Here is a 56,660-nt window from a genome sequence, read left to right as displayed (position 1 = left end):
AACGAAGAGGCGGCGTTGCCGCTGCTGGAATGGTTGCAGGCAAACTATCCGGAGCCTAAAGTCGCTGCGGCCCTTAAGAATCCAGCTTACCGGCTGGTGCCCACCAGCACCGAAAAAATTGCGGCGCGCACCGACCCCTGGGATCCGTCCAGCGTCGTCGCCGATACGTCGGGACAGGAGAAGCTGCTCGCCGAAGCCCAAGCTGAGCTCGACCGCCAAATCGGGCTCACACGTGTCAAGGAGCAGATCGAGCGGTATCGTGCCGCCACCCAGATGGCGAAGGTTCGGGCCGCCAAGGGAATGAAGGTCGCGCAGGCGAGCAAGCACATGATCTTCGCCGGCCCCCCTGGTACCGGCAAAACGACGATTGCGCGAGTGGTGGCCAATATTCTCGCGGGGTTGGGCGTTATCGCCGAACCGAAACTTGTGGAGGCGTCCCGCAAGGATTTCGTCGCCGAATACGAAGGCCAATCGGCGGTCAAGACCGCCAAGACGATCGATCGCGCGGTCGGCGGTGTGCTGTTCATCGACGAGGCCTACACGCTGGTTCAGGAACGGGACGGGCGTGCCGACCCGTTCGGTACCGAGGCGCTGGACACCCTGCTGGCGCGCATGGAAAACGACCGCGACCGCCTCGTGGTGATCATCGCGGGCTATAGCTCGGACATCGACCGCCTGCTGGAAGCCAACGAGGGACTGCGGTCGCGCTTTTCGACCAGGATCGAATTCGACTCTTACTCGCCCGAGGAAATACTGGACATCGCGAAAGTTATTGCTTCGGCGAATGACTCGACGCTAAGCATCGATGCCGCGGAGCATCTGTTGGAAGCCGCCAAACTGCTGAGCCAGCGCTCGATCGGAGACAAGCCGGCACTCGACGTCGCCGGCAACGGTCGTTACTCACGCCAACTCGTCGAATCCGCTGAGCAGTACCGTGACATGCGCTTGGCGTCCTCGATGAACATCGATGACCTCGACGTAGACCGGCTGCGCGGAATCAACGACCACGATATGGCGGAGGCGATCGCCGCCGTCCACGGACGACTCAACATCGGCGTGTGACACATGGCGGGATTGCGGCTTACTACCAAGGTTCAGGTCAGCGGCTGGAGGTTCTTGCTGCGTCGGGTCGAGCACGCCATCGTGCGACGCGACACCCGTATGTTCGACGATCCGCTGGCGTTCTACAGCCGGGCGGTCGGGGTCGGCATCGTCATCGCGGTGTTGGTCGGCCTCGGTGCCGGCCTGCTGGCGTATTTCAAACCGCTTGGCCGACGTAGCGGTGACAACCTGCTCGTCGACCGCACCACCAACCAGCTCTACGTGGTGATGTCGGGCACCGGCGAACTGCATCCGGTCTACAACCTGACATCCGCGCGGCTGATACTGGGGACCTCGGGCAACCCCTCGGCAGTCAAGTCGCAAGAGCTCAATCAGATGCCCAAGGGTCAGCGCATTGGCATCCCCGGCGCGCCCTACGCCACCCCCGTTTCGGCAGACGTCACGTCCAGTTGGGCGTTGTGCGACACCGTCGCCAACCCGAGCAGTGTTGCTCCCACAGTGGATACGTCGGTGATAGCAATGCCATTGGCCACCGACGCATCGGTGGGTCCGATGCAGCCGAATCAAGCCTTGCTGGCGTCCTACCAAGGCAAAGAATGGGTGGTCACAAAAAGCGGGCGCCACGTCATTGACCTAGTGGACCGTGCCGTCGCCTCGTCGGTGGGGATCCCCGTCACCGCGAAACCGACGCCGATTTCCGAAGGCATGTACAACGCGGTGCCCGATGTCGGGCCCTGGCAGTTACCGCCGGTCCCGGCAGCCGGGGCTCCGAACTCGGCCGGACTGTCGCCGAATCTTGTGATCGGAGCGGTGTTTCAGACTCAGACCGAGAGCGGGCCGCAGGACTATGTGGTGTTGCCGGACGGTGTCGCCCGCGTGAACGCGACCACGGCGGCGGCGCTGCGCGCCACCAATTCGTACGGATTGATCTCACCGCCGTTGATCGAGTCAAGCCTGGTCGCCAAAATTCCCGAACGCGTGTACGCCTCGCCGTTGCCGGATCAACCGGTGACGATTCTGGCCCGCCAGGACGCGCCCGCGCTGTGCTGGTCGTGGGTGCGCGAACCCGGCGATCAGGCTCCGAAGACCGCGGTGCTGAGCGGCCGGCACCTACCGATCCCGCCCGCCGCGATGAACACCGGCATCAAGCAGATCGAGGGCGCCGCAACGGTTTACATCGATGGCGGAAAGTATGTTCAGCTGCAATCACCGGATCCCAAGCATGGCGAGGCCTTGTACTACGTCGATCCGCAGGGTGTGCGTTACGGGATACCGGACCAACAGACCGCCAAAACTCTCGGGCTGACGTCACCGCAGAACGCCCCGTGGGCGGTCGTACGGTTGTTGGTGGACGGCCCGGTGCTGACCAAACAGGCGGCATTGCTGGCGCACGACACGCTGCCCCCGGATCCCAAACCGCGGAAACTCGACACTGGACAGGGCTGATGACAACCAAGAAGTTCACCCCAACTGTCAAACGCGGACCGCGGTTGACGCCGGGCGAAATCAGCGTCACGCCACCAGAAGATCTCGGCGTCGAGATCCCCGCATCTGGTGTGCAGAAGGTCCTGCCATACGTGATGGCCGGCGGAATGCTCGGGATGATCGCGATCATGGTCTTCACCGGAGTCCGGCAGCTGTCGCCGTACATGCTGATGATGCCGCTGATGATGATCATGGCCACAGTGGGTTTCATGGCCGGCGGTGGACCCGGCGGCAAGAAGGTCCCTGAAATCAACGCCGACCGTAGGGAATATCTGCGGTATCTGGCCGGCTTGCGAACCCGGGTAACCTCATCTGCCAGCGCGCAGGTGACATTCTTCGGGTACCACGCCCCACATCCGGATGATTTGCTGTCTCTCATTGGCACGCACCGACAGTGGTCCCGGCCGGCTAACGCCGATTTTTTTGCGGCCACCCGGATCGGACTGGGCTCGGAACCTGCCGTGGACCGGCTTTTACGGCCGGCCCTCGGTGGCGAACTGGCGGGCCCGGACGCCGCGCCCCAGCCACACCTGGAGCCGGTGAGCCACATGTGGGTGTTGAAATTCCTGCGCACCCACGGCCTCATCCATGACTGCCCAAAACTGGTTCAGCTGCGGTCATTTCCGACCATTGCGGTTGGTGGAGACGCGGACGGCGCGGCTGGTTTGCTGCGGGCGATGATTTGCCACCTGGCCGTATTCCATCCACCGGACCTGCTGCAGATCCGGGTGCTCGCCGACAATCCAGAGGACCCGGACTGGTCCTGGATCAAATGGCTGCCCCACGTTCAGCACCAGACCGACACCGACGCCGCCGGGTCGACCCGGATGATCTTCACGCGTGCAGACGGTCTCAGCGATCTGACCGCACGTGGCCCGCACACACCGGATGCCGGCCCCGGCGGACCCTATGTCGTGGTGGTCGACGTGACTGGCGGTAGCGCGGGCTTCCCCGTCGATGGCCGGGCCGGGGTCACGCTCATCACGCTGGGGAATCATCGCGGCTCGGCCTACCGGATCAGGGTCGACAAGGACGGGACCGCCGATGACCGCCTGCCCAACCAGAATTTCCGTCAGGTGACGTCGGCCACCGACTGGATATCGCCGGAACAGGCTGCCCGCATCGCCCGAAAGCTTGCCGGCTGGTCCATTACCGGCACCATCATCGACAAAACCACCCGCGTGCAGAAGAAGGTGTCGACGGAATGGCATCAGCTGGTCGGCGCGCAATCGGTCGAAGAAGTGCTGCCGAACCGCTGGCGGATGTTCACCGACCTCGACCAGGACCGGCTGCGAATCCCGTTCGGGCATGAACTCAAGACCGGTGACGTCATGTACCTCGATATCAAGGAAGGCGCCGAGTTCGGCGCCGGACCGCACGGCATGCTTATCGGCACCACCGGGTCGGGTAAGTCCGAGTTCCTGCGGACTCTCATCCTGTCGCTTGCGGCTACCCATCATCCCGACCAGATCAACCTCTTGCTCACCGACTTCAAGGGCGGGTCGACGTTCCTGGGCATGGAGCGGCTACCGCACACCGCCGCAGTCGTCACCAACATGGAAGAGGAGGCCGAGCTCGTCAGTCGAATGGGTGAGGTGTTGACCGGCGAACTCGACCGCCGGCAGTCGATCCTCCGGCAGGCCGGCATCCAGGTGGGCGCCGCCGGCGCACTGTCCGGTGTGGCCGAGTATGAGAAGCACCGGGAGCGCGGTGCCGAACTCCCGCCGCTACCAACGCTTTTCGTCGTCGTCGACGAGTTCGCCGAGCTTCTTCAGAACCACCCGGACTTCATCGGATTGTTCGACCGAATCTGCCGTGTGGGCCGGTCGTTGCGGGTGCACCTGTTGCTCGCCACCCAGTCGCTCAACACCGGTGGCGTGCGTATCGACAAGCTCGAGCCCAACCTGACCTATCGAATCGCTTTGCGCACCACCAGTTCGGCAGAGTCCAAGGCGGTGATCGGAACACCGGAAGCCCAATACATCACCAACAAGGAAAGCGGGGTCGGGTTTCTGCGAGTCGGAATGGAAGACCCGGTCAAGTTCAAGAGCTGCTTCACCGGTGTCAACTACGTGCCCGCGCTGCACACCGAGAACGGCGACGGTAGCGGCGAGCCCGTGCACCACCGTCGACGGGATGTCCATATCCATCAGTTCACGGCCGCCCCGATCTTCGATACGGCGATGATCTGATGACGCGCGCCGGCGACGATAGAGAAATGGGCGATGAGGTGGGGGCCCGCCCCCTCGCCGCTGTGCGGGTGGGGGGACCCCCACCCGCTTGCGGGGGAGTGCGGCGCTCATGACTGCCGAACCAGAACCGCGGGTGCTCCGCGAGGTCGTGCTGGACCAACTGGGCACCGGCGAGGCAATCGCCTACCGAATGTGGTTGCCGCCATTGGCGGATCCCACACCCGTCAACGAGCTCGTCGAGCGCGGCGCCGGAAAGCCGTTGCAATTCGGCTTGGGAATCATGGACGAGCCTCGCCGCCATCGCCAAGAGGTGTGGGGTGTCGATGTCTCCGCGGCGGGTGGCAATATCGCCGTCGCCGGAGCCCCGCAAACCGGGAAGTCCACTTTTCTGCAAACACTGGTTATGTCGGCCGCGGCCACGCACACGCCGCGGGATGTGCAGTTCTACTGCATCGACCTCGGTGGCGGTGGACTGATCTACCTTGAGGACCTGCCGCACGTCGGCGGCGTCGCGACCCGATCCGAGCCCGACCGGGTCAACCGCATGGTCGCCGAAATGAAAGCCGTACTGCGACAACGGGAACTCATCTTCAAGCAGTATCGGGTGGGCTCGATGGCAGCGTATCGGCAGATGCGGGAGGATCCGAACAATCCGGCCGCGACCGATCCGTTCGGCGACGTGTTTCTCGTGATCGACGGGTGGCCGGCGTTCGTAGCGGAATTCCCCGACCTGGAGCCGGTGGTGCAGGATATCGCCGGCCAGGGATTGGCGTTCGGCGTCCACACCGCCATCTCCTCTCCGCGCTGGACCGAGTTGAAGTCGCGCGTTCGCGACTATCTGGGCACCAAGGTGGAGTTTCGACTCGGCGACATCAACGAAACTCAGATCGACCGGATGACCCGCGAGATACCGGCCAACCGCCCAGGCCGGGCGATCTCGCTGGAGAAGCATCACCTGATGATCGGCGTGCCCAGGCTCGACGGTGTGCACAGCGCCGACAACCTCGTTGATGCCATAACGGCGGGAGTGCAGCAGATCGCGGCGGGCCACACCGAGCAAGCACCCGAGGTCCGGGTGCTGCCCGAACGGATTTATCTGCATCAGCTAGATCCGAACCCGCCGGGCCCCGATGCCGACTACCGCACCCGGTGGATGGTTCCGATAGGCGTGCGCGAGTCGGACCTCACGGTGGCCTACAACAACATGCAGTTGACCCCGCATCTGCTGATCTTCGGCGCGGCGAAGTCGGGCAAGACTCGCATCGCTCACGCCGTCGCGCAGGCCATCTGCGCCCGCAACAGTCCCGCCCAGGTGCGTTTCATGCTGGCGGACTACCGGTCCGGTCTGCTCGACGCCGTGCCGGATTCCCATCTCCTCGATGCCGGGGCGATCAACCGGAACAGCGCGACGCTGGAGGAATCCATCAGCGCGCTGGCGACGAACCTGCGCAAACGACTTCCACCAACCGACCTGACGACCGCGCAGCTGCGGGCGCGGTCGTGGTGGAGCGGCCCGGATATCGTGCTTTTAGTCGATGACTGGCACATGATCCAGGCCGCCGGCGGGGCAATTCCACCGATGACTCCGTTGGCCCCGCTTTTACCGGCCGCCGCCGATATTGGTTTGCACATCATTGCGACGTGCCAAATGAGCCACGCGCACCGGGCGACCATGGACAAGTTCGTGGGCGCAGCATTTGGGGCGGGCTCGCCGACCCTGTTCCTGTCCGGTGACAAGCAGGAGTACCCCTCTACCGAGATCAAGGTCAAGAGAAGGCCCCCTGGCCAGGCGTTTCTTGTCTCACCAGAGGGTAAAGAGGTCATCCAGGCGGCCTATGTCGACCCTCCAGAAGAAGTGTCTCCACCACCCTCCGTGGGCAGTTAGGATCTATCTAAGGGCTTCAACAAGGGGAGGCGTGCACTGCGCGGGCGGGCTGCAAATCCCAACCGGAAATGGCCGCAGGTTTAACTGACGAGCCACGTGTATGTCGGTCACTAGTAAAGGAGAATACGAAATGCAACCTATGTCATTCGAGCCCGCTGCTGAGGGAATCGGCGCGCAGGTGATCGCGAACGGGACTCAGGGGTTGGCGATGGGCACCACGGCCTCAGCGGCAGTGACGGGGCTGGCGCCGGCCGGAGTCGACGAGGTGTCGATGGGGGCGGCACTCTCCTTCGCCAGCGAGGGTGTCGAGACGCTGGCGCAGAACAGCTTCGCGCAAGAAGAGCTGGCCCGCGCAGGTGCCGCCTACGTGGAAATTGCGGGCATGTACACCGCGGTCGACGGCGCCACCGCCGCCGAGCTGGCATAGCGCCGCAGCCGAAAAGCCAGACAGGTCCGGAGTAGCGAGTTACGCCATGCCGCCGTTTGTAACGCCCGCGATTGAGTACGGCGCGATGCCGCCGGAGCTCAACACCGCCCGGCTGCAGCTCGGGGCGGGCGAAGCTCCCATGATGCAGGCGGCCGCGGGGTGGGAAGCGTGGGCGATAGCGCTGGAGGCTCAGGCCGCCGAGCTCTCGTCGGCGCTGGCGTCGCTCAGCGCAGCGTGGACCGGAACGGGAAGCGAAACCGGGGTGGCGGCCTGCATGCCGATGGTGATGTGGCTGCATACGTTGTCGGCACAGGCGCAGAAGCGTGCCGCTCAGGCAACGGCGCAGGCGACGTCGTATGTGACTGCGGCGACCGCCACCCCGCAGATCCCGGAGATCGTGCAGAACCACGTCACCCACGGGGTTTTGGAGGCCACCAACTTCCTGGGCGTCAACACCGTGCCGATCGGGTTCAACGAGGCCGACTACGTCCGGATGTGGAACCTGGCGGCGGACACGATGTACGCGTACCTGGCGGAGACCACCACCAACACGCTGTTCGAGCCGATCATGCCGATGACGCCGATCGTTATCCCGGGCGTCGGCGAGGCGGTGCTCGGCGGGTCATTGGGCCAGGCGGCGTCCGGGGCAGCCGGGGCCGTGATGCGCGACGGCGTCTTCACCTTTGTTACCGGTTCATCCACCATCGAATCGGTCGGCTTGAACAGCGGCAAGGGTGTCAACTTGGTCAACATGGCGACCACCGACGCGGAAGGCGCGTCGAGTTACGCGAACCAGGGGACTTCGCAGCAGAACCAGGCACAGCAGGCGCCGCAGCAGGCGATGAACCAGGTGATGCAGATCGGTCAACAGGTCGGCTCGCAGGTCATGCAGATCCCGTCGTCGCTGGGGCAGATGCTGGGAAGCAACCCGATGCAGCAGTTGACTCAGCCGCTCCAGCAGGTGACGTCGATGTTCGGTCAGATGGGCGGCAGCATGGGGGGGTCCGGCCACCAAGGCGTGCAGATGGGTTTCCTCGGCGCCGCTCCGCTGTCGAACCATCCGATGCTGGGCGGTTCAGGAGCAAGCTCGGGTGCGGGCCTGATGCGAGCGGCCTCGCTGCCCGGTATGGGCGGATCGTCGCCCCGAACACCGCTGATGGCCAAGCTGATCGACAAGGTGGACGAGCCGGTCGTACCCGCCGCCGTCGAGCCCGTAGGTGCGGCCGCCGGCGACTCATCGACCGCAGGCTCGGCCCCGGTTGGCGCCGGCAGCGGTGGCATGGGCCCGATGGGCATGGGCGGCCACGCGCCGAAATCGGGTGGCACCAAGACGGCGCTGAAAGCACCCGCACCCCTCGTCCAGGACCTGGGCGAAGACGAAGGAGACGACTGGTAGTCGTCCCACAAAGACTTCCCGGTCACTATGGCCGGAAAGACTCGCCATTCCGTGGTGAGGACACAGGAAGAGAGAAAGTAGTCCAGCATGGCACAGATGAACACAGATGCCGCTGTCCTCGCCAAGGAGGCCAGCAACTTCGAGCGGATCTCCGGAGAGCTCAAGGGCGTCATCGCGCACGTAGAGTCGGTGGCGGGTTCGCTCGCCGGGCAGTGGCACGGCCAGGCCGGTGTGGCCGCGCAGCAATCGCTGATCCGGTTCCAAGAGGCTGCTAACCAGCAGATCCAGGAACTCAACGACATCTCCACGAACATCCACACGGCGGGTGCCCACTACACCTCGACCGACGAGGAGCAGCACGGAGCCCTGTCGTCAGCGATGAACATCTGACCAGTACCAACCAAACGAACGGAGCAACAATATGAGTGAACAGCTGTGGAACTTCGCCGGTATCGAGGGCGGATCCAGTGACATCCAGGGTGCCGTCCAGACCACTCACGGCCTGCTCGACGAGGGCAAGAGTTCCCTCACGTCGCTGGCCGCGGTGTGGGGCGGTTCCGGTTCGGAGGCGTACCAGGCCGTGCAGCAGCGGTGGGACAACACCTCCAATGAGCTCAACTCCGCGCTGCAAAACCTGGCGCAGACGATCAGCGAGGCTGGTCAGACGATGGGACAGACAGAGGCCGGCGTCACAGGTATGTTCGCCTAGAACGGCAGGACGCGAGGGGGCGGGTCCGGCCCGGGCCTAGCCCCCCGCCTGCGTCCTGTCACTTCGATTGATGTTTGAGAGGTACTCATGTCGGCCGACTATGACCGGCTCTTCAATGCTCCCGAGGATCCTCCGGAGGATGCGACGGCGCAGGTCGATCTAGAGGCGATCCGGCGGTATCAAGCGCCGATGCCGACGAAACCATCGCCGCCCACGGATGCGCCTATCCCGCCGATGCCGATCGGAGGACCGGGAGGACCACCGGCACCACAACCTCCGCCGGCATGGCAGACGCAGGCGGCGGCCCAAAAGCCCGCGGCGCAGGGCGACATACCACTGCCACGACCGAACGGAACCAGCACAGGCCCGATGCACCGGGCCGCGGCCGCCGGTGCGCAATACGAGCAGCCGCGGATGCCGCCGCCTCCGCCACCCCAGGCGCAGCCCGCGCCCGCGCCCAGCCAACATTTCGGCGAGCCTCAGCAGGACTACAGGTGGCGGGTTGCGGCGCCACCGCCTGGCCAGCCCGCCCAGACGTCGGCTGCCACGATCGGCAATCACCGCGCCATCGACGCGTTGTCGCACGTTGGTGTCAGGTCGCCGGTCAAGATGCCGTCGCAGCAGGGTTGGCGGCACTGGCTTTATCTGCTGACGCGGGTAAACCTGGGCCTGTCCCCGGATGAACTTTATGAATTGGACTTGCAGATGCGGGTCCGGCGAAATGCCCGCGACTCGTACCAGATCGGCGTCTTGGGTCTGAAGGGCGGCGTCGGCAAGACCGCGGTGACCGTGTCGTTGGGTTCGGCGCTGGCCAGAGTGCGCGGTGACCGGATCCTGGCCATCGATGCCGACCCCGGCGCGGGGAACCTCGCGGATCGCGCGGGGCGTCAGTCGGCGGCCACCATCGCGGACCTGCTCGCCGACAAGTCGTTGACGCGTTACAACGACATCCGCGCGCACACCAGCATGAATGCCGCAAACCTGGAAGTGCTGTCCTCCGAGGAGTACAGCGTCGCCCGTCGCGCATTCAACGACGAGGACTGGAAGAGCGCCACCGAGATCGTCTCGCGGTACTACAACCTGGTGGTGGCCGACTGCGGAGCCGGCCTCTTCGATGCGTCATCCCAAGCGGTGTTGTCGACGGTGTCGGGGATCGTGATCGTGGCGAGCGCATCGATCGACGGTGCGCGGCAGGCGGCTGTCGCGATGGACTGGTTGCGCCAAAACGGCTACCAGGACCTGCTTTCCCGGGCGTGCGTCGTGATCAACCATGTCGCGCCCAACAGGCCGAATTTGGATGTCATGGATCTGGTACAGCAGTTCGAGCGGCACCTGCAACCGGGCCGGGTGATCGTGCTGCCCTGGGACAAGCACATCGCCTCCGGGACCGAGATCCAGCTGGATCTACTGCAGTCCACCTACCAGCGCAGGATTTTAGAGTTGGCCGCGGCGCTGTCCGACGACTTCGACCGGCTCGAGCGCCGTTGAGTGCCCCCGCCGCCGCTGCGGTCACCCCGGGGACCACACCCAGCAGGCCGGCGACCACCCGGGTAACGATCCTCACCGGGAAGCGGATGACGGATCTCGTGCTGCCGTCGGCGACACCCATCGAGACCTACATCGACGACACGGTCTCGGTGCTGACCGATCTGCTCGAAGACACCCCGGCAGATGTGTTGGCCGGCTTCGACTTTGGCGCCAGCGGCGCTTGGGCCTTCGCCCGCCCCGGCGCGCCGCCGTTGAAACTCGACCAATCGCTCGATGACGCCGGAGTTGTCGACGGGTCGTTGCTGACGCTGGTATCGGTCAGTCGCACCGAACGGTACCGGCCGCTGGTCGAGGACGTCATCGACGCCATTGCGGTGCTTCAGGAATCGCCGGAGTTCGATCGGGATGCGCTGAATCGCTTTGTCGTCGTTGCCATTCCGGCCGTGACCCTGGCCTTGACAGTCTTGTCAGTGCTGGCTTGGGCCGCTACCGGACACCCGCTGTGGTGGGCCCCGGTTCTCGGTGCTCTGGGTATCGCTGTGCTGGTGGGTAGTACGGTCGCCCGAAACCGATACCAGAACCTGGATATGTCGGAAAGCCTTCTGGTCGCGGCGTTTCCAGTGATCGCCGGCGCTGTGGCGTTGGCGATCCCGCTGCCGCGCGGTGTCGGTTCGCTGGGTGCGCCGCAGTTGGCCGGCGGTGCGTTGGCTGTGCTGCTTTTGACGCTGGCGACGCGCGGCGGTCCACGTCGGCGTGCCGAGCTGGCGTCGTTTTTGGCTGTCACCGCGACGGCAGCGACGGGTGCGGCCATCGCGTACGGCTACGACTGGCAGTACTGGGTTCCGGCCGGCGCCATCGTTTTTGGTTTGTTCGTCGTGACCAACGCGGCCAAGCTCACGGTTGCCGTCGCGCGGATCGCGTTGCCGCCGATTCCCGCGCCGGGGGAGAGCGTGGGCAACGAGGAACTGCTCGACGCGGTAGAAGCCCCCGAGGCCGCGGAGGAAGAGTCGGCGACTTGGCAGGCCATCATGGCATCGGTGCCGGAGTCCGCCGCGCGGCTAACCGAGCGCAGCAACCTGGCCAGGCAGCTGTTGATCGGCTTTGTTGGGGCCGGCACCCTGGTGCTGGCCGCCGGCGCCATCGGGGTCGTCGTGCGCGGGCATTTCTTCATCCACAGTCTGCTGGTGGCCGCCCTGGTCACAGCGGTCTGCGGGTTCCGATCACGGCTTTACGCCGAGCGGTGGTGCGCCTGGGCGTTGCTCGCCGCTGGGATTGCCATTCCTACCGGTGTGGCGGCAAAGGTGAGCCACTGGTATCCGCACAGCGCGTGGCTGGTGTTGAGTATCTACCTCGCGGCCGGTCTGGTTGCCGTTGTGATGATCGGGGCGACGGTAGGAGTTCGTCGGGTCTCGCCGGTGACCAAGCGCATTCTGGAACTGGCTGACGGTGCCGCGATTGCCGCCGTTATTCCATTGCTGCTGTGGATCGCCAGCGTCTACGACTTGATTCGGAATATTCGGCTCTAAGCCGCGGGGGACTGGGGCGACGAAATTGATGCAAGCCACATATCAACGGCCAGTTATGATTTGCTCAATCGAGAAAGTACGGCGCGGGAGGTTCAGCGATGGCGAATGAGACGCTGAAGGTAGATCACGAAAAACTGGCGCAGGCCGGCGGCAGGTTGGGCGACCACGCCGACAGCATTCCGGAACCTCCCGCCGGTTTCACCGTGTCGGGAAGTGATGCGCTGTCGGCCGCGATCGCCGCACAGGTTCCTGCGATCGAAGAGCCGATAGTCGGGCCATGACCTCTCTGAGCGAAATCAAAGCAAAGGCGAAAGGGTTCGCCGCCAACGTCGGTCAAGCGGCCGCTCGCTACGGCGAGACGGATCAAACACTGGGGAGTCGGCTCAACCAGCAGCAGTTCGACCCCAGCGGCGGCCAGGGGCAGGCCGGCGGCGCTCCGGGTGGAGGTTCGGCCAGCGGGGCCGCTGGCGCGGGGTCAGCCGGCGGAGACGGCATGGGCGGGATGGATCAAATGAGCCAAATGCTCAGCATGCCAATGCAAATGGCGGGCCAAGCCGTCCAGATGCCGATGCAGATGGCGGGAATGCTGGGATCACTTCCGCAGGGACTCATGCAGGGAATGCAAAGCATAGAAGGTATGGCGGGTCAGTTCGGCCACGGCGGTCAGTCCGACGATGCGAGCGCCAACGTCGACGGCCCATCGGCCGACCACCCGCAATCGGACCAGCCGGCCGATAACCAGGGCAAGCCGGAGGACAAGAAGCAGGATGACGCCGCGGAGCCGCGCCACCAAGGTGCTGCGCCGCACCGCGAGCGGCTCGAGGCCATTCCGGATTCTCCAGCAGATGGTGCCACCGGTGGACATCCTGCCAATCCGCCCGCACCTGCTGTTACTCCACCGGCGCCTGCGCGTCCGGTGAGGCCGCCGACGGAGATTCTCTAAGCACAGGCGCGTTGACCGAGGGGTAAGGCCCTCAGCCTATCTGGGGCCCCAGGATCATCCTCAGGTACGGACGGGCTCCCTCGTTGGGGTCAACATCATCGCCGAGATCGACTGCGGCATCAACTGATTCGACGGTGTCTGCGGGATTTACCACCGGCGGTAGCTGTCGGTACTTCGCACGCGGGTCTGGCGATTCACCCTCGGTCATGGCTATCACTATCGCGAAGTGTCGTCAACTTGGCAACCACCATGAATCACTTTCCGGGTAGCACCTTTCGGGCGTCGGGGCAGGCCTGCAGCAGCGCTCCGCTGGCCTGATTGGTCGTCAACGCGGCATTGCGCATGTTGGCCTCCAAGTCAGGTGGAGGCTCAACCTGAAGAGGGCGGTTGACGGATTCGCGTTGGATCTGGGCGGTCATCGCAACACCGTCGGCCCACTTGTTGAACTGGTCCTTGAAGGCTGGCGCAGAAACGGAATTCGCTGCGGCACGCAATTTCGCACTCATCGCCGACTCCTGGTCAGCCACGGCGAGCAGGTCGCTGCGCTCACCGGGACCGGCCTCTAGAGCCGTCTTGACCTGCTGCGTCATGGTAACCCATTCTCCGGCAAGCTTTTCCACCACAGCGCAGTCATTGCCGGACGTTCCCGTCCCTGCGGTGTCGCGCACTACCCACACCGTCGCACCGGCGCCACACCCGATCAGAAGCACGGCCGCCAATGCCCACAGCCAACGCTTCCTCGCTGACCGGATGCCCAGTCTCATCCCGCACTCATGCCCGGGGTTTTCGGCGAAATCACGTAGGGCTGCCCGCACGGGTCGGGGATATACATTGTCAGGCGCTGGTTATGGGCCTGCGCAGCCCAAATGTCTTTAATGCTCATCGGGCGCCAGTCGTTGAGCCCGATCGGAATTTGCGGGAGCCCTCCGGTCAAGCCGACGTTGCCCTTCGGGATAGTTATGTGCTCGGCTTGGAGGTCGTAGTCAATCCACTGTGCCTGGTACCACTTTCCGTCTCTCTGCATCCACTGCACGTGGTTTTCGCTACCGTTGAAGTGTTCACCGACCAGCCGAAACTTATATTCCTCTTGCAAGGTGATCGGCGGTTCCACACCCCATCCGTTGGGTGTGGTCGGCGCGATGTCCTGGAAACCCGAGGGCGCTCCAGATATCGGCGGGTTTATGTCCTTACGCCAGGGTCGTGGTGTCGGAAATGGGCCCATCGGCGGCCCCCCACCGGGACCGCTCGGGTAGGGGTGTTGGTTGTCAACGTCCCAGCGGCCTCCGCCCGGCGCCGAGTCCGGCGGAGGTGGAGGATCCCACGGATACTGCCATCCTGCGTCTTGCGGATGGTCGCCCACCACATTGTCGACCCGATCGTCTTTGGGCTTTCCGCCGTTCGTATCGTCGCCCAGCGCTTGGTAGTCGTTGCCGATGCTCCGGATACGCGCACCGATGGCGTTGAGATCGGTGTTGGTTTGTTTGACGACGTCGGCCACGTCGCCGATTCCCTTGCGGGCGATCGGCAGGAGTTGCTGTTCGCGATCCTCGGTTTGCGGGACGGACGAGGCCGCGTCAACGACCCACTGTTTCACGTCGTCCAAGTTGCGTCGCCCGGCAGCGACAACTGCGGCCGAACGGTCGACCTCGGCGCCGAGCCGCTGATCCAGGCCTGCCATTTGGCCCAAAACCCGGCCCTGGTTGCTATTCGCTTCGGCATAGGCATCCGCGGCCGAGCCCGTCCACTTTGAGCCCGGCGCAGCCGACTGCACACTAGATTGCATCTGCCGCAACTGATTGCTGCCGTCAAACGGGGCGCCTTCTTGCGGCGTCCCTTCACCCAACGTGGACCGCGCTCGCGACCACGTCGACATAAAAGCATCAAGCGCTCCCACCCGAGACTCCCTTTCCGGCGACCGGTGTCCTTCTGAGTTTAAGGGTCCGCACACGTGGTTCCTGTCGGAAATTCCTGGAGGGGCAGCGACGCCAAAGTTCCACCGCGAGCGAGTTTGTGGCCAGGTGTTATGCCCTGACGTCGCGCGCTCCGTCGGCGCCCTCACCGACTCGAGCCATGTCGTCGAGGCAGGCTTGATCAGCAATCCCAGCGGCATTCTGTAGTTCGGTAGCATTCGGCTTGCATTAATTACGCAGACTTGGGCCGGGCTGAATTGCTGCACACAGCACTGTGATCAGTGGCTTAGGCTGGGAGAAGGTGTAGTTCGGTAGCATTTGGCCAGTAATTGGGCGGGTGTTTTCGCATTGGGGTGCGAAGTGAAGCACACGGAGGTGTTTGCATGAGTTTGCCCCCGCAACCTGGCTCGTGGCAGCCGCCGCAGCAGGCGCAGGGTGCGCACGGCGGGCATCCGCACGGCCAGTCCTACGGCCCGCCCCCGCCGGGATATCAGGAGCCCTGGTATCCGCCCCCGGGACCGCCCAGAAGGGGCGGCGGCGCGAAGTGGGTGCTACTGGGAGTGGCGGCACTTGTCATCGTGGCGGTGTCGGTCGCGGTGACGGTAGTCGTCCTGCATTCGAATTCCGGTGGGAACTCAAAAGGTTCGACGACATCGACCGCAGCTCCGGGCATCGCCAGCGCCAACGACAACGGGCCGGTGACGGTAATTACCGAAGATCCGAGTTGTGCCCCGTGGACACCCATTATCAACACACTGGCGGCGAGCCAGCAGAACGGATGGGATAAGCGCGACCCGTCCATTCCAGCTTCAGCGTGGAGCCCGGAGCAGCGCGCGCAGTCTGAGGCGGTCGTCGCCGCGATACGTCATGCGGCCGACCAGACCGTGGCATTAGCCAAGCTGACACCGCATCGGGTGATGCGCGAACTCTACGAACAGACCATCGCGTATTGGTACGCCTACGTAGACCGGATCCCTAACTACGCGGCCAACGACAACCACCTGGTGCTTGTGACCACCGGCGCAACAGCTGCCATCGGGGCGATCTGCAACGCCATTACATATGGATCAGCGGCAGCGCGTGGACCGCTGGTCGCCGCGCCAGCCTCGCCGACGCAGGCTGCGCCGCCGGCGGCGGATCTGTCCAAGCCGCAGCGCTTCCTCAGTGCCAGCAACCCGATCTGCACCGACTGGGAGGCCGAGGTGTCTGAGTTCAATGCGGCCACCGCCGAGTGGCAGAAGACGGATTCGAGTGTCCCAGCAAGCCAGTGGAGTCCTGAACAAAAAGCGCTCAACGATGCCGTCGGACCGGTGATGAGCTCCTTCGCCGATAAGAGGGAACAGCTGGGTCGGCGCAGCAGCAACCCCACGCTGGAAGATTTCGCGGTGTTGTCTGCCCAGTACGTTCGTGCCTACGTTCTTGCGATTCCGACCTACGTCGTGGCTGACCAGTACCTCAACCAAACCGCCTCATACAGCTCCGGTGTGATCCGCCAAGCCTGCCAAGCGGTAGGGAACTAAACGATGACTGTCGCGAAACCGACCGGTGAATACGCGGACGAGATGCTCGACCCCGGCGGATGGGTGGAGACCGATGAGCAGAAACTGTACGACCGGGCGCAAGAACTGACCCGGACCCTGCAGCAGCTGACAAATTCTTTGGAAGGTCTCCAGCATGAGCAGGCCGAGATCTTCAACGGCGGTGTCTGGGAGGGTGGCGGGGCCAACGCGGCCAAGGGCAAACTCGGCGGCATCATCGATGAAGTGACCGGGTTACAGAACGACCTCGTCAAAGCCATCACTTGGTACCAGAATGTCGCCGGGACCGTTGCGCAAACCAAGACAACGATCGCCGACCGGGTGAGCAAAGCCCAGCAGGACATCGCCGTCATCGAAGACGAAGCCGACCAAGATGGCCAAGACTGGTCGGATGTGATCGAGGCGTTGGTCAAGCAGGTGCATGGCGAAAACGTCGCGGACGTCACCGAGGCCGCGGCAAAGGTACCTACCAGCGCGACCTGGAAACCGCCGACGGACGCACTAAAGAACCTCCTCAACCAAAAAGCACCGCCACCCGTGAACGGTCAAAACCCTCCGCTACCAGCAAACGCGCTTGGAGGACCCGGGAGTCCAGACGCGCCGAAAGTCCAGCTTGATGCGTACACGGCGCCCCTTCCTGGTGGTCCGGCGGGTCAGGCCGGCGATGGTGGCGTGCCTGCTGGCTTCGCTGGTCAACCGGGGGGACCTGCGCCGGGTCCTGGTGGTCCGGCGCCTCAGGCCGGCGATGGTGGCGTGCCTGCTGGCTTCGCTGGTCAACCGGGGGGACCCATGCCAGCTCCCGGCGGCCCGGGGGCGCCGCAGCCGTCGGGCGGTACGCGCATCCCCTTTAACCCGAGCCTCGGCGGCATCTCGCCGCTCGGTGGCCCTGGTGGCGGCGGGCCTGGTGGCGGTGGCGGATTGTGGAATACGGGGTTGAACAACGCCTTCGGCGGCCAAGCGGGTGGTCAGCAGAATCTGGGGTCATTGGAAGCGGCGGCATTTGGAGGGCATCCGCCGGACGCGTCGAACCTGGCGCAGGCTGGGTCGGGGCAGGGTCTCGGTCAGTCGCCGCCGAATACGCCCCTGGCCCAGGCAGCGCAGGCAGCGGTGACCAATTCCGCATCGATCGCGCCGACGGCAGCCCAAGGCCCGCCGGTCACAGCGGAGACGTCGACAACGGCGGCTGCAGGTAGCTCCGCCGCGGGTGGTGTCGGCAGTGTTGGCAGTGGCGGCGGCCACGGCGGTGGCGGCGGTGCCGGCGGTGGCGGCGGCGGAGGCATGGGCGCGCCGCCGGGGATGTCGAATGCAGGCTCGGGTGCCCCCTCCGCGATGCCTCTGCTTCCGCCGGCGACCCCGCACCCGGCAGCTCCCATGTCATCTACGGGTGGCGGCACGTCGGGCACGCCGGGTACCGGCTCGGGCGGCCCGGGTGTGCATCCCGCGTCCACCGCCAGCGTCGGCCGGGCCGGCTTTAGCGGGTCGATGGCGTCGTCGCAGCCCGAGGCCGCGCCGGCGCCGATCCCGGTGTCATCCGCACGTGCGCAGAAAGATGCCATCGCCGACGCCACCCGTCGGCAGGCCGGCGGTGATGTGCAGACGGCTTATCGGCTCGCGGCGGCGCTCAATGCCGCCGACATGGTCAACGCGACCGATTTCCGGTTCTTCTGGATGACCGCGGTGACCGCTGACGGCCAGATCGTGGTCGCCAACAGCTACGGCCTGGCCTATATCCCCGATGCGGTTAACCTGCCTGCGCAGGTGACCATGGTGTCCGCCGACGAGACCGTCCCCGTCGAAGAGCGGGCACGCTGGGCGACCTACCCGAACCTTGCCTTGCAGGGTTGGGCGGTCCATCACAACACCACGCTGAAAACGGTGATCGCCAAGCGCGAGCATTTCGCCGGCATCGATCCGGGCGTGCCGACGCAGTTTGTGGCCGACGAGGACATTCCGAGCAGCGGCAAGATGCAGGGGCGCTCACGCCTGGAGGTGGTCGACCCCATAGCGGGGGGCCGCCTGGCTTCCCTCAGCGACCTGGCGCTGGTCGACATGTTGCCGCCGGCGCCGGTGGATGCGACTCCACCGGCCGATCAGCGCAGCACGCTCTGGTGGGAGCTGATGAAGCACCTGATGAGCAGCGACGCGGATCGCGGCGCGGCGCATCTGCAGGCATTTTCGACCTATGCCACCCACGCCCAGGAACTGGCGCTGCACCGGGCCTACACCGCGGTCCATGCGGTCGAGCAACGCGCCGCGGTCGCCGACTGGCTCTACTGGCAACGCATCGCCGGATTACTCAACGACGCGCTGGCCAGCTCCGCGCGGTAGCGGCGCCGAATAGGACTCGGGCTGCTAGGTTTTCGGTCGTTGGGGCTCGCCGGGTTCTCAAGCCGCGGACGCGGTGATAGCAACTGCAGACGCATTGACGATCGCAGAACCCGTTCTGATCAGGTGCAGGACTAGCCAGACCGAAACCCCAAGGCACCCAACCAGAATTGCTGCAGTCGAGCCTCCGAATACCCCGCACTTGCCCGCCACGAGGGATCGCCGGAGGCTGTGCTGCACCGCAGCCGGTTCCCTCGGCGCACCACCCGCGCTCTCCCGTATCTGATCGCGAAATCCCTAGCGGTCTAGTCAATCAGAGCACGGGAAACCGCCCTACATGTCCGTTCGGAACGACATGTATCGCTGGGCCGGGCACCGCAAGAGTTGCCCACTTAGGCAAGTTGAGTCAGACGACCGTCCCGCCACCCGTTGGCGCCGACGTGCTGCGCGCCAGAATGACGTGTTCCGCGGGCGCCTTGCCTGCGGCGGTATCTTCACCGGGCCCCGCGTCAGCGCCGACATCGGATACCTCTTTGACAGCGGCCGAGTCGTCCCTGCCGGCGTGCGTCTGGTGATCGGATTGGCCACCCTGGTGATCTGATTGGCCGCCCTGGTGGCCGGCTTGCTCGACGCCACCGCCGGTCGACGCCGCGGCGGGAACAGCACTCGCCGTGCTGGGAGCGGCCTTGGCGGCTTGGCTGACGGCCTGGCTGAGGCTATTGGTGAGCGCACTGGCGGCGCTGGACAGTCCGCTGCCAAGGGATCCGGCCGCGCTGCCAATCCCCGACGTCATGGGCCCAAGCACTCCGCCAAGCGCGCCCACCGCGTCCTTCATCGCTCCGGTCATGGTCGCACTGACGTCTTTGAAGTTGCCCCCGCCGTTCGCCGCCGAACCCGAAGTCCCACCGGTGCTACCGGGTGCGGTAGCACCCTCGACCGCGTCCGCCGCGGTCCGCAGCCGTTCTGCCGAGCCGTGGTCGACCCCTTCGTAGGAGTACGCGGCTTGCCGCAGCGACGCCGCCAGCCTCTCGCCGATGTCGGACACCGAGCGCTGCGCGCCTTGGCGAGCGTCGATTACCCCGCGCAAGGAGTTGTGGACATCGGAGGCGATCGGCCCGTGTGTTGCAGCGACACCGGCCGCGTCATAGGCCGAGGCGGTCAACCCCGACATCCCGGTCGACACATCGTCGTGGGTCTGGGCGAACGAGCGCAGACCGTCGATGTCCGTGTACAGGTTGTCTTGGCCCATCGTGTTCCTCATCTCAACGGCGCATCGACTGGTGCGCTTCGCATAAGTCTAAGGGCGCCCGGACCTGCTCTAGCGCGCAAATTTTCGACTAACCGAACTCGGTGGCGATCTCGGTGAACGTTGCGTCGAGGCGTTCCCAGTCCGCTTCGATGGACGCGCTCGCTTGCGTTGTCGCGTTCTGCAGTGCTTCGTTGAGTCGCTGGGCGACGACTTGCGCGCCGAGCCGCAATAGACCGTCGTTGATGAAGACATCGGTGAGCCACTGATGTCCGTTGAGGGTCACCTCGACCGTCTTGGATTCATCTGTGGCCGTGAACTTCTCGGACTTCATCTTGTACAGCTGCTCGTCCATGATTGACGTCAACCGTTGTGCTTGCTGCAAGACCGCCGCCACTTGCGGATGCATCTCCGCGCTCACTTCGACTCCTCGGAATCCTTCGCGTCCTGCACGTCCTTGCGCCGGCGATTACCGATAACGCCCTCGGTCCATGCGCGGTCCTCCTTGTAGAGCTCTTCGTCGGGGGACAGGCCCGGGCTGCGCCGCTTCTCCTTGCTGCCGCCCTGACCTTGAGCGCCCTGACCCATCGGCATGCCGCCGCCCATGCCGCCGCCCGCCGGGGCGGTCGGGCCGACCCGGCCGGCTTCGGCGCCCTGCGCGGAAGGGGCGTGCGAGGCCGCGACGGCCGAACCGGTCACCGCGGGCTGCAGTGGTCCAGCGCCTCCGCCGCCCGCGCCGCCGCCTCCGGTTGACGCTGGTTTCATGCTCGGGCCCTTCGGCAGATGCGGGGAGGCTTTGGCCGCGGCCGGCATACCGCCCGGCAATCCACCTGGCAGTCCGCCACTAGGCGACCCGCCGGCAGGACTGCCTTCCGACGGGCTGCTGGGCGACCCGCCGCTTTGTGAGGCCGCGGGCTGCTGCTGCGTCGCCGGCTGAGTGGGCTGCGCCGCCATCGGCGAGGCTGCATCGGTTGGCGGGGTAGCACCGCCGGGTGACCCACCTGGTGACCCGCCGCCCCCACCTCCGAGGGCCGGTGTTTCGCCTTGTGGGTGGCTCGGCTGCTCCTCGTCGCTAGCCGGTACGGCCGGCCGGCGTGGATCGCCGTTGGTATAGACCGGCGTCGACGAAAGATCCCCGCTCTGGGGTTCGGGTGGTTGAACCCGATCGATGGTGGCGGCGGATTCATATTGCGCGCGAACGTGTTCGGAGTCCGCATATAGCTTGAAAAGGTTTCCGAGGATGCCCTGCTTCTGGTCGTCGCTGGCGGTTTCCAGTTGCTTCTTCAGTGCCATCCACTGCTCGTAAATCGGGGTGTGCTGGGCGCGCGCAGCTGTGTGGGCATCGTGAATTTTATCGGCCTCACCGGCAAGTTGCTGCCACGAGGCTGCCAAGCCTTGGAGCCAACTGCCGAAGTTGTTGAATCGGCTGTACGCGGCTTCAGAAGCTGCGCCCTCCCAGTTTCGGATCCTCACATGAAAGGGTTCGGCAGCCGTCTGAAGGTTGTTGCCGGTGGTACGCCAGAATTGCGCAACCGTCCCAAGCGCAGCGCCCTGATCGCCGTTCTTCAAGGCGTTTTCAACCTCTTCCGGGTCACCGGAGCCATGGCCAACCTTGCCCGGCATTCCCGGCGAGGTTGGGTGGGCAGCCGGCGGGATCGAGGGGCTGCCCGGGTTGATCGGACCACTCGATATCGGTTTGTTGGCATTGATTTCGCTCGTCGCCCGGAGATCGACCTCGTCATATGCCTTCGCGACGCGGTATAGCGACTCTGCGAGCCGTTTTCCTTCGGTGAAGCCCCAGGTTTGGTATTCCCAAACCGACTGCGCGTTCTTAGCGAGGTTGGCAATGGCATCCACAGACGTTGTCAGCGCGGACGGCGGCGTAATCGGGGATTGCTCTCCCTGCGTGGCCCACTTGATGCCGTTGATCTCATTCGATTTGGCCCGCAGATCATTGGTGTCGACCCTAAGTTCGTCTCCCATGCCTCCTCCTCAGGGATAAATACTCCAAAGCAACTCGCCGCTAATCACTTCTCGAGCGCCCACTGGTAGCGACTTTCCTCCCGCGGGTAAATCAGACGTATCGGCAATTGCCGGTGCCGCGGCGTGTCGATGAAGTTGTCTCGCAGAATTACCCGGCCAACACCCCGTTGCGGGCCCAGGTAGGTCGTAGCGTTCGGCCACACTAATTTGTTGACGCGCCCGATGTGGCCGTTGACGTAACTGGCGAATTCCCCAAACCGCTCTTCAAGGGTGACGACCGCGCCGGCGGCCGCCGCGCGCACGACGAATTGCGTGAACAACTGAGCATCGCCCAGGTTGATGCTGACGTCGACGTCATCGAATGGCATGTAGACGGGGTAGCGGTCCGACGTCTCTCCGACCAGCACACCCGCCGACCCGATCGGCAACTGGTAGTGCCGGTCGTTGACTGGAGTGTGCCCCTGCAGAGCCGCGCGTTGGCCGCCGAACAGGCACGAGAAGCCGCGCGGCGTTTTGGGAATGGCCAGCGTCGTCAGCAGCACCGTCGATTGCGGCGCCATCCCGGGCACCAGACGAACTCGGGTGATGGTGTGGTCGGCTCGCGCCGACCACCAGGTGTCGGGACCACCGGGCGCGGTGTAGGCGGCGGTAAACGCGCTGCGCCCCTTGATCGCAGACCAGGTCTCATGCTCGAAGCTGATCTCGGTGGCCTGGTCGAAACTGTCCATGCTGCGTGCGCAGCGCGCATCGATGCCGTGGCTGGCCAGCTGATCGGCGATGCGCGTTGTTGATGCGACCAGATACCGGGCGAGCCCGGCGACGCCGACGTCACGCCGGTGCGCCGATTTGCGCGCCGTCTCCGGATCGGCCCGTAGCACAATCCACGTTCGGCGGTTGGCCGGCGCAGGATAGGGGCCGATCACCTGCTGGTAGAGACCGACCAGGTTCGCCGGAGCGGTCTTGCCGACGCGGTATCCGGCCGATACGACGTCGGCCTCCAGATCGGGGCAGTGCGCCGAGACCAGTCGCTGGACCAGCCGGGTATCCACCACGTCATCGGTGTGGGCTCCTCCGTTCACGATCACCGTCGGGGTGAACGGCCGGGGGATCAGCTCGATGATCGAGACCAGGTGATCGTCCTGCCAGCGCACGGCCACGTGGTCTCCGGGCAGCACCGTCGCACCAACCGCGGGCACCGAGGGAGATGCAGGAGCGCTGCGGCGCCGTCGACGCCACGAGTTCAACGCCTGTATCCATCCGGTCAGGCGCCGGTTGCGCACTGTGACGACAGACGCCAGCACGAGTACCACCGCCAGCGTCACGCCGACCCACAGGTAGCCCAGTCTGATGGACGCCGCGACGCACGCCGGCGCCAAAGCCGCCGCCACCATTGCATGGCCGCTGGTGAAGCGCAGGCCGACCACGTTGCTCATCGGCGTCTCAATGCTCGTCGGGTCAGCGCCGCCACGCCCAGCACCGCTGCCAAGCCCAGACCTGCTACGACCACCATCGTGATCGGGCCGCGGTCGGGCGGCGGGATGTACACCGGCGGTGGGATTCGCTTGACGTTGAACGGCGCGGTCTTCGGGCCGGGCGGAAGGTCCCAGGTCAGTGCGGCGACCGGATCGACAACGCCGGCGCCGACGAGGTCGTCGACTCCGCCCCCCGGGTGTCGCGCGGTGGCGGTGAGCCGGTTGATGATCTGCGCCGCGGTCAGGTTGGGGAACCGCTGCCGCAGCAGCGCGGCCACCCCGGACACGTATGCCGCGGAAAACGAGGTGCCAGCGATCGGAATCGGGCCGTCCTGGCCTTGCAGCGCATTGACCGGGTTGCCGTCGTAGCCCAGCGCGATGATGTTGTCGCCCGGGGCCACCGCCCCCAACCACGGCCCGTGCATGGAGAAGTTGCTGGGTTGTGCGTCCTGCCCGAAGCTGCCGATCGTCAGGACCAACGGGTCATACCACGCCGGCGTGACGATCGTTTGGACCTCCTGCCAGCCTCGCGGGTCATTGGGTATCGATTGGTCGGGCGGCGGATTCTGCGTGCAGTCCTGGCCGGTGTTACCCGCGGCGACGATGATCACCACGTTTTTGACGTTCACGGCGTAGTTGACGGCCGCCCCGAGCGTCGACTCGTCCACCGGTCTGGTCACCTTCACACAGGCGGCCTCACTGACGTTGATGACATTCGCGCCGATATTCGCGGCATGCACTATCGCCCGCGCCAGGCTGCGGATCGATCCGGCCGTCTGGGTGCTATTGGGATCGTTGGGGTCGATGTGCGCGCCGACCGGCTGAAACGCCTCGGAGGTCTGGCGCAGCGACAGCAGCCGTGCTTCGGGCGCGACACCGATGAATCCGTCGGTGGGAGCCGGCCGGCCCGCGATGATCGACGCGGTCAACGTGCCGTGGGAGTCGCAGTCAGACAGGCCGTTGCCCGCCTTGTCGACGAAATCTCCGCCCGGCTCGGCGGGTACTCGCGGCGATGCGTTCACCCCGGTGTCGACCACCGCGACCGTCACCCCGGCGCCGGTGGCGAATTTCTGCGCCTCACTGACATGCAGGTAGTTGTTGGCCCACGGCGGATCGGCGAAGTTAGCACCGGGGAATGACGTCGGCGCCGAGCAGACCCGACGCTGCTCGGTGGGTTGGTCCGGCCCCATCTCGTCGGGCGGCATGGCACCCGGATTGATAACGGGAGGCGCGATCGCAAAAACCGGGGGCGCAGTCAGCAACGCTAGCGTCGCTGCCGCCAGCACGACGGCCAGACGGCGCACCATCGACCACCCCTTTCCGCTACCAGCCTGATCAAACCGGGGCCACCGCAGACACGACAAACTGCGGACCACCCAGCCGAGAGCAACATATTCGCACCCATGAGGCGGCACGCAGTCACCGCTAATCCTACGGCTCGGGAAACCTAGCCCGTTCCGGTTTTTCTGCGCGGCCAGCTGCGCTCATCGGGTCGCTCATCGCAGGCGACTTCGTCCGGTGGGCTGCTACAGCCTTCGGGCGAGGTCTTCGCCGTCGTCCCGGTGGGCATGCTCGGGCGGCAGCTCCGGAACCGGGCTGAGGCTTTGCAGCTTGTCGCCAGGTCCTGCTTGCGGTCCGGCCGCGGCATGGTCATCCCGGTCACGGTCTTGCTGAGGCCCAGCCTGAGCCTGAGCGGGAGCCTTGGCGTCGTCGCGCTCTTGTTGCTGCGCGCCTGCCATACCGCCCGGACCTTGGCCGGCGCCGGTGCCGCCGCTATCCGGGCCCTGCCCGCCGAATGCGTGTTCTCCCCCACCATGGCCCGCGCCCTGGAATGCCTGCATCATGGGCTGCATCAACGAGCTGAAGCTGCCGGGGATCTGCCCTGCCATTTGCGCGGGAGCGCCGGCCATCTGGCCGGCCTGGCCCCCTAATTGGCCCAACATTTGGACCACTTGCATCACGCCCTGCTCCCCGGAGTCCTCGGAGCCTTGATATGCGACGTTCGACGCGGCCACTTTGCCCGAGAACATCGTCTCCTTGCCCTGCAACGCCGCCATATTGGCTTCCAACGGGGCGCCCAGCGTCGGCAGGACACCAGCGATCGTCTGGCTCATCAGGTCCTCGCCCGGCGTCACCGTCGGGAGCTGGGGCATTTGTATCCCCGTCGTGGCCGGCCAGTTCTGCTCCTGCCCCCTCCAGAAGTTCATGGGGACCGCCTCCTCTCCGGGATTCGTTGCTCACCACTCATCGTCGCCCTCATCCTCGGCGAGGTCGTGATCGAGCGGCGACGGAACCGCGAGACCCGCTCGGGAGCCTCCTCCACCGCCTCCGTGGGCGCCCATCCCCATCATGCCCATTCCACCCATTCCGCCCATGGCGCCGCCGGCGCCGACGGGTGCCGCACCGGCGGTCGCGGTGACGCCCGCCAGCGCGCCGTGCTCTTCGGCGGTCGCCGCCGGGGTGGTGCTGGTGTGCTTGTCCACCAGCTTGGCCATCAGCGGGGTCCGCGGCGAGCTGCCGCCGGCGCCGGGCACCGACGCGCCGCGCATCATTCCCGCCCCCGAACCGGCGCCCGAGCCACCCGCGGCCGGGTGACCGGAGAACGCGGCGAAGGGGGATGAGTCCGCGCCTGGCCCGCCAGCCCCTCCCTTGCCGAGTTGCCCGAACATCGACGAAATCTGTTGCAAGGGCTGGGTCAGCTGCTGCAGCCCCTGCCCACCACCCAAGCCCTGGCCCAGCTGCTGCGGCAGCTGCCCAACCTGGGAGACCAACTGGCTCATCATTTGGGCGCCTTGCTGCGAGTCCTGACTGGCTTGTCCTGCCCCCGGCGCCCCACCGGGCGGGATAGGTATCCCCGCGGGGTTGACGGCCGGCACGCCCAGATTGCTCGCCAGTTCACTGGTGCTGGCGGTGACGTCGGCCATGTTCTGCGACTGGCCCAGCCTGACCATGCTTTGCAAGAGCTCGTCTTTGTTCTGGACCGGCATGGCCTCAATCGCCTCGCACGCGTGCTGCGTCTCCTGCGCGGTCGCGTTCACCATCGCCTTGGTTTTGGTCACGGCCGCCGCCATGGCGTGCAGCTGCAGCGCGATGGCCGAGGCCTGGGCGGCATTGATTTCATGACCGTTGATGATCGTGCTGGCCTCGCCCAGCGCCGCGTCGGCCGCGGGCCCCGTCCAGCTGTTGGCCATTCCCGCATGCTGCCCCTGCAGTTGCGGCACCACGACGCCGGTCAGGTGCGCCGCCAGCTGTTCGAACTCCTGCGCGGCCGCCGTGAGCGTTTCCTCCTCGACATTCGGCCAGCCGGGACCCATCAATGTCTGCGACCCGTACGGGCTGCTATCGGGCGGGACGCCCATGACGCGACCTCTTTCCGCGTGCGGCGGTGTGTAGCTAAAACATTACTGCGCGGCTGGCACTGCTTTTGACACTTTTTATTGTCGTGGACCCGGGCGGTCGGAGCACATTATTCTTTCCCGGCGGCACTGCTGGCCTGCCAGAGCCAGCCACGCCGCCATGGTTTGTCACAAATGTTCTAATCGCGTCACCGTTTACTGGTGATTCGACGACGGAATCACAGGCCGGGCGTGTTTAGCTGGCGCGATGCGCATTCCCTCTGTGCTGCAGCAGGATCAGTCGAGAACGGTGCACATTGGACTCGCCGCCGTGATCGGCGTCGCCGCTGCCGCCGTGGTTGGAACTACAGCGGGCTGGCGGTACGCCCCGCCGGCAGGATGGATCGCGACCGTCGCCGTCTATCTGATCTGGACCTGGGCGAGCATCGCCGGCATGACCGCGGATGCAATCGAACGCCTTGTGCAGCAGCGACATCCGGCGCGCCGGCCGGCCGAGACCATCGTGGTGCTAGCCAGCATCGCCAGCCTCGCAGGCGTCGCCTACCTGCTCGTCGCCAGCAATGTCAAAGGGCCGGACAGCGCTATCGCCGCCGCCGTGGGGTTTTTAAGTGTGATCGCCTCCTGGTTGGCGGTGCATGTTGTTTACACCCTGCGCTACGCGGTGCAGTACTACACCGAACCGGTGGGCGGGGTCGACTTCAATCAAGACGAGAAGCCCACCTTCGCCGACTTCGCCTATCTGGCGTTCACCATCGCCGTGACCTATGGCGTGACGGACACGACCTTGAAGAATCGCGCAATTAGGCTCTCGGCGTTGCAGCAAGCGATGGTGTCGTATCTGTTCGGCACGGTGATTCTGGCGGTCACCGTCCAGGTGATCGGCACGCTCAGCGGTCTCTAGGCGGGCGGCCTCTCAGGCTTCGTACGTGACGTGGTACCAGTGTCGGACCGGCTTATGGTTGTCGGCTTGACCGGTGTCCGTCGCGCTGACCACGTTGACGTCGGTCACGTCGGGATTGTGGGCCTCGATGTAGCGCTCCAACTCGTGCAACAGGGCGCGGTGCGGCTGATCTGGGTTGGCGAGCGCTTTCGCCGTGTGTGTTTGTGGCACGCAACTGATTATGCCGACAACGCGCGCCGGCTATTGCGCCTAGAGGGTATCCGCCCATCGCAGGATCTCCGGAGTGACCGGGTCAGTGATATCGGCGAACTCCGGGTGTTTTTTGACGAACGCGGCAACCATCGGGCAGAGGGCGACGACGCGTTTGCCGTCCGCGCGGGTCGCCTCGAGAGCTTCCCGCACCAGGATGTTCGCCAAGCCGCGTCCGCCGAACCGTTCATCGACCTCGGTGTGGTAGAAAACCCGCTGGTTGTCGTGGTCAGCGACGGCGGCGAGCCCGACGGTCTCGCCATCGACGGCGATCGTGTACTTCCCGTTTGCGGCGCTGACGGTGGTCTGGGCGCCGGTCTTGTCCGTGGTCATCTGCGTTCCTTAGCTACCCGGTCTATCGGCGGCGGAGGGACGTGGCAGCAGCCGGGTGGTGGGCAGTGCGGGTGCGGGCAGCCTTGCCGGAGTCCCCTGGTAGCCGTGCACGGCGCCGAAGCGTTCGTCGGCCTCTTCCCACTGCCGTCGGTACTCGGCGATCTCGTCGTGGCTTCGTCCGACGAAGTTCCACCACATCACCAGCTGCTCGGTGAACGGTGTGCCGCCCAGCAGCAAAACGCGACCGGGCCGATCGCCGTCGTTCTGTAGCACCAGTGCGGAGCTGCCCGGGGCTTGATAGCCGAGGTCGCCGACGGCCAGCGCGGCGCCGTCCATGGCAACGGCGCCCTGGTCGCACAGCACGCCGTGTTCAAACGCCGGGTCGACCTCCAACGTCACCCGGGCGCCGGCTTCCAAGTCGAGCTGGGCGCCCAGCAGCGGGGTGAAGGTGTGCACCGGCGAGCGGCTGCCGGCCAGCCGCCCCAGGAAGATGCGTGCGACGGCGCCCGGCAGCGAGATCGGCTCGGGCGCATAGTGGCTGAAGTCACGACTGGTGTTGCGATCGGAATCCGGCAACGCCGCCCACAACTGCACGCCATGCAGTACCGACGTCGCGTCGCGATCGGCTGCGACGGATACCTCCGAGTGGCAAATTCCGGCGCCGGCAGTCATCAGATTGAGCTCACCGGGGCGAACGACGGCATGGACGCCGGCGCTGTCGCGGTGTTCCACCTCGCCGCTGAACAGCCAGCTGATTGTCTGCAGCCCAGTGTGTGGATGCGGCGCGACGTCCATGCCGCTGGAGCTTCGAAGATCGTGCGGCCCGTAGTGATCGGCAAAACACCACGCGCCGATGAGTGACCGTTGCCGCTGCGGAAGCGTGCGGCGGACCAGGATCGCACGCGGGCCGCCCAACGGGACCTCCCGTGGCCGCAACACCTCCAGGCCCTCGAGATGCGAGGCGCGACAGGCAACTTCGACGGGCGCGGTCTCGAGATTGCTCATCGTCCACCCTTCGTCAGGGGCGATACCGCGCCGACACCGCAACACTACGCGGCGGCGGCAGAGCTGGTGGCTTACTTGCGTGGTGGCCGCAACACTTGCATGGCGAGCCGCATCAGCGGTTCGGGAACCCGGTCCTTCGCGGAAAGCGCCGCACTGCCCACGCGAGTCCGGAGCAGCGTGCCGCGGCCGAACATCCGGTTCAACGGGCCACCGGACGGCTCGATCTCGACGTGCAGCGGCGGAGCGCCTTCCGAAGCGCCCAGCGCCTGGGATATGACGATCCGCTGAATCTCGCTGGTGCCCTCAAAGATGGTGTACAGCTTGGCATCTCGATACCACTTCTCCACCGGGTGATCGGTGATGTAGCCCCAACCGCCCATCGTCTGAATGGCCCGCTCGGTGGCCTTGACCGCAACCTCGCTGGCGGCCATCTTCGACATGGAACCCTCGCCACGCTCGAACGGGATCCCTTTGGCCGCCATCCACGACGCTCGCCACGTCAACAGCCGCGCCGCATCGATCTGGGTGGCCAGCTCGGCCAGTGGAAAAGCTATGCCCTGGTTGTCGATGATCGGGCCGCCGAACGCCTCGCGTGTGGTGGCGTAGCTGGTGGCATATTCCAGCGCAGCCCGCGCGATGCCGATCGCCTGGGCGGCGACCATCGGACGAGTCTGCTCGAAGGTGCCCAATGTCGCCGAGCCGGAACGTTGTGCGCCGGCGACGACCTCCCGCGCCTTGGCAAGTTTGTGTTCGAGCTTTTCTTGCCCGCCCAGCAGGTTGGCCTCCGGAACACGTACCCCGTCGAGAAGCAGCTCGGCGGTGTGCGATGCCCGGCAGCCCAGTTTGTCGAGCTTGCGCACCAGCTTCAGACCGGGTGTGCCGCCCGGGACGATGAACAACGCCTGGCCCCGGTGACCGAGCTCTTCGTCGACGACCGCGTTGACCACATGCACGTCGGCGATACCTCCGTTGCCGATCCACATCTTGTGACCGTCGATCACCCAGTCGCCGCCGTCGCGCCGCGCGCAGGTCCGCAGATTTCGTACGTCGCTGCCGCCCTCCGGTTCGGATATCGCCAGCGCCGCGAGCTTGAGGTCGCCCGGGGTTCCGAAACACTGCGGCGCCCACTCCAGCATCTGCTCCGGAGAGGCGGCTTGCCCGATGGCCGAAAGCGCCAGCGCCGGCATGACGATCGCCAAACCGATTCCAGCGCAACCCCAGAACAGTTCCTCCATGAACATCGGCAACGAAAGACCGGTCGGATCGCCGATAAGGTCGCGGTAGAACAGCGGGCTGTAGAAGCCGCGTTGCGCGGCTTCCTCCAGCACCGGCCAGGGGAACTCCTGTCGCTGGTCGTAGTCAAGGGCGACAGGACGAACGACCGACTCGGCGAACTCGTGAGTGCGCCGCGCCAGGTCGTGTTGCGCTGCCGTCGGCGTCAAGTCAAACGTCATGCGCGTCACTCCTTGATCCGGGCTGCGCCGGCGGCGTCGTCGTCGCCGCGGGTCGTCGATCCCCCAGTGTCGGTCGCCCTGGTATTACCCCCTGTCAGCCGGTTCAACCCAACCGTTGCAACGAGTCAGGCCGCCGTCTGCGGCCCGATGCGGCGGATCGGCAGATGAAACACCGTGGCGGTCACCGGCACGGTGTCGGCCTCGCGCCGCGCCAGCAGCGCAGCGTTGTCGGGCAGTTGTCGTGAGTTGATCTCGCCGGCCGCGATCTGGCGCAGGGCGGCGTGAGCTGCAGCCAGTTGTTCACGCTTGCGGTACTGGCCGCCAGGCAGTTTGACACCGGCCCACACGCCGTATTCTTCCCGGTTCTCGACGGCGTATCGCGCGCACAATCGTTGCTGTGCCAGTGGGCACCGCCGAAGGCACAGCAGCCGCGCCTCGGTGGCCGACTGTTCATAAGCGCGTGCCTTGGCAGCACCGTCACCGCCGTCATCGTCGGCGTAGCCGAACCACAACTCCGGGTTGACCGAACATGGATGCCCCATCAGTTTGCCTCCTTAGCCTGAAACGTATGCGGAATCGTATACACTGATCGCGAGCCTTGGCAAGAGAAACGTGATGAAAACGTATATTTGCAGGACAACGCGTACGCCTGTGTAGTATTCGAATATGCCCGGAGCGCTGCGGTGAGCCGCGAATCCGCAGGGGCGGCCATCCGGGAGCTGCGTGAGTCGCGCGACTGGTCGCTCGCCGACTTCGCCTCGGCAACGGGCGTGAGCATCATGGGCCTGAGCTACCTCGAGCGAGGAGCCCGTAAGCCACATAAAAGCACTGTTCAGAAGGTAGAGAATGGGCTCGGCCTGCCGCCGGGTACCTACTCGCGTCTCGTGGTCGCCGCCGATCCGGCGGCCGAACTGGAGCGGTTGACGGCCGTCGGGCCGGCAGAACCCACGCCTACGCGACCCACCGGGCCCATTGTCGTGGACCGGCACACCGATACGGAAGTACTCGAAGGATACGCCGAAGCTCAGCTCGATGCCCTGAATTCGGTGATCGAGCGACTACCCGAGACGACATCAAACGAATATGAGACGTATATTCTCTCTGTGATCGGACAGTGCGTGAAGGCTGAGATGCTGGCCGCCAACTCCTGGCGGGTCGCGGTCAACGCCGACGCAGCTTCGGCAGGACGGTTGATGCGGCATCTGCGGGCCTTGGAGACCACGCGCGGTGCGCTCCTGGAGCGCATGCCGATGAGTCTCAGTGCGCGGTTCGACCGGGCGTGCGCCCACTCATCGCTGCCGGAGCCGGTCATCGCAGCGCTGCTCGGCGTCAGTGCCGCGGAAATGTGGGACATCCGAAATCGGGGCGTCATCCCGCCAGGAGCGCTACCACGCGTGCGGGCCTTCGCTGATCTGGCCGACGGCAACGGGAGTGACGACGACACCAAGGGAGGAGAAGCATGGTGAGTGGGAACGAATTGGCGGCGTTAAGCCATGCGCACCAACTGTTTGCCGGCCCTACTCGTCCAGTACCGGTGGACGTCGAGGCGGCCCGGTACGACAAGATGTTAGAGCGAGCTGCGGGACTGAATACCGGAGGGGGACAAGAGCTTTACCGTTCCGCAGTCGACCGTAGCCGGAAAGCCCTGCGATCGGCCGAGACGATTGATGCCGAGGTCGCCGCGACGGCGTCGCGCGCGCACCGGGATCACGCCAACGCCCGCACCCTGACCCGGAATGTCCTCGACGAGGCCCGCGCCGACACCGCAACACCGGACACGCCGATGGCGCAGCGCGAGGCGATGCGCCGCCGGGTGGCGCGGCTGCGGGCTCAACGAGCGCATGTGTTGGACGCCCGTCAGCACGCCCGTCGGCATCGGGCGGCGTTGCGCGCCTTGCACTACCGAGTCATGTCCCGCGGCGGTCACCGGGCCGGGCTGCGGTTGCCGCCAGCCAACACTCGCGCCGGCATCGCGGTACGGGCAGCGTTGTCACGGCTGGGCAGGCCGTACGTTTGGGGCGCAACCGGGCCCGACCAGTTCGATTGTTCGGGGCTGACCCAGTGGTCCTACGCGCGGGCGGGAATTCACTTGGACCGCACCACTTATCAGCAGATACATGACGGAATCCCGGTCCCGCCCGCACAGGTACGCCCGGGCGACCTGGTCTTCCCCAGCACCGGACACGTGCAGATGGCGATCGGCAACAACCTGGTCGTCGAAGCACCCCATGCCGGCGCTACGGTCCGGATCAGCCCGCTAGGCACCGGCGTGCAGATCCGGCGCCCGGTGGGGTGACGGTGATGGTTGTTGAGCGCTCTGCCCGTGAGTACGGTCAACCCATGGCGGACCAGGCCGGGCAGTCGATCGACGCCATCGGGGACGCGCAAGCCGCGCTAGCGAGGCAACATGCGGCGGCCGCGGAGGCCGACTGCGCTCTCACGGAAGCACTCGCCAGCGCGCATGCCGCAACGGTGGACGGCATCAGGCGGCTCGACGCGATCGCGGCCGACATCGACCTCGCAGTGGCGAACCAGGCGGCCATTGGGCTCGATACCGCGATGGGGGCGCGGGAGTTCCAGAAGTTCCTGATCACCAAGCAACGAGAGATCCTGGCTGTGGTGTCCGATGCCCACGAGCTCGACGCCGCGAAAAAGGCCTTGTTGGAGAAGTTGACGGCGCACTACAGCGCCTCCGCCGGCTAGCGCTTCGCTGCCGTCGCGTTGCCGGGTACCGCTGTGTACTAGTGAATTGTCGACAGCGAAGCCCCTGGCTAGTGTCGCCAGCATGGTGGGGCCGCAGACCGATCCGATCTCGCACGCAACGTCGCTCTGCTGAGCGATGGCGACGCCTGACGATGTGCTCGCCGCGGTCGAGCACGTCAAGGAATGCACGGGCGACCCAGCAGCCTGGCTGGCCGGTCTGACACCGCGAGACATAACGGATGTGGTGACGATATTTGCAGCAAGCCCGCAACGGTTGGACGGAGTTATTGCCACGATCCGCCAACAGCATCCGGATCTGTTCGACTCCAGCACGGGGCAGATGATGGTCCCGCCGCAGACGGGACCTGCCGCCCGCCGGCCAGCGGGTCCGCAACCTGACAATCCCGCCGCCGACCATCAGGAGGGCGCGGCGGCAGACACCATCAGAGACGCAGAAGCCGCTCTGGCACAACAGAATTCGACAACTGCTCAGATCGATCTGCAAGTGGTCACGGCGGTTCTCAATGCGCACCAAAGGAACGCCGAGGGTCGGGAGGCATTGGACAGACTGCAGCGTGATATCGAGGCGGCGGTCACGACGCGATCCGATTTGGACACCCCGGCAGGGGCGCGCGACTTTCAGCGCTTCCTGATCGGCAAGCTCAGGGATATCCGCGCCGTGGTGGCCAGTGCAAGCCTTGACGACACGTCGAGCTCGGCCTTGATGGCCGCCTGGACATCGCTGTACAACGCTTCCAAGCCCGACGTGGGTGGTGCGGACCAATCCCGCCAGCCCATCGGTTGGCCCACTGGTTCTGCAGCCGATAGCGCGGGCCAAAGCGGGCCAGCAGCAGCCGATACCGGTTTGGAACCCTACTTTGATTCGCTGCCCGCCGACGATTCCGGCTTCCTAACTGAGGACATGCCGCCACAGATCCCGTCGTCACCGCCGCCGATGACCCCGACGATGCCGAGTATTCCGGCGTTTGGAGGGGGAGGCATCCCGGGCGGGGGAGCGATGCCCAGTTTGCCTATGCCGGGCGGCTTTCCGCTGCCCGGGCCACTGCAAGGCGCCGCGGACAAGGGTTCGCCCAAGGACCTCGACGACGGGCTGCTGGACTCCGACGACCCGGAGGACCGGGCATCCTCGGCGAAGGACGGCGACGAGCGGGCGGAGCATCACGAGGCCGAATCCGCGGCGACCCAGCCGCCGGCCGGCCCGACGACCGTCACCCTGCCCACCGGGGAAACGGTCACCGCTGCCAATCCTCAGCTCGCCGCAGCCATCAAGGCGGCCGCGGGCGGGATGCCAATCGCAGATGCGTTTCGCCAGGAAGGGATTACCATTCCGCCGCCGGGGACTGCGGTCAGCGACCCGGTCGACCCGTCGCGACTCACACCCGGGGACATCGGCATGTTCACCGATCGCCACGCTCTTGCCCTCGGTCAAAGCGAAGCCGTGCTCAACGGTCAGATCCAGCACATTTCCACCGTGAACGGGCCCAGCTTCCTAGGCTGGGAGCATCCTCCTGGACCGATCGCAACGGCCGTACCGGACAGGACCGCCCCACCGGCGGCCACCAGGCCGGCCACGGCCGAGAGACTCGAGAGAGCGTAGTAGAAATCCGGCGCCACGCCGGCACACCAACAGATATCAAGGAGACAGCGGATGGCAGACCGAATCCACGTGGTGCCCGCCAACTTGCGCGAAGCTGCCGGTCACCATCAAGAGACGTCCGAGTATCTACGGACCATCCCGTCCTCGCACCAGGCAATTCAACGGAGCCTGGACTCGCTGGGGCCGATCTTCGGCGAGCTCCGCGAAGCCGGCCGCGAACTTCTTGAGCGACGACGCATGTGCTACGAGCAACAGGCCGACAGCCACGCGAAAATAGCCGAGAACCTGACTAGATCGGCAAACATGTGGGAAGAACACGAAGCAGAGGCCGTCCGGAGACTCGAACGTATCCCTGACGACAGTCAATGACTGAGGCCGATCCCGCGTTCGACACCGTACACCCGAGCGGGCACATCCTGGTCCGCTCCTGCCGTGGCGGGTACATGCACAGCGTCACGTTGAGCGAGGCGGCGATGAGCACCAACGCGGAAAGCTTGGCGGAGGCCATCTTGCTGACCGCCGACGTCTCGTATCTCAAGGCGGCGATGGAAGTCCGTGGCGAGATCGTGGCGGCCGGCTACACCCCGTCCGCCGGAGTTCCGACCGCCAACGATCTCGACATGGCGATCGACAGGTTGGTGGCGCATGAGCTTCAGCGCCCAAACGATCGGGAGCCTTGACGAGCGCGGCCTAGCGGATCCAGGTCTTAACAGCGTCTCGATCCGGAGCGATATCAGTGGGCGGCTCGACCGGATTGGCACCGAACAACTCTCGCGCCCGACCAAGCAGTGCGCGTACCTCGTTCAGCTGCTGTTGCAACCCGGAATCAGCCACACGCCTACGCTACCCAGACTTGGATATTCCGACAATTCACTTACCGCGTCCTAAAGACGTGCGCTGGCATTTTACCGGCGGCGCGCGGGCCTTTGTCGAGCAGGACAAACAGAGAGGTCGTCGATCCGAGGATGAAGGTACGCTTGGCCGGTGGCGATCTTCGGTAGGAATACGGCGCGTCAGCGCCTTCGGAGAGCTACCCAAGAATCACTGAAGATTCCGGCATTCAGCTCTCCGGTCGACTGCACCCCATGGGTGACGGGCGGGTTGTGGCCAGCCGAGCTGTCGACAGTTACCGCTGAGACGGCTCCACTCGTCAAATATCTGAAAGCCGACTTGCAAAAGATTGTCAATTCGGCGAACGAAGAACTCTCAGGCATCAGGCGAGCGGGATTGACTGATCCGGTGCGGCTGGCGGAAGAGGCTCGAGTGATGAAAGGCGCTCGCGCCTTTGCCGTTCGGCGAGTCGAGTCGACAGTTCGTCATCTCCGTAACATGACGCCGAAATTGCCGGCGGAACATGGTGCGGTAAATGGCGCCGATGACACCGAAAAGACACGGCGATTCAAAGTCGCCGCTCCAGCGCCAACCGACACGAATAGGCCCGCTCACGAACCCACACCGCCGGAGCCGGAAATTCCGGAGCAGATCCAGCACCGCGCGGCGGTAGTCGACGGGCACGAAGACCGGTACGAGAGATGGACCGAACCGCTCGCCACGGCGGAGCAACCGGCGACGACGGTCGACTTGGAATCCGCCGAACGGGATCTCTTGGCGCCACTGCCTCCCTCGGACGACACCGACGTGCTCCAGGCGATTGCGGCCGTTATGCAGGAGATCGCACCGCTCGCGCAGATTCCGGTCGATGACGCTGCGACCACGCTGCTGCCCGAGGCGTCGGCCGAATCGGAGTCCGAGCGCGAACGGTTGGAAAGGCTGCTCGAATTCGTGGCACGGCAGGAACCCGGGTTGCGCTGGGCCGTCGGCAAGCGTGAGGACGGGACGACGTTATTGGTCACGGACCTTGCGCACGGCTGGATACCGCCGGGAATTACCCTGCCCGCAGACGTCCGGCTGCTGAGCCCGGACCGACGCACGGGCAACGCGGCGGCGTTACTCGGCCAGACGACGATGTCGGCGACCTACGCCCCCAGCGATCCATTGGGCTGGGCGACCGACAACGACGTCACCGACACCTCGGCGCAACCGCGTGAGCTCCCCGCGGTCGACGACGTGGGCTGGCTGCTGGGGGAGGCCACGCACTGGCGCGATGGTCTTCCCAGGATGGTTCACACGTTGGCCAAGGCGGGTGCTGCGGGGACGGGTGTCAACGATGCGGAAATCGACATCTTGCGGGTGTACCTCGATACCTCGCGCTACCAGCTATTTGCCCAATACCCCGATATCGATGCCGGGTTGCTGCTTAATTGCTTGCTGCTGGCCGCCACTGAGGGCATCGCCACCGGGAACCTTGTGAACGCAAATTATCACTTCGCCTGGTTCCAAATGCTCAGTGTGCCGTGGGCCGGCGGATGGAAAGCCGGCCCGTAGGCCTGAGCGCTCAAGCGTGCAGAGAATGAATTGACGCTGGTGGGAGGGCTCGAGATACTGTCATGATGCCGGGGTCGGGTAGTCGCGCGCAGCTCAGCGACAAGGATCTCGTCGAATCGGTTCTACGCGAACTGAGCGAGGCCGCCGATAAGTGGGAAGCGCTGGTCGGGCAAGCCGAGGCGATTACGTACAGCGTCGATCTCGGCGATATTCAGACAGTTGTCAATTCAGATGGTCGGCTGGTCGAATTGATATTGCATCCGACCGTCATGTCCGGTTACACGCACGGCGAGCTCGCCGACAGGTTGAACCTCGCGATCGCCGCGTTGCGGGAAGAGGCCGAAGCCGAAAACGAGGCACGGTACGGCGGATCCCTCCAGTGACGTGGGATCGATTGGCGCTGAAGGCATTCGAGCTGCTAGATCGCAGCCATGACCGTTACGGTGTCAGCCGAAACGGTGAGAGCCTCGCCGCATTGGTGGGTCAGGCGGATGCAGATCGACCGCCGAAAGGATACTGACGGTGCCACTCAATCTCTCGAACCGAGATCAGAACTCCGGACACCTGTTCTACAACCGCAGGTTGAAGGCTGCGATCACCCGGTTCTCGGTGCGGATGAAGCACGATGACCGGAAACAACAAGCGGCAGTGGCGCTCTCGGTTGTTTTCGTTCTCATCGGCGTCGGCTGGATGGCGCTCCTCCACGTCATGAAACCCGCCGGTCTGGTGGGACAGTCCGCGATCATCGGAAACCGCGATACCGGCGCGGTCTATGCGAAGATCAACGGGCGGCTGTATCCCGCGCTGAACCTCACGTCGGCGCGGTTGGCCGTCGGTAGCGCAGCCGCACCCACCTGGGTCAAGCCACCCGAGATCGCCAAGTACCCGACCGGTCCGATGATCGGCATTCCCGGTGTGCCCGACAGTCTCACCGTCACACCGAGTTCCGTGTCGGCGTGGTCGGTGTGCGACACCGCACCGACCCACGGCAGCGGGGGGCCACCGTTGGTGACATCGATCGCCGGAGAGCTGTCGACGGCGGGCCGGGCGGCTCCGATGGGGCCGTCGCAGGCCGTGCTGGTGACCCACAAAGACGCAACGTATGTGATCTGGGGCGGGCAACGGTCGCTAATCGACCCGACCGACCGATCGGTCACTTTCAACCTTGGCCTAGATCCGGGCGTGACTTACCCGATCGCGATTTCCAACGCCCTCTTCGACACCCTGCCGGCAACCGAACCCCTTGTCGTTCCGGCGATTCCGGATCAGGGCACACCGTCGACGTGGCTGCCGGGCTCGACGGTTGGCAGTGTGCTGGAAACGCGTGACTCCAACGGCGTCGTTACCGGCTTTTACGCGCTGCTGCCCGATGGCGTGCAAAAGATCACCAGTTTCGTCGCCGATCTGCTCCGCACCGCACTCGCACAGGGCTCTGGCACCCCGACTCTGGTGTCACCGGACAAGCTGATTCATATTCCCGTCGTCGAAGTGCTCAACGTCGGCTACTATCCTCCAGGCAAGCTGAATTTCATTGATTCGGCGGCGAATCCGGTGACTTGCGTCGCATGGCAGAAGCAGTCCACCGACCCGCAGGCGGCGATCAGCGTCTTCAACGGGCGGGGGCTGCCGGTGCCGATCGGCATGGATCAGCGTCTGGTTCGGCTAGTACGCGATGACCGCAATCCCGATTCAGTGGAGGCCGACCAGGCACTGGTGCTGCCGGTAGCGGCGAACTTCGTCGCGACAACCAGCGGCGTCGCCACCTCGGACAGTCGCGAAAGCCTGTACTGGCTTTCACCGCAGGGCGTTCGATATGGGGTGCAATGGGACGAGAAGACCCTGCAGGCCCTGGGGCTGAACCCGGGCAGCGCCGTGCAGGCGCCCTGGCCGATCGTACGCACGTTTGCGGCCGGACCGGCCATCAGCCGTGAGAGCGCGCTGTTGGCCCGCGACACCATCTCTGGCGGCGCCGCGGTTGCCCCGATCCCGGAAGCTAACCAACAGGTCGGAGGTTAGGCATGTCCAAACGCGGTTTCGTACGGGCGGCACGGAAGCCGGCGCCCGCGGTGCCGCCGGTGCGGGTGGCGGTCGCCGCCCCACTGGCGTTGCCGGAGCGCGAGCCTCGCAACATCCTGCTGATGATCGCGCTTCCGGCGCTACTGGTCGGGATCATCGGCACCTTGGTGGTGATGTACACCTCCGGGGTCCGATCACTGCAGTCGGGGTTCTTCCCGATGATGGGGCTGGCCGGGTTCGGCGCGTTGATGTTCAGCGGGCGCTTCGGGCGAGGACGGCGGGTCTCCTGGGGCGAGCAGGAAAAGCAGCGACGTATCTACCTGCGCCAGCTCGATGAAGACCGCGACGAAGTACAACGCGCCGCCCAGAACCAGCGCCGTAGCCAACTGTTTGTCCATGGCGATCCGCAGAAATTGGACACCGTTATCGGCGGGCCGCGGATGTGGGAGCGGCGCGCCGGCGACCAGGATTTTCTCGACGTCCGCCTCGGCATCGGCATCCAGCAGGCCAGCGACTCGGCGGTGTCGCTGCAATGGCCCGAGGTCCCGATCGGAGAGGAGCTCGAGCCGGTCACCGGCGGCGCGCTGCGGGATTTCATTCTCGAGCAAAGCAAAATTCGAGGGATCGGCAAGGTCTTAAGCCTGCGCTCCAAGCCAGGCTTCAGCTTCATCGGCAGCAATCCCGACGAAGTGCATAACCTGGCCCGCTCGATGCTGTGTTCGCTGGCGGTCTACCACAGCCCGAATGACCTCAAGCTCATGGTCGTCACCCGCCATCCCGAGCTGTGGTCGTGGCTGGTCTGGCTGCCGCACAACCAGCATGACGAGATGTTCGATGCCTGTGGTCTGCGCCGCCTGGTGTTTGCCTCGCCGACCGAGCTGGAGGACGCGCTGGACGCCGAGTTGCACCGCAAGGGCCGCGGGCCATGGACCCCGCCGGTGGGGGCCACCCCGACGTCGATGCCTTCGCCGATGGAGTCGTCGGGTTCAAGGCTGGGCCCGCACTGGGTGATCGTCGACGACAGCGTGGGAACGCCCGAACAGTGGGAGGGTGTGACCGGACAGAAAGGCATGGCCGGCATTACCGTGCTGCGATTGGCGGCCCGACCCGGGGTCGGCGTGGGCTTTGCCGACGAGGATCAACGTTTCGACGTGCGAGAAGGGCGGCTTTATCATCGCGGCGCGTTCTACGCGGTAGCCGACATGCTCGCCGAGAGCACGGCCAACCGGTATGCACGAGCAGTGGCGCGCTGGTCGCCGATGAGCGCCGGGGATTTGTCCGAAACCGACAGCCAGGCAGGTGAATTGCTGCGGGCGCTCGGGATCAACGATCCGCGACAGCTCGACGTCGACCGACTATGGGCCGAGAGCCGCGGCCGGGGCGACCCGAAGTGGGCGATGGTGCCGGTCGGGGTGAAAACCGGCGGCGAATTGCAGTACGTCATTTTCCGAGCGAAAGACTTCGGCGGCTTTGGTTTTCACTCCGTGGTCATCGGAACCTCCGGCTCAGGCAAGTCAGAGTTCTTTCTGTCGTTGTGCAATGGGATCGCGCTGACGCATTCGCCCGAATCGTTCATCGTGATCTTCGTCGACATGAAGTTCGAATCCGCCGCGCAGGACCTCGAGGGGTTGCCCCATGTTGCGGGCTCGCTGTCCAACTTGGGCAAGGACGATCGGCACCTCGCCGAACGAATGCGCAAAGCTATCAACGGCGAAATCGCCAGAAGGTACCGACTTTTCAAGGAAGCCGGCGCACGTGATGCCAACGAGTACGAAGAGATGCGGCTAGCCGGCCGAGATCTGGAGCCCGTTCCGATCCTGCTGGTCATCATCGACGAGTACCTAGAATTATTCCACCACCACCAAGAGTGGATCCAGCTCGTCATCCACATCGGCCAGGAAGGCCGCGGCTGCAACGTTTTCTTTACGCTGGGCGGCCAGCGCCTGGACTTGTCGTCGCTCAGCAAGGCCAAGAGCAACATCGCGTTCCGGGTGGCGTTACGGGCGGAAACCGCCGAGGACTCCCGCGACGTCATCGGGAGCGACGCGGCGCTGCACTTGCCGTCGAAGGAGAACGGGTACGCCCTGCTCAAGGTCGGCCCGCGCGACTTGGAGCCGTTCCGATGCTTTTACCTATCGGCGCCTTTCGTGCTGCCCAAGAAGGTCGCGAATGTCAACAGGACAATCGACGTGAGCTTCTCCCAGCCGCGCCCCCTCACCTGGGAGTATCAGCCGCTGAGCGCCCAGGACACCGAGGCCTTGGCCGTTGCCGACGAACCCGAGGAACCCGACGAGTTCCTCTTCCATACCGACGGCTTCAAGAAGAAGAAAATCCTCGACGTCATCCGCGAATCGCTGGTCTCCCACCCGGCCCGGCTGCCCCACCAAATCTGGCTTCCCCCATTGGAAGTCAGTGAACATGTCGACGCATTGGTGGCGTACTGGCGCGACAAGCCCTGGCACGTTGACTACGGTCAGAACCCGGGTTTGGTCTTTCCGGTCGGGATCGTTGACATTCCCGACGAGCACGAACAACGGGTTCATGCGGTCCATGCCGAGATGGACAACGTCATGGTGGTCGCCACTGCCCAGCGGGGTAAATCCACCACTCTGATGACGTTGATGACCTCAGCCGCTTTGATGTATCGGCCGGAGCGCGTGACCTTCTTCTGCATCGGGGCGGCGCTTTATCCGGTGGAGGAGCTGCCGCACGTCGTCAGTGTCGTCAGCGTGAACGACTCCGAAGGGGTGTCGCGGACCATCGCCACGCTGGAGGGCTTGATCCGTGCCCGTGAGGCGGCGTTCAAGCACTACCAGATCGATATCTCCGAATTCCGGGAGCGACGGTTCGGGGCGGCCGGTGGCGGGGGAACGGACCCGAACGACAAGTTCGGCGACGTCTTTCTGGTCATCGACAACTACGGCGACTTGTATGAAAAGGACCCCGGCATGGGGGATCGGGCGATCGCGATCGCGCGCCAAGGCCTGTCCTACGGCGTGCACGTCATGAGCAGCGCCAATGGCTGGTTTGTGGGCCAAAAGCAAGGATTGTTGACGGTGTCGAATGCTCGAATCCAGCTTCGGCTCAGCAACCCGGATGAATCGCAAATGGGCACGGGTATAGAACAGCGCAGAGCCGCACGAAACACGCTGGACCGGCCGGGCTTCGGGCTGACCAAAGACGGATACGAGGTGTTGATCGGGGTGCCCGAAATCACCGGGACCAAGGGTGAACGGGTGGGCACCCGCGGCGTCGGTTCGCTGCTCGCCGAGGTCACCGGAACCGGAAAGGTAGAACGGCTGTCCCGCTTGCCGGAGCGGGTGCCGTTGAGCGACATCGTCGCCAGTTTCGCCGACGCCGCCCCGGCGGCCGACCCGTTGGACATCCCGTTCGCCATTGGCGAGCGCGCCCTTCAGCCGGTGGTCCTCCCTGCCCGCGTACTGCCCAACATGCTTGTGATGGGCCGCCAATTGTGCGGCAAGACCACCACGCTGGCCGCCATCGGGCAGGCCATTACCAGCCGGTTCAGTCCCGAGCAGGCGCAGATCACCATCATCGATCCGAAGACAACGCTGATCGGGAAGATCCAAGGTCCGCATGTGCGTGCCTATGCGTATACGGCGGACGACATCGACGCCGTGCTCGGCGAGTTGGCCGCAGAATTGCAGGACCGCCTCCCACCGTCGGGTTTAACGCAGGAAGAGCTGCTGAACCTCAAATCATGGGAGGGCCCGCAGCACTTCGTCCTGCTTGATGACGAACACGAGCTGCGACCCCACAATCAGGTGCTAAAGCCAGCGGCGACGGCACCGCTGTGGGGCCTGATCGAGCGCAGCCGCGAGATTGGCCTGCACGTCATCGTTGCGCGCTTGCCGGGCAACTGGGCGTCACAGGTGGTGATGAACCCATTGCTGCAGAGATTGACCGGATCGCGTTCGCCCACATTGTTCATGGACAACGACCCAGCCAACGTCAAGGTGCACGGTCGGGTTGCTGCGCAGCAACTTCCGGCCGGGCGGGGGCTCCTGGTCACCACCGACGGGGAGATCGAAGGGGTGTTGGTAGGGACGCCGGAGCGGACGCAATAGCCGGTGGCCGTCGCGGTCGGACGCCGGCCGCCGCCGGTTCACGTGAACAGGTCCCTTCGCTCTCGGACGTAGTCCTGCACCGACTCCGGCGGGTGGCCAATGAGGTCTTCGACGTCGTGCGTTAACCGGTTGTAGCGGTCGTCGCGGTGCAACCTGGCCATGGTGGCGATGTGCTGTTGGGTATGCGGATCGAGGCCTGAGCGGGTGAGCTGCTCGAGCCATTCGTCGTAAGGCAACCGAGCCCCGGTGATGGGCCGGCCAAGGGCTTTCGCGTACTGCTCGGCCAACCCGTCGATGTCCAGCGCTGTCGGGCCGGTCAATTCGTAGACCGCACCAAGGTGATCCTGGGGTGCACGCAGCACGGTAGCCACGACGGCGGCGACATCATTGGCGGCGATGGGCGAAGTGCGGCCGGCGCCGAACGGCAACGCCAACTGTCCGTTGTCGCGGATGGAGCGGGCTGCTAGCACGGTGAACAGCGGATTGTCGAGGAACACCGTGGGCCGAATGTGCACTGCGGGAATGCCCGACCAGTTGATGACGTGCTCGGCCAGCCAGTGCAGCCGTTGTTGGCGGGATTCCTCGGTGCTGGTTGCGGTCATCTGCGAGACCGTCATCTGCGACATGTTGACCAGCAGTTCCAGGCCGTCGCCGTCCTCGGCGGCCGCGCACACGACGGCGGTGGCTTCGAGGTAGTCCGCCGAGACGCTCATGTTGAAAAACATCCGCTCGATGCCGAACATCGCCGCGCCGACGTCCACCGGGTTGGTCAGGTCGCCCACGAACACGTCGGCTCCCAGTGCGCGCAGCGCGTCGGCGCGTGAGTCGTCGCGGCGCACCATCGCCCGCACGGCCGCACCATGGCCGAGAAGTTGATCGACGACGCGCGGGCTGACGCTGCCAATACCGCCGCCCGCGCCAGTGATCAGGTACGGCGGAGCCATCCCTCAGGCCACGCGGGCGCGTAGTTGAGCGGGCGCTTGAGCGCCGAGCAGTTCGATGAGTTGAGCAAGCAGGCCGTCGAGTTCATAGCCGACATCGGCGATTTCGGGCTTGTCGTAGCTATTGAACAGCAGGCTGGGTTGGTCGACGGCGAGCTTGGTGTCGCCATCGGGGTCGGCGTAGAGCACGGTCCGCAGTGGGGCATGCAGCATCACCGACGGGTCGTAGCGGAACATGCGTTCGGCGATGGTGTGATTGCCCATCAGGTATTGCGTGGCCTTCCACAGTGACGTCGAGCCGGCCATGAGGGCGGTGACATCGCCACGGTAATAGCGCATGAACCCGTGCGGGGCATTGATTTCGGCGAGCTCCAAGGTGGCCTGCCAGGAAGCCATCTGGACGAAACGAGCCAAATCCACTTCGGGAACCAGAGTCTCGTATTGCTCGCGGGCCTCGTCGTAGCGTGCGGGCAGCGCTACCACCAGGCGTCGGGAAGGGTGATCGAGGGCGATGGTGTTGGTGGTCATGTGCTCCGTGGTTTCCTTTCCGGTAAGGCCGGTCACGCGGTCCGGAGTGCGTCGGCGATGAAACCGGCGACGGTCACCGGTTGAGCGATGAAGGCGGTGTGGGAACCGGCGATGGACTTGGTGGTGGCGCCCATGCGTTCGGCCATGAACCGCTCGGCATCCGGTGCGATGGCGTTGTCGTGCTCCGAGACCAGATACCACGACGGCTTGGCTTTCCAGCCGGCGGCGGTGGCGTTTTCGGTGAGCGCGGCCAGGGAGAGCGGCCGCTGAGTGGCGAACATGACCTCGGCGACATCGACGGGCACGTCCGCGCAGAACGTCTCACGGAAACGCTCCTTCGTGATGTAGAGGTCGGGCCCCGGCGATGCGCCCGGCGCGTCGTAGCCGGTGGGATAGGAAGTGGTTGCCAGCAGCGAGGGCGAGAAAGGTTGCTGCACGCTAGCGCAACTCTCACCTTCGTCGATCCCGAATGCGGCCAGGTAGACCAGCGCAGTGACATTGTCCAATCCAGCCGAGGCTTGGCTGATGACAGCACCTCCGTAGGAATGCCCGACGAGGACGACTGGACCGTCGATCGCACCCACCCTGGTCGCTATCGCTGCGGCATCGCCGGCGAGGCCGCGCAACGGATTGGGCGCCGCTATGACGGTGTGGCCGGCGCTTTGCAGCTCGCGGATCACGCCGGCGAATCCGGACGCGTCAGCGAAAGCGCCATGCACCAAAACGATCGTCGGTGTCCTTGATTTAGGCATGATCGTTGTCCCTGAATAGTTAGCGGGCCTCGCGATTCGCCATCAAACATGACATGGCGCTATCTGGCGCGCCGTCATCCATTTGGGTGAGGCGGCTGCGTGCGTCGGGGTCGCGTTTTCGAGTGAGAAGCTTCGGCGGTCGGTTAAGCACCTTTTCGGCCCTGGACTGCGGCGGCAACAACGGACCTCACCTGAACAGGTGAAGGATCGCCATCTCGCGGGATGCCACCTTCGATATCAAGGGCTGCAACAACGACATCGACGGCCTTCGAACGGTGGTCCGGATGAGTAGAGAGCTGCTTCAAATTCGTCAAACAGACTCGGCGTCAACGGCTTCGACCACAGCTGTCACTCTGAGAGGTAGGTTATGACAATTTCCCCATCGGCTGCCAAAACCGATCTACAGGCCGACGTGTTCATCGGCCCGTTTCTGCCCTTCGAACAAGGCGGGGGAACGTTTGCGGCAACAACGTCCACGCTGGTGTCCGGGACGTCAGAGGCCGTTCTAATCGATGCGCAGCACATTCGCACGGACGTGGCTGCGCTGGCACAGTTCATCGGACGTACGGGTAAACGGCTGAGGACTATCTACGTGACCCACGGTCACGCCGATCACTGGTACGGTGCCGGCGACTTGTTGGCCGCATTCCCCGATGCGCGCGTCGTCGCGACGGCCTCGGTTGTGGAGTACATCAACCAGGCGGCAGAGATTGAAGCGCAGCAGTGGGCGGCGATGTTCGGTGAACGGGTTGCCAAGCCAACCGCCGTTCCAGAAGCCCTCGACGGATCGACAATCGAGCTCGAAGGACACGAGCTGCGGATCGTCGAAGTCGGTCAGGGTGACATCCAGCCCAGCACAGTCGTCCACATCCCCGACCTCGATGCAGTTGTCGCCGGTGATGTGGTTTACAACCAGATCCACGCGATGCTCGGATTGAGCGGTCCCAACGGCTGGGATCGCTGGCTGCAGAGCCTGGATGCCATCGAGAAGCTCTCCGCCCGGATGATCGTCGCCGGCCACCGGAAACCCGAGTCCTCCGACTACGAGGCGACTCGAATGCTGGACGAAACACGGTCGTACATCGGTGACTTCGCTGATGGAGCCAAGCGGCTCGACAGCGCCGACGAACTGGTTCAGTTGATGAAGTCGAAATATCCTGACTTCGGCAACCGCTGGACGCTGCACTTCTCAGCGCAGTCCTGGTTCTCAAGAAAGCGGGTGTGAGGCGCCCGGGCCTCATGCGAAGGAAGGCAAAGGTTATGCGGCGCACGAAAATTCAGACTGAAGACGGCACGATCCTCCGCGCCTACCTGCACTCGCCCGGAGCGGGCGCGCATCCCGGAATCGTCATGTGTCCCGGCTTCGGGGGAGTCAAACAGCTCATCGACCCGTACGCCGCCTTGTTTGCCGAAGCTGGGTTTGCCGTACTCAACTTCGATAATCGCGGCTGGGGCACCTCCGAGGGCGAACCCCGGCAGGAACTGAACGTGTTCAAACAGATAACCGATCTGCGTGACGCGATCACCTTCGCCGAATCACAACCGGAATTCAACTCCGAACAAGGATTTGGCGTTTGGGGATCGAGTTTCTCGGGGGGACTGGCGATCGTCACGGCCGCCAATGACGCCCGAGTCCGATGCGTAGTCGCCCAGATCCCGAACGTCAGTGGTCACCGCAATGCGGTCAAGTTGTTTACCGCCGAACAGCTACGGGAGATCCGGCGCCGAGCCGCAATCGACCGGCGCGCTCGCTTGGCTGGCGAACCCCCGATGATGGTGCCGATGCTTTCCGAAGACTCGGAAGAACTGTGTGCATTCCCTCGGGAATTTCCCGAGGAGTACCGCGAAGCAATCGAATCGGGGATCTGGAACAACCAGACGACGATTCGTTCACTCGAGAATTTCATCGAGTTCGAGCCCGCGGGCTGGCTTCCCTACGTGGCGCCCAAGCCGCTGCTGATGATCCTGGCCGAAGACGATCGAACCACTTTCACCGAGGTTCAGCGGGAGGTATACGAGACCGCCCTGGAACCGAAGAAGCTACTCACCTACGACGGCGGCCACTTTGATGCCTACGCAACGTTTTTCGAGCAGACCGCTCACCCTGCTCGCGACTGGTTCATCGAGCACCTAGGGGTGTCGTCAAACCGGCAAGCACTCGATGCGCCGGCAGTCGGCACCTAGAGAGCACGTACCGAGTACCGAGTACGGACAGCACAGCGAGGAAGGAGAACACATGCCGCTGTGGAACGTTTATTGCACCGAAGGCACCTATTCGAACGAGGACAAGCGCGCCTTCGCCAACGCGATCACCGATATCTACGCCGGCCAAGCGGGTGGTCTTCCAGAGATGATGATGCCGCGTTTTTATGTGGTGGTCGTCTTCCACGACGTGCCGAAGGAGTCACTGTTCATCGGCGGTGTGCCACGAAACGACTTCGTGCGGTTTTCCATCGACCACATCGCCTACGCGATGCCGGTTGAGCTGAGAGAGCTGCTGTTGAAATTCATCAACAAGACGATTCACCCGTTCGTGCGTGACCGCGGACTGGACTGGGAGATCCACATCGACGACACACCCCGAGATCAGTGGACCGTTCAGGGGATGCGTCCGCCTGACTCGGGGTCAGAAGAGGAAAAGCGCTGGATACGGGACAACAAGCCGTCCAAGCCAACCAGCGCCGCGTCGACGAAATAGGCTCCAAGACCAACCGTGCGATGACAATCCTCGATCGCTTCCGGATCGACGATCGGGTCGCGATCGTCACCGGCGCGTCCAGCGGCTTAGGTGTCGCTTTTGCGGCCGCCCTGGCCGGTGCAGGAGCCGACGTGTCACTCGGCGCGCGTCGAGAGGATCGCCTGGAAGCCACCCGCCAACTCGTCGAAGACGCCGGCCGACACGCCATCACGGTGCGAACCGACGTGGCCAGCCCGGACGAGTGTCATCAGCTCGTCGACGCCACCGTGCGCGCCTTCGGCAGGGTCGACATATTGGTCAACAACGCGGGCGTCGGCACCTCCGTACCAGCTACCCGAGAAACTCCCGAGCAATTTCGGTCCGTCATCGATGTCAACCTCAACGGGTGCTATTGGATGGCTCAGGCATGTGCCAGGGTGATGCAGCCCGGCAGCACTATCATCAACATCGCGAGCGTGCTGGGCTTGACCAGTGCCGGGATACCACAGGCGGCTTACGCTGCCTCGAAAGCCGGACTGATCGGTCTGACGCGCGACCTCGCCCAGCAGTGGACGGGCCGCAAGGGGATTCGCGTCAATGCCCTGGCTCCGGGGTACTTCGAATCCGAAATGACCGATCAGTTTTCTGACGACTACATCGAGCGCGCGGTGCTGCCACGCACGCTTGAAGGCAGGCTCGGCCGTACCGAAGAACTCAGCCCGGCCCTGCTTTTCCTGGCCAGCGACGCAAGCAGCTACGTCACCGGCATCACGCTGCCCGTCGATGGCGGCGTCCTAACCAGCTGAGCCGCAACGATTGTCAGGCGATCTCACCGAGCTCTCGCAAGATATTCACGAGTTGAACGCGAGACTGGACTCCGAGTTTGGAGTAGATCGACCGCAGGTGAGTGCCCACCGTGTTGATCGATATGCTCAGCGATTTCGCGGTCGACTTGTTGGTGTGGCCGTCAGCGATCAGATAAGCCACCCGGCGCTCGGCCTCGGTGAGCGACACCTTCTCGACCCCGGTGTGATCGCCAACCCACTTCGCGCGCCGGGCACCGGCTTCCCTCATGAGTCGCTGAACCCTTGCCCGTGGAGCCAACGCGCCCATTTGGTCGTACACGTCCCATGCTGCGTCGAGCTGGTCGAGCGCGGCGTCGCGGTCGCCGGCCGCCAGCAACAGCCTGCCATAGTGATCTGCCCCGGCGGCCCGCAAGACCGGTCGGGGGCTGTGTTGGAGGATCTTCACTGACTCAGCCACCATGCCGAGGTCGCCGCCGAGCCGTCCGCGAAGATTCAACGCCAATCCGTTGAGCGTGGCGACGTCGGGATTGCGTCGCGCACCTTCCTCGGTGGACTCGACTGTCCGCTCGGTGATATTCGTTGCCCCGCTGATTAATCCGATGCTGAATAGAACCGTTGCATAACACGGCCACCATGCCCAATAGCTGCGCGTCCGCTGGGACGTTTCCAGCAGCTCTGAGAAGATCAGCCGTCCACTATCGACGTCGCCCTGCTCGGTGGTCAACCATCCCGACAGGAATGAAAGCCCGGGATGGCGTATCACGTCGTCGTCGGCGCGGCGCAACGCGGGTCGCAACCGTTGCGCGGCCAACTCGGGCTCGCCACGCAACAACGCCACAGTCGCGCGCATTAGGAGACCCTCAATGACGTGCACCGTGGTGCCCGTCACCTGTGCGAGCTCAATGAGCGCCGATGCAGTTTCATCGGCTTCCTGCAGCCGACCCAAGTTGTAGTGTTGTTTGAGTTGCGCGAACAACAGATCCGGCAGGATTGAGCCCGCCTTGCCACCGCTATCGTTGGTGGCGCCGTCGAGTAGCATCTGCGCGTCGTCGTAGCGATCCAGTAGCTGCAGTTCCATGATCTCCTCGGCGAGGTATGGCACTCCTGTCACGGATCGCAGCTCACGGAAATACTTCAAGGCCAGTTGATGTCGACGTTCGTTGTGGGCCGCTTCGCCGGCGGCCTGTAGCGCCAAGGCGAGTGCATCATGGTCGTGCGACGTCCTCGCTTCGCAGAGCGCCACGTCGGCCTCGTCGCTGGCTTGATCCGCGGCAAGGATCCGGGTGTGGGCCAATGCGCGGGCCGCGCGGAATCGCGCAACGAGGTCGTGCCGCGTTCCCGCCCTGGCAATGGCCCGGTCGGCGCGCTCGACGAGAGCGGCGGAATGGCCGGAAAGCCACATCGGCTGGACCGTGTGGGTCTCGATCCGGCCGACCACATCGGCGTCGTCGACGGTCGCGAGGAGTACGTCGGCCACAGCAATCGTGTCGGTGGCGCGTTGGGTGCGTGAAAGCACGGAGACCGCTCGTTCACCTAGCTCGAGCCAATGCGGCTGCCCGGGGCGCAGCGTCCGGAACGCTTGCAGCGCAAGGTCGGCGGCGTCAACGGCGCTCGTGGTAATCAATGCCTCCGCGGCGGTGAGCATGATTCGGGCATTGGCCTCGTCGCCGATGGACACCGCGACGCGCGCGTGCGCGGCGGCGAGCACTTGGTCGCCAACATTGTTGGCGAAATGACAGGCGAACCGGGCATGCAGGCGGCGCCGGACGTCGGGCGCTATCAGCTCATAAACCGCGTCTTTGAGCAGATCGTGGCCGAAATTCAACTCGGCGCCCGTCGACTTGACCAGAGCCGATACCACCGCATCGTTGACGGCTTTGTCATACACGGGACCCTCGGTCATCTCGCACAGCTCCGCCAAGTCGATGAGCGACACAGGACGGCCACTGGCTGCCACTGCCTCGACCAGCCGACGCGCCGCAACCGACAGGCCGGTTAGCCGCTGCCGGACGGCGGATCTAAACTCCGCGGGAATGCCATCCATGCCAGCGGTTTCGTCGTGCTGCGCCACCCCGTCGATGATCTGGACCGCCAGGAATGCATTGCCGCCGGCAGCGTCGAGCATTTGCTCGACGCGCGAATCGAGGTTGGGGCCGAGGCGATCCCGCGCGATATCGCCGATGGCCGGGCCGGCCAATGGGCCTAGTCGGATATGGTCGACTTCAACACTATCGGCGGTGCTGACGGCAAGACCGACGTCGTCGGATCGGCTGGCCAGTACCCACACGACGGGGACGTCGACGAGCCGGGAGATGCACGCCCGCACGGCATATCGGCTGACACGATCAGCCCACTGCACGTCGTCGACGGCGACCAAGATGCACTGCGCATCAGCCAGTCGGGCGAGATGGCCCGCGATACGGTCGACTAGCAGCAGAGGCTTGGCGATCAGCGCGCTAACCTCCTGGAATTCAGCCTCCGCCAGCAAGGGATCGCGGCCGGTGCGCAGCAGTCCGACCATCGGTGCTCCCGGCCAGGCCTGCTCGATCTCGTCGCACTTGCTTCGGGCGATACGGATGTTCATGTGCGCCGCCTGACGACAAATTTCCGAGAGCAGCGCGGTCTTTCCGACTCCGGCCTCCCCCGAGACCAACACCACACCGCTGGCGCCATGGGTGCGTGTCCGGCGGATGACGGCGAGCGCCGTGGACAACTCGTGCTCCCTGCCGCGCAGCGGGCCGTACGGCCTCATGCCACGTCGCTGTCTAGTGGCAGGAAATCAAGCAGGCGGTGCTTTCGCCGCAAACCAAGGGCCACGGGATCGGTCCGCGCTCCCGGCTTGGGTTCAGCCAAGGGTGCAACGAAGACCCGATTGGGCGCCGGCATGACGCCGCACGTCTCGCATCGCGCCGTTGGATCTAGCGGTGTGCCACACGCATCGTGGGTGAAGACCCTTGGTCGCCGGCCGGATTGCCGTTCCCCCCAGGAGCGCAGCGCGTACAAGGCCGGCCACAACGCCATCCCTTCGTCGGTAAGCGCGTAAAGCCAACGCCCCGAATGGCTGGGATCGGGAACCTTCACCATCACGCCGCTCTCGACAAGAGCTCGCAGGCGGTTGCTCAATACCGTGCGAGGCATGTCCAGGTGTGCGAGGAAATCGTTGAAGCGCCGAACTCCGTAGAACGCATCACGCAGCACCAGCAGCGTCCATCGTTCACCGACGATCTCGAGTGCGCGCGCCAGCGAACAATCCTGCCTGTCATACGAGCTCGGCAGCATGTTGCCATCAAACCAGAAAATAGCCGATGAGTCCAGTGAATGGACCTGTGATGCCGACCTCCCGCCGAGGCGGCCAAGGGATTGTGCACCCCGGGAATCACATATTCGGATGAGTGAGCGCCGAATCGCAGCGACCGATACTCGTGTTCGGGGCCGATAGGGAGTGACACCATGCCGATGATCGACGTATACGCACCCGAGGGTGCGTTCGCGGACAAGCACGAGTTGGCGCGCCGCCTGGCGGCTGAGCTAATGGCAATCGAGGGAGTGCCGGATATCGCGATGTTCCGTCAGAACACCGCGGCGTTCATTCACGAACTTTCCACGGACGCCATCTCCAACGTGGAAGGTGGTTCGGATTACGTACGCGTGCAAGTGCTGACCAACGCCGGCGGGTTGGATCGGGACAAGCAGATCGCCGTGGTGAACCGCTTCACCGAGGTGATCGCCGGGGCGCCCGGCAAGCCACCGGCACCCGAGCGGATCTGGATATTGCTGACTGAGGCAATAGAAGGCGGCTGGGGGCTGTGGGGGCACGCGCATACCAACGCCGAACTGGTGGCGGCGGCCCGTCGTGAAATTGCTCAGGCGCTACAACCCGCCCCGGCCGGGAAGGAATGACGAGTGAATAGTGCCGACCCCAAGGTCCGATTCACCCGCGACGGCCCGCTGGGGACGGTAACCTTGGCCAGCCCGCCACTGAATCTCATTGGCCAGCAGCTGATTTCCGATCTCCTTAGCGCACTCGACCAGGTTGAAGCCGCAGAGGGACTGCGGGCATTGCTGTTGCGCGGCGAAGGCAAGGTGTTCAGTGCCGGAGCGGATGTTGCCCTGTTCGCGGGCATGACCGCACACCAGCTGAGGCCGCTGATCGGCTCGTTCCTGGGTCTGGGGCATCGCATCGAGCGACTGCCGTTCCCCACGCTGGCCGCAGTCCACGGAACGTGCATGGCGGGCGGCTTTGAACTGGCCTTGTTCTGCGATCTGATCTGGGCGGCCGAGGGCACAATGCTCGGTCTGCCCGAGACCCGGCTCGGCATTGTTCCGCTAGCCGGCGGCGTCGAGCGGATCGCCGTGCGTGCCGGCCTGGGACGTGCGCGCGCCGTCGCGCTGGGCGGGGAGTTGCATACCGCGGAAGAGTTCGCGGCGTGGGGAGTGATCGATCGCGTGCTGCCCGCCGATGAGTTGCACGGCGCTGCTGTGGAATTCGCCAGTCGGCTCGGGAGCGGACCGACGCGCGCTTTCGCGGTGGTCAAGGAACTCACCCGCAGCTACACCGCGGGCGGCGTCGCAGGCGCCGACGCGCTGCTAGCCGACGCCGCGGTTGGCCTTTTCGACACCGAGGACGCTCGTGGCGGGATCCGCAGCTTCTTGACGTCTGGTCCCGGGCATGCAACCTTCGCCGGCGGCTAACGCTGAGTAGCGAATGTCGAAAAGCTCGCGGACCAGAACCACACCAGGCTAACCGAATTAGGCTTGGCTACTGCGTAATACGCGGCGCCTTCGGCGCCAGTCGCTCACTCCTTGGGGAACAGCGTGATCGCTGCACCCCACAACACACCGGGATTGATGCGGTCGGGGTGCAGAGCAAGCATGGCCGCATAGAACGCTGCGGCGGAATCCGATGATTCGAGCAGTCGTCGTGCGTCCGTCAGGTACTGTCGCGTCGCCTGGATATGTGCTGGCGTGTCGGCTGCGTGCGGATCTTTGTGGCCAGCGATAACCGTTGCGGGACTGAGAGATTCAGCAATGTCGAGGGCAGCAAGCCACTCGTCGATTCCCGTCACACCGCCGGATTCCGACAGGTATAGGTGCACGCCGTTATAGACCGCGTCGCCGGCAACCAGCAGACCGATCTGCGGCACGTGCAGCATCGTCGTCGCGTCGGTGTCGGTATGTCCCACTTCGATTGGCCGCAGGGCGACTTCCTCGAGCTCGAAACCACCCGGGGCGACCACGCAGACGTCCACCTCGCCGGTCGGTAGCTGACCTGGAAAGAGTGGGTCCCAGAAGTTGGCGCGGAACTCAGGCTGGTTTTGGGCCGCCATCAGCTTGCTCGTCCCCTCGGTGGCGAGCACCGCGACGTCGGGAAACCGCTGCAGCAACGTGATGGCGCCGAACCAGTGATCGCCGTGGCCGTGGGTGACATAGATCTGCCGCAGGGTGCGGCCCGACGCGACGATCCAATCACCCAGTTCGACGGCCTGCGCGTTGGTGAGGAGGGGATCGACCAGCACGGCCTCGTGTCGTCCCATGATCAGCGTCGAGGTGATCGGCGACCACATCCGCATGCTGCCGTCGGGAAGCGGGCCGCGCCCGGATTGCGGGATCTGGCCTGCGACAAACAGTTTGTGCTGCAGCGATTGGCTCACGCTGTCACCTCCTCAATCGCCTCGGTGAAGGGCCTCCCGATCGCCTGCGATTAGTCTTGCGTGCCGTCCGCTGGCGGTACCTCACATATTTGGGTGACCGCATTGTGCGGGTCTCCGTTCGGCCGCAGGGTGGTCCCAGCCACCTCGCGACCGAGTGAAGGTGGTGGGTTTAACCAGAGGAAACCGCGTTGTTCAGCGTTGGCGCGCTTCGTGATTGAGCGGGTGGCGTGTCCGGTGGTGGATAGAGCGGCCGCAGTGCGGTGGGCGCCCGGAATGGCGCCCACTCCCCGAGCGGCTGAGCCAGCCGGTCCGCGACAGCCCATATCACCGCCGGATGGTGACCGAACCCCAAATGGCTGCCGACGACGGCGATGTTCTCAGCGCGCGCGGACGGCACGTCGAGGCATGCCTGCCAGGCGACGATGCCGTCGCATCGGGAGTAGATCGAGGTCGCCGGCACCCGTAGCGCCGCTATGCCGGACTCCAGCGGCAGTTCCCTTGGCAAGACATGCAAGTGGGCGTAACGGTCGTAGGCGCGGCGGGCGCGGGACTGACGTTCGTGGGCGAGACGGATCGGGCTGCCAAGCGTGATGACCTGGCGCACCGCAGTCGGAGTGTCGCGGGCCAGGATGCGCGCGTAGATACCGCCGAGGCTCCAGCCGAGCACGCTTACCGCAGAGTCGTATCGCGATTGTAGGTCGACGAGGCGGTTCTGTAGTCCGGTGATCGCCGCAGCCGTGGGCCCGAGGTTGCGGCCGAGCCGCCAGCCGTGCACACGGTAGCCCAGGTTGCGCAAGATGCGCCGCAACGTCCAGGTCGAATCGTCATCGGCGAGCAGGCCCGGCAACACCAGAACCGGGTGGCCATCGCCGACCGGCAGTAGTTGCCTCAGCGGCAGCGCGGCGATGAGCAGACCGAACTCGGCCATCGCACGGGCAGGGTCTGTCACAAAGAGCCACGACGGGGGAGCGCTGGCGCCGTCGGTGTCGGCGAGTATCTGCGACCGCGTCATCGGGCTCGACATCAGCCAGCCCCGACAGCATCCGATAGTGCGATGAGTTCGTCTTTGACCGCGTCGATGATCAGATCGACATCGGGCACCAGGTCGCGGTCGGCCAATGCGCCGAAGTTGATCTTGCCGTTCGACCCCAAGACGGTCAGGTTGAGCCCCTGTCCGTCGGCGATCGCCGAAAGCGGGTAAATCCCGTCGAGCCGCGCTCCGCACAGGTAGAGATCCACGGTCGGCCCGGGAACGTTGGAAATGACCAAGTTGAACGGCGGGACCCGCTCGAGTAGGCGCAGTCGGGTGGCGAGCCGGTTGGCCTGATTGGCCAATGCCGGCATCGAGAACTCGGCGATGTCGGTGAGCAGTTCGGCGGGCAGCGCGTTGTGCTGTTCCTTGGCCGCGCGCATCGCCTCGTGCACAGCCGCCAGCCGCGCGGCCGGGTCCGCCAGATGCGTGGGTAGCGGCGTGATGACGGACGACACCCGGTTGCCGTGGGTGCCCTTTTGTTCTTCGGTGCGGGTCGATACCGGAACGGCGGCCACCAGCGGTCCCTCGGGCAGCGCGTCGTGTTTCTGCAGCCAGGTGCGCAGCGCGCCGGCGCACA

At 64.9% G+C, this 56,660-nt stretch carries 54 protein-coding genes (2 of these 54 only partly in view); 31 read left to right on the top strand and 23 right to left on the bottom strand.

Annotated elements, in window-relative coordinates:
• The 12 genes from eccA to VNW74_RS07300 form a co-directional block, all read left to right on the top strand.
• A protein-coding gene (gene eccA / locus VNW74_RS07355) for a type VII secretion AAA-ATPase EccA (RefSeq protein ID WP_325675945.1) crosses the window boundary here: on the top strand, positions 1–1,062 show its 3' portion. 660 nt of this gene lie to the left of the window's left edge; the window shows 1,062 of its 1,722 coding nt (coding positions 661–1,722); its start codon lies off the left edge, out of view; its stop codon occupies positions 1,060–1,062.
• Positions 1,063–1,065: 3 nt separating this feature from the next.
• Complete coding sequence (gene eccB, locus VNW74_RS07350) at positions 1,066–2,508, top strand: type VII secretion protein EccB (protein ID WP_325675944.1); 1,443 nt, start codon at positions 1,066–1,068, stop codon at positions 2,506–2,508.
• Positions 2,508–4,739 carry a type VII secretion protein EccCa gene (gene eccCa / locus VNW74_RS07345; RefSeq protein ID WP_325675943.1) on the top strand — a complete coding sequence of 744 codons (2,232 nt, stop codon included), beginning with the start codon at positions 2,508–2,510 and terminating at the stop codon, positions 4,737–4,739. The genes eccB (VNW74_RS07350) and eccCa (VNW74_RS07345) overlap by 1 nt, the downstream gene beginning before the upstream one ends.
• 109 nt (positions 4,740–4,848) lie before the next feature.
• Complete coding sequence (gene eccCb / locus VNW74_RS07340; protein WP_325675942.1) at positions 4,849–6,624, top strand: type VII secretion protein EccCb; 1,776 nt, start codon at positions 4,849–4,851, stop codon at positions 6,622–6,624.
• Between the two features lie 130 nt (positions 6,625–6,754).
• On the top strand, positions 6,755–7,051 hold the full coding sequence (locus tag VNW74_RS07335) for a PE family protein (RefSeq protein WP_325675941.1): 297 nt from the start codon (positions 6,755–6,757) through the stop codon (positions 7,049–7,051).
• Between the two features lie 46 nt (positions 7,052–7,097).
• On the top strand, positions 7,098–8,447 hold the full coding sequence (locus VNW74_RS07330) for a PPE family protein (RefSeq protein ID WP_325675940.1): 1,350 nt from the start codon (positions 7,098–7,100) through the stop codon (positions 8,445–8,447).
• Positions 8,448–8,534: 87 nt separating this feature from the next.
• Positions 8,535–8,837, top strand: a complete 303-nt coding sequence (locus VNW74_RS07325; protein WP_325675939.1) for a WXG100 family type VII secretion target — start codon at positions 8,535–8,537, stop codon at positions 8,835–8,837.
• A 31-nt stretch (positions 8,838–8,868) separates the two neighbouring features.
• The gene (locus tag VNW74_RS07320; RefSeq protein WP_325675938.1) at positions 8,869–9,156 is read left to right on the top strand and encodes a WXG100 family type VII secretion target; all 288 of its coding nucleotides are present in this window, start codon (positions 8,869–8,871) and stop codon (positions 9,154–9,156) included.
• 87 nt (positions 9,157–9,243) lie between these two features.
• Positions 9,244–10,644 carry a MinD/ParA family protein gene (locus VNW74_RS07315; RefSeq protein ID WP_325675937.1) on the top strand — a complete coding sequence of 467 codons (1,401 nt, stop codon included), beginning with the start codon at positions 9,244–9,246 and terminating at the stop codon, positions 10,642–10,644.
• Positions 10,641–12,170, top strand: a complete 1,530-nt coding sequence (gene eccD / locus VNW74_RS07310) for a type VII secretion integral membrane protein EccD (RefSeq protein ID WP_325675936.1) — start codon at positions 10,641–10,643, stop codon at positions 12,168–12,170. The genes VNW74_RS07315 and eccD overlap by 4 nt, the downstream gene beginning before the upstream one ends.
• Before the next feature lie 98 nt (positions 12,171–12,268).
• Complete coding sequence (locus VNW74_RS07305; protein WP_325675935.1) at positions 12,269–12,451, top strand: hypothetical protein; 183 nt, start codon at positions 12,269–12,271, stop codon at positions 12,449–12,451.
• Positions 12,448–13,113, top strand: a complete 666-nt coding sequence (locus VNW74_RS07300; RefSeq protein WP_325675934.1) for a hypothetical protein — start codon at positions 12,448–12,450, stop codon at positions 13,111–13,113. The genes VNW74_RS07305 and VNW74_RS07300 overlap by 4 nt, the downstream gene beginning before the upstream one ends.
• Before the next feature lie 254 nt (positions 13,114–13,367).
• On the opposite strand, the gene VNW74_RS07295 is transcribed toward VNW74_RS07300, so the two are convergent.
• Together VNW74_RS07295 and VNW74_RS07290 are read right to left on the bottom strand one after the other, a co-directional pair.
• On the bottom strand, positions 13,368–13,877 hold the full coding sequence (locus VNW74_RS07295) for a hypothetical protein (RefSeq protein ID WP_325675933.1): 510 nt from the start codon (positions 13,875–13,877) through the stop codon (positions 13,368–13,370).
• A complete protein-coding gene (locus VNW74_RS07290; RefSeq protein WP_325675932.1) occupies positions 13,874–15,007 on the bottom strand; it encodes an EspA/EspE family type VII secretion system effector in 1,134 nt (377 codons plus the stop codon). Before VNW74_RS07290 ends, VNW74_RS07295 begins: the two co-directional genes overlap by 4 nt.
• 399 nt (positions 15,008–15,406) lie before the next feature.
• Here VNW74_RS07290 and VNW74_RS07285 point away from each other — a divergent pair, with 399 nt between their 5' ends.
• Both VNW74_RS07285 and VNW74_RS07280 read left to right on the top strand, forming a co-directional pair.
• Entirely contained in the window at positions 15,407–16,543 is a 1,137-nt protein-coding gene (locus VNW74_RS07285) for a hypothetical protein (protein WP_325675931.1), read from the top strand.
• A gap of 3 nt (positions 16,544–16,546) precedes the next feature.
• Positions 16,547–18,889 (top strand): secretion protein EspK, encoded by a 2,343-nt coding sequence (locus VNW74_RS07280; RefSeq protein ID WP_325675930.1) that lies wholly within the window; start codon positions 16,547–16,549, stop codon positions 18,887–18,889.
• 403 nt (positions 18,890–19,292) lie between these two features.
• Here the strand turns inward: VNW74_RS07280 and VNW74_RS07275 are convergent, their stop codons facing one another.
• From VNW74_RS07275 to VNW74_RS07245, 7 genes are all read right to left on the bottom strand, one after another.
• The gene (locus VNW74_RS07275) at positions 19,293–20,135 is read right to left on the bottom strand and encodes a type VII secretion target (RefSeq protein ID WP_325675929.1); all 843 of its coding nucleotides are present in this window, start codon (positions 20,133–20,135) and stop codon (positions 19,293–19,295) included.
• Between the two features lie 88 nt (positions 20,136–20,223).
• The gene (locus tag VNW74_RS07270; protein WP_325675985.1) at positions 20,224–20,541 is read right to left on the bottom strand and encodes a YbaB/EbfC family nucleoid-associated protein; all 318 of its coding nucleotides are present in this window, start codon (positions 20,539–20,541) and stop codon (positions 20,224–20,226) included.
• Positions 20,542–20,549: 8 nt separating this feature from the next.
• Positions 20,550–22,115, bottom strand: a complete 1,566-nt coding sequence (locus VNW74_RS07265; protein WP_325675928.1) for a PPE domain-containing protein — start codon at positions 22,113–22,115, stop codon at positions 20,550–20,552.
• Between the two features lie 44 nt (positions 22,116–22,159).
• On the bottom strand, positions 22,160–23,548 hold the full coding sequence (gene eccE, locus VNW74_RS07260; protein WP_325675927.1) for a type VII secretion protein EccE: 1,389 nt from the start codon (positions 23,546–23,548) through the stop codon (positions 22,160–22,162).
• Positions 23,545–24,894, bottom strand: coding sequence for a type VII secretion-associated serine protease mycosin (gene mycP / locus VNW74_RS07255; RefSeq protein ID WP_414686618.1), 1,350 nt, complete (start codon positions 24,892–24,894; stop codon positions 23,545–23,547). The genes eccE and mycP overlap by 4 nt, the downstream gene beginning before the upstream one ends.
• Positions 24,895–25,113: 219 nt before the next feature.
• Entirely contained in the window at positions 25,114–25,794 is a 681-nt protein-coding gene (locus VNW74_RS07250; RefSeq protein ID WP_325675926.1) for a hypothetical protein, read from the bottom strand.
• A gap of 30 nt (positions 25,795–25,824) precedes the next feature.
• Positions 25,825–26,946 carry a hypothetical protein gene (locus VNW74_RS07245; protein WP_325675925.1) on the bottom strand — a complete coding sequence of 374 codons (1,122 nt, stop codon included), beginning with the start codon at positions 26,944–26,946 and terminating at the stop codon, positions 25,825–25,827.
• A 307-nt stretch (positions 26,947–27,253) separates the two neighbouring features.
• Between VNW74_RS07245 and VNW74_RS07240 the strand changes: the two genes are divergently transcribed.
• A complete protein-coding gene (locus tag VNW74_RS07240) occupies positions 27,254–27,844 on the top strand; it encodes a DUF1345 domain-containing protein (protein ID WP_325675924.1) in 591 nt (196 codons plus the stop codon).
• Positions 27,845–27,856: 12 nt separating this feature from the next.
• Here the strand turns inward: VNW74_RS07240 and VNW74_RS07235 are convergent, their stop codons facing one another.
• From VNW74_RS07235 to VNW74_RS07215, 5 genes are all read right to left on the bottom strand, one after another.
• Positions 27,857–28,054: a hypothetical protein gene (locus VNW74_RS07235; protein WP_325675923.1), complete on the bottom strand. Its 198-nt coding sequence runs from the start codon at positions 28,052–28,054 to the stop codon at positions 27,857–27,859.
• Between the two features lie 39 nt (positions 28,055–28,093).
• The gene (locus tag VNW74_RS07230) at positions 28,094–28,426 is read right to left on the bottom strand and encodes a GNAT family N-acetyltransferase (protein WP_325675922.1); all 333 of its coding nucleotides are present in this window, start codon (positions 28,424–28,426) and stop codon (positions 28,094–28,096) included.
• Between the two features lie 9 nt (positions 28,427–28,435).
• Complete coding sequence (locus VNW74_RS07225; protein WP_325675921.1) at positions 28,436–29,431, bottom strand: pirin family protein; 996 nt, start codon at positions 29,429–29,431, stop codon at positions 28,436–28,438.
• A 71-nt stretch (positions 29,432–29,502) separates the two neighbouring features.
• Complete coding sequence (locus VNW74_RS07220; RefSeq protein WP_325675920.1) at positions 29,503–30,885, bottom strand: acyl-CoA dehydrogenase family protein; 1,383 nt, start codon at positions 30,883–30,885, stop codon at positions 29,503–29,505.
• A 125-nt stretch (positions 30,886–31,010) separates the two neighbouring features.
• Entirely contained in the window at positions 31,011–31,427 is a 417-nt protein-coding gene (locus VNW74_RS07215) for a WhiB family transcriptional regulator (RefSeq protein WP_325675919.1), read from the bottom strand.
• Between the two features lie 141 nt (positions 31,428–31,568).
• Between VNW74_RS07215 and VNW74_RS07210 the strand changes: the two genes are divergently transcribed.
• The 6 genes from VNW74_RS07210 to VNW74_RS07185 all read left to right on the top strand — a co-directional run bounded on the left by VNW74_RS07210 (position 31,569) and on the right by VNW74_RS07185 (position 35,886).
• Positions 31,569–32,351 (top strand): helix-turn-helix transcriptional regulator, encoded by a 783-nt coding sequence (locus VNW74_RS07210; RefSeq protein WP_325675918.1) that lies wholly within the window; start codon positions 31,569–31,571, stop codon positions 32,349–32,351.
• Positions 32,348–33,181, top strand: coding sequence for a C40 family peptidase (locus tag VNW74_RS07205; RefSeq protein ID WP_325675983.1), 834 nt, complete (start codon positions 32,348–32,350; stop codon positions 33,179–33,181). Before VNW74_RS07210 ends, VNW74_RS07205 begins: the two co-directional genes overlap by 4 nt.
• A gap of 44 nt (positions 33,182–33,225) precedes the next feature.
• Positions 33,226–33,588 (top strand): DUF4226 domain-containing protein, encoded by a 363-nt coding sequence (locus VNW74_RS07200; RefSeq protein WP_325675917.1) that lies wholly within the window; start codon positions 33,226–33,228, stop codon positions 33,586–33,588.
• A gap of 136 nt (positions 33,589–33,724) precedes the next feature.
• Complete coding sequence (locus tag VNW74_RS07195; RefSeq protein ID WP_325675916.1) at positions 33,725–35,206, top strand: DUF4226 domain-containing protein; 1,482 nt, start codon at positions 33,725–33,727, stop codon at positions 35,204–35,206.
• A 51-nt stretch (positions 35,207–35,257) separates the two neighbouring features.
• Positions 35,258–35,575: an ESX-1 secretion-associated protein gene (locus VNW74_RS07190; protein WP_325675915.1), complete on the top strand. Its 318-nt coding sequence runs from the start codon at positions 35,258–35,260 to the stop codon at positions 35,573–35,575.
• Positions 35,572–35,886 (top strand): DUF2694 family protein, encoded by a 315-nt coding sequence (locus VNW74_RS07185; RefSeq protein WP_325675914.1) that lies wholly within the window; start codon positions 35,572–35,574, stop codon positions 35,884–35,886. The genes VNW74_RS07190 and VNW74_RS07185 overlap by 4 nt, the downstream gene beginning before the upstream one ends.
• Before the next feature lie 10 nt (positions 35,887–35,896).
• Here the strand turns inward: VNW74_RS07185 and VNW74_RS07180 are convergent, their stop codons facing one another.
• Positions 35,897–36,040 (bottom strand): hypothetical protein, encoded by a 144-nt coding sequence (locus VNW74_RS07180; protein ID WP_325675913.1) that lies wholly within the window; start codon positions 36,038–36,040, stop codon positions 35,897–35,899.
• A gap of 495 nt (positions 36,041–36,535) precedes the next feature.
• Between VNW74_RS07180 and VNW74_RS07175 the strand changes: the two genes are divergently transcribed.
• The 4 genes from VNW74_RS07175 (at position 36,536) to eccCa (VNW74_RS07160) (ending at position 43,695) form a co-directional block, all read left to right on the top strand.
• Entirely contained in the window at positions 36,536–37,591 is a 1,056-nt protein-coding gene (locus VNW74_RS07175; protein WP_414686617.1) for a DUF5631 domain-containing protein, read from the top strand.
• A 62-nt stretch (positions 37,592–37,653) separates the two neighbouring features.
• Complete coding sequence (locus tag VNW74_RS07170) at positions 37,654–37,974, top strand: DUF2710 family protein (RefSeq protein WP_325675911.1); 321 nt, start codon at positions 37,654–37,656, stop codon at positions 37,972–37,974.
• Between the two features lie 139 nt (positions 37,975–38,113).
• Positions 38,114–39,607, top strand: a complete 1,494-nt coding sequence (gene eccB / locus VNW74_RS07165; protein ID WP_325675910.1) for a type VII secretion protein EccB — start codon at positions 38,114–38,116, stop codon at positions 39,605–39,607.
• Between the two features lie 2 nt (positions 39,608–39,609).
• Positions 39,610–43,695, top strand: coding sequence for a type VII secretion protein EccCa (eccCa, locus tag VNW74_RS07160; RefSeq protein ID WP_325675909.1), 4,086 nt, complete (start codon positions 39,610–39,612; stop codon positions 43,693–43,695).
• Positions 43,696–43,733: 38 nt separating this feature from the next.
• Here eccCa (VNW74_RS07160) and VNW74_RS07155 read toward each other — a convergent pair whose 3' ends face one another.
• From VNW74_RS07155 to VNW74_RS07145, 3 genes are read right to left on the bottom strand one after another with little or no spacing between them, the layout of a single operon-like run.
• Positions 43,734–44,639, bottom strand: a complete 906-nt coding sequence (locus VNW74_RS07155) for an NAD(P)H-binding protein (RefSeq protein WP_325675908.1) — start codon at positions 44,637–44,639, stop codon at positions 43,734–43,736.
• A 3-nt stretch (positions 44,640–44,642) separates the two neighbouring features.
• Complete coding sequence (locus tag VNW74_RS07150; RefSeq protein WP_325675907.1) at positions 44,643–45,164, bottom strand: DUF302 domain-containing protein; 522 nt, start codon at positions 45,162–45,164, stop codon at positions 44,643–44,645.
• A gap of 32 nt (positions 45,165–45,196) precedes the next feature.
• The gene (locus tag VNW74_RS07145) at positions 45,197–45,916 is read right to left on the bottom strand and encodes an alpha/beta hydrolase (RefSeq protein ID WP_325675906.1); all 720 of its coding nucleotides are present in this window, start codon (positions 45,914–45,916) and stop codon (positions 45,197–45,199) included.
• A gap of 367 nt (positions 45,917–46,283) precedes the next feature.
• Between VNW74_RS07145 and VNW74_RS07140 the strand changes: the two genes are divergently transcribed.
• From VNW74_RS07140 to VNW74_RS07125, 4 genes are read left to right on the top strand one after another with little or no spacing between them, the layout of a single operon-like run.
• Complete coding sequence (locus VNW74_RS07140) at positions 46,284–47,141, top strand: MBL fold metallo-hydrolase (protein WP_325675905.1); 858 nt, start codon at positions 46,284–46,286, stop codon at positions 47,139–47,141.
• A 35-nt stretch (positions 47,142–47,176) separates the two neighbouring features.
• Positions 47,177–48,100 (top strand): alpha/beta hydrolase, encoded by a 924-nt coding sequence (locus VNW74_RS07135; protein ID WP_325675904.1) that lies wholly within the window; start codon positions 47,177–47,179, stop codon positions 48,098–48,100.
• 52 nt (positions 48,101–48,152) lie between these two features.
• Positions 48,153–48,614: a tautomerase family protein gene (locus VNW74_RS07130; RefSeq protein WP_325675903.1), complete on the top strand. Its 462-nt coding sequence runs from the start codon at positions 48,153–48,155 to the stop codon at positions 48,612–48,614.
• Positions 48,615–48,634: 20 nt separating this feature from the next.
• The gene (locus VNW74_RS07125; RefSeq protein WP_325675902.1) at positions 48,635–49,399 is read left to right on the top strand and encodes an SDR family NAD(P)-dependent oxidoreductase; all 765 of its coding nucleotides are present in this window, start codon (positions 48,635–48,637) and stop codon (positions 49,397–49,399) included.
• Positions 49,400–49,412: 13 nt separating this feature from the next.
• Here the strand turns inward: VNW74_RS07125 and VNW74_RS07120 are convergent, their stop codons facing one another.
• Entirely contained in the window at positions 49,413–52,151 is a 2,739-nt protein-coding gene (locus tag VNW74_RS07120) for a helix-turn-helix transcriptional regulator (protein ID WP_325675901.1), read from the bottom strand.
• Entirely contained in the window at positions 52,148–52,678 is a 531-nt protein-coding gene (locus tag VNW74_RS07115) for a helix-turn-helix domain-containing protein (RefSeq protein ID WP_325675900.1), read from the bottom strand. Before VNW74_RS07115 ends, VNW74_RS07120 begins: the two co-directional genes overlap by 4 nt.
• 171 nt (positions 52,679–52,849) lie before the next feature.
• On the opposite strand from VNW74_RS07115, the gene VNW74_RS07110 reads away from it, so the two are divergent.
• Together VNW74_RS07110 and VNW74_RS07105 are read left to right on the top strand one after the other, a co-directional pair.
• A complete protein-coding gene (locus VNW74_RS07110; RefSeq protein ID WP_325675899.1) occupies positions 52,850–53,299 on the top strand; it encodes a hypothetical protein in 450 nt (149 codons plus the stop codon).
• Positions 53,300–53,302: 3 nt separating this feature from the next.
• The gene (locus VNW74_RS07105) at positions 53,303–54,091 is read left to right on the top strand and encodes an enoyl-CoA hydratase/isomerase family protein (RefSeq protein ID WP_325675898.1); all 789 of its coding nucleotides are present in this window, start codon (positions 53,303–53,305) and stop codon (positions 54,089–54,091) included.
• Positions 54,092–54,195: 104 nt separating this feature from the next.
• On the opposite strand, the gene VNW74_RS07100 is transcribed toward VNW74_RS07105, so the two are convergent.
• The 3 genes from VNW74_RS07100 to VNW74_RS07090 all read right to left on the bottom strand — a co-directional run.
• The gene (locus tag VNW74_RS07100; RefSeq protein ID WP_325675897.1) at positions 54,196–55,050 is read right to left on the bottom strand and encodes an MBL fold metallo-hydrolase; all 855 of its coding nucleotides are present in this window, start codon (positions 55,048–55,050) and stop codon (positions 54,196–54,198) included.
• A 169-nt stretch (positions 55,051–55,219) separates the two neighbouring features.
• The gene (locus VNW74_RS07095) at positions 55,220–56,062 is read right to left on the bottom strand and encodes an alpha/beta hydrolase (protein ID WP_325675896.1); all 843 of its coding nucleotides are present in this window, start codon (positions 56,060–56,062) and stop codon (positions 55,220–55,222) included.
• A gap of 11 nt (positions 56,063–56,073) precedes the next feature.
• Positions 56,074–56,660 carry the 3' end of a wax ester/triacylglycerol synthase family O-acyltransferase gene (locus tag VNW74_RS07090; protein WP_325675895.1) on the bottom strand. 850 nt of this gene lie beyond the right edge of the window, so the window shows 587 of its 1,437 coding nt (coding positions 851–1,437); the start codon falls outside the window, past its right edge; the stop codon is at positions 56,074–56,076.

The organism is Mycobacterium sp., assembly GCF_035570115.1.
Lineage (GTDB): Bacteria > Actinomycetota > Actinomycetes > Mycobacteriales > Mycobacteriaceae > Mycobacterium.
Note: the sequence above shows the minus strand (reverse complement) of the source record. Positions and strands in the feature narration are given on the sequence as shown.

Excerpts from the sequence above, each read along its gene's own strand:
- eccB (WP_325675944.1), top strand. The coding sequence starts at position 1,066 with ATGGCGGGATTGCGGCTTACTACCAAGGTTCAGGTCAGCGGCTGGAGG.
- eccCa (WP_325675943.1), top strand. The coding sequence starts at position 2,508 with ATGACAACCAAGAAGTTCACCCCAACTGTCAAACGCGGACCGCGGTTG.
- eccCb (WP_325675942.1), top strand. The coding sequence starts at position 4,849 with ATGACTGCCGAACCAGAACCGCGGGTGCTCCGCGAGGTCGTGCTGGAC.
- VNW74_RS07335 (WP_325675941.1), top strand. The coding sequence starts at position 6,755 with ATGCAACCTATGTCATTCGAGCCCGCTGCTGAGGGAATCGGCGCGCAG.
- VNW74_RS07330 (WP_325675940.1), top strand. The coding sequence starts at position 7,098 with ATGCCGCCGTTTGTAACGCCCGCGATTGAGTACGGCGCGATGCCGCCG.
- VNW74_RS07325 (WP_325675939.1), top strand. The coding sequence starts at position 8,535 with ATGGCACAGATGAACACAGATGCCGCTGTCCTCGCCAAGGAGGCCAGC.
- VNW74_RS07320 (WP_325675938.1), top strand. The coding sequence starts at position 8,869 with ATGAGTGAACAGCTGTGGAACTTCGCCGGTATCGAGGGCGGATCCAGT.
- VNW74_RS07315 (WP_325675937.1), top strand. The coding sequence starts at position 9,244 with ATGTCGGCCGACTATGACCGGCTCTTCAATGCTCCCGAGGATCCTCCG.
- VNW74_RS07305 (WP_325675935.1), top strand. The coding sequence starts at position 12,269 with ATGGCGAATGAGACGCTGAAGGTAGATCACGAAAAACTGGCGCAGGCC.
- VNW74_RS07300 (WP_325675934.1), top strand. The coding sequence starts at position 12,448 with ATGACCTCTCTGAGCGAAATCAAAGCAAAGGCGAAAGGGTTCGCCGCC.
- VNW74_RS07295 (WP_325675933.1), bottom strand. The coding sequence starts at position 13,877 with ATGAGACTGGGCATCCGGTCAGCGAGGAAGCGTTGGCTGTGGGCATTG.
- VNW74_RS07285 (WP_325675931.1), top strand. The coding sequence starts at position 15,407 with ATGAGTTTGCCCCCGCAACCTGGCTCGTGGCAGCCGCCGCAGCAGGCG.
- VNW74_RS07280 (WP_325675930.1), top strand. The coding sequence starts at position 16,547 with ATGACTGTCGCGAAACCGACCGGTGAATACGCGGACGAGATGCTCGAC.
- VNW74_RS07275 (WP_325675929.1), bottom strand. The coding sequence starts at position 20,135 with ATGGGCCAAGACAACCTGTACACGGACATCGACGGTCTGCGCTCGTTC.
- VNW74_RS07270 (WP_325675985.1), bottom strand. The coding sequence starts at position 20,541 with ATGCATCCGCAAGTGGCGGCGGTCTTGCAGCAAGCACAACGGTTGACG.
- VNW74_RS07265 (WP_325675928.1), bottom strand. The coding sequence starts at position 22,115 with ATGGGAGACGAACTTAGGGTCGACACCAATGATCTGCGGGCCAAATCG.
- eccE (WP_325675927.1), bottom strand. The coding sequence starts at position 23,548 with ATGAGCAACGTGGTCGGCCTGCGCTTCACCAGCGGCCATGCAATGGTG.
- mycP (WP_414686618.1), bottom strand. The coding sequence starts at position 24,894 with ATGGTGCGCCGTCTGGCCGTCGTGCTGGCGGCAGCGACGCTAGCGTTG.
- VNW74_RS07250 (WP_325675926.1), bottom strand. The coding sequence starts at position 25,794 with ATGAACTTCTGGAGGGGGCAGGAGCAGAACTGGCCGGCCACGACGGGG.
- VNW74_RS07245 (WP_325675925.1), bottom strand. The coding sequence starts at position 26,946 with ATGGGCGTCCCGCCCGATAGCAGCCCGTACGGGTCGCAGACATTGATG.
- VNW74_RS07230 (WP_325675922.1), bottom strand. The coding sequence starts at position 28,426 with ATGACCACGGACAAGACCGGCGCCCAGACCACCGTCAGCGCCGCAAAC.
- VNW74_RS07225 (WP_325675921.1), bottom strand. The coding sequence starts at position 29,431 with ATGAGCAATCTCGAGACCGCGCCCGTCGAAGTTGCCTGTCGCGCCTCG.
- VNW74_RS07220 (WP_325675920.1), bottom strand. The coding sequence starts at position 30,885 with ATGACGTTTGACTTGACGCCGACGGCAGCGCAACACGACCTGGCGCGG.
- VNW74_RS07215 (WP_325675919.1), bottom strand. The coding sequence starts at position 31,427 with ATGGGGCATCCATGTTCGGTCAACCCGGAGTTGTGGTTCGGCTACGCC.
- VNW74_RS07200 (WP_325675917.1), top strand. The coding sequence starts at position 33,226 with ATGGCGGACCAGGCCGGGCAGTCGATCGACGCCATCGGGGACGCGCAA.
- VNW74_RS07195 (WP_325675916.1), top strand. The coding sequence starts at position 33,725 with ATGGCGACGCCTGACGATGTGCTCGCCGCGGTCGAGCACGTCAAGGAA.
- VNW74_RS07190 (WP_325675915.1), top strand. The coding sequence starts at position 35,258 with ATGGCAGACCGAATCCACGTGGTGCCCGCCAACTTGCGCGAAGCTGCC.
- VNW74_RS07185 (WP_325675914.1), top strand. The coding sequence starts at position 35,572 with ATGACTGAGGCCGATCCCGCGTTCGACACCGTACACCCGAGCGGGCAC.
- VNW74_RS07175 (WP_414686617.1), top strand. The coding sequence starts at position 36,536 with ATGACGCCGAAATTGCCGGCGGAACATGGTGCGGTAAATGGCGCCGAT.
- VNW74_RS07170 (WP_325675911.1), top strand. The coding sequence starts at position 37,654 with ATGATGCCGGGGTCGGGTAGTCGCGCGCAGCTCAGCGACAAGGATCTC.
- eccCa (WP_325675909.1), top strand. The coding sequence starts at position 39,610 with ATGTCCAAACGCGGTTTCGTACGGGCGGCACGGAAGCCGGCGCCCGCG.
- VNW74_RS07155 (WP_325675908.1), bottom strand. The coding sequence starts at position 44,639 with ATGGCTCCGCCGTACCTGATCACTGGCGCGGGCGGCGGTATTGGCAGC.
- VNW74_RS07150 (WP_325675907.1), bottom strand. The coding sequence starts at position 45,164 with ATGACCACCAACACCATCGCCCTCGATCACCCTTCCCGACGCCTGGTG.
- VNW74_RS07145 (WP_325675906.1), bottom strand. The coding sequence starts at position 45,916 with ATGCCTAAATCAAGGACACCGACGATCGTTTTGGTGCATGGCGCTTTC.
- VNW74_RS07140 (WP_325675905.1), top strand. The coding sequence starts at position 46,284 with ATGACAATTTCCCCATCGGCTGCCAAAACCGATCTACAGGCCGACGTG.
- VNW74_RS07135 (WP_325675904.1), top strand. The coding sequence starts at position 47,177 with ATGCGGCGCACGAAAATTCAGACTGAAGACGGCACGATCCTCCGCGCC.
- VNW74_RS07130 (WP_325675903.1), top strand. The coding sequence starts at position 48,153 with ATGCCGCTGTGGAACGTTTATTGCACCGAAGGCACCTATTCGAACGAG.
- VNW74_RS07125 (WP_325675902.1), top strand. The coding sequence starts at position 48,635 with ATGACAATCCTCGATCGCTTCCGGATCGACGATCGGGTCGCGATCGTC.
- VNW74_RS07120 (WP_325675901.1), bottom strand. The coding sequence starts at position 52,151 with ATGAGGCCGTACGGCCCGCTGCGCGGCAGGGAGCACGAGTTGTCCACG.
- VNW74_RS07115 (WP_325675900.1), bottom strand. The coding sequence starts at position 52,678 with ATGCTGCCGAGCTCGTATGACAGGCAGGATTGTTCGCTGGCGCGCGCA.
- VNW74_RS07110 (WP_325675899.1), top strand. The coding sequence starts at position 52,850 with ATGCCGATGATCGACGTATACGCACCCGAGGGTGCGTTCGCGGACAAG.
- VNW74_RS07095 (WP_325675896.1), bottom strand. The coding sequence starts at position 56,062 with ATGACGCGGTCGCAGATACTCGCCGACACCGACGGCGCCAGCGCTCCC.